Origin of the sequence: Kordia aestuariivivens (assembly GCF_014397005.1) — a bacterium.
GTDB lineage: Bacteria > Bacteroidota > Bacteroidia > Flavobacteriales > Flavobacteriaceae > Kordia > Kordia aestuariivivens.
Window position 1 is genome coordinate 1 of sequence record NZ_JACGWS010000015.1, and the last position, 57,671, is coordinate 57,671.

General features: G+C 33.6%; 49 protein-coding genes and 2 tRNA genes (1 of these 51 running past the window's edge). 19 read left to right on the top strand and 32 right to left on the bottom strand.

Annotation, left to right across the window (positions count from 1 at the left end; genetic code table 11):
- Positions 1-134: 134 nt before the first annotated feature.
- Positions 135-785 carry an outer membrane beta-barrel protein gene (locus H2O64_RS19725; protein WP_187563956.1) on the bottom strand — a complete coding sequence of 217 codons (651 nt, stop codon included), beginning with the start codon at positions 783-785 and terminating at the stop codon, positions 135-137.
- A gap of 97 nt (positions 786-882) precedes the next feature.
- On the opposite strand from H2O64_RS19725, the gene H2O64_RS19730 reads away from it, so the two are divergent.
- Both H2O64_RS19730 and H2O64_RS19735 read left to right on the top strand, forming a co-directional pair.
- Positions 883-1,809 (top strand): SPFH domain-containing protein, encoded by a 927-nt coding sequence (locus H2O64_RS19730; RefSeq protein WP_187563957.1) that lies wholly within the window; start codon positions 883-885, stop codon positions 1,807-1,809.
- Between the two features lie 77 nt (positions 1,810-1,886).
- Entirely contained in the window at positions 1,887-2,414 is a 528-nt protein-coding gene (locus H2O64_RS19735; RefSeq protein WP_215907197.1) for a hypothetical protein, read from the top strand.
- A gap of 300 nt (positions 2,415-2,714) precedes the next feature.
- Here H2O64_RS19735 and H2O64_RS19740 read toward each other — a convergent pair whose 3' ends face one another.
- Together H2O64_RS19740 and H2O64_RS19745 are read right to left on the bottom strand one after the other, a co-directional pair.
- On the bottom strand, positions 2,715-6,329 hold the full coding sequence (locus tag H2O64_RS19740; RefSeq protein ID WP_187563958.1) for a S8 family serine peptidase: 3,615 nt from the start codon (positions 6,327-6,329) through the stop codon (positions 2,715-2,717).
- 466 nt (positions 6,330-6,795) lie between these two features.
- On the bottom strand, positions 6,796-8,829 hold the full coding sequence (locus tag H2O64_RS19745; RefSeq protein ID WP_187563959.1) for a glutamine--tRNA ligase/YqeY domain fusion protein: 2,034 nt from the start codon (positions 8,827-8,829) through the stop codon (positions 6,796-6,798).
- 139 nt (positions 8,830-8,968) lie between these two features.
- On the opposite strand from H2O64_RS19745, the gene H2O64_RS19750 reads away from it, so the two are divergent.
- From H2O64_RS19750 to H2O64_RS19760, 3 genes are all read left to right on the top strand, one after another.
- Positions 8,969-9,178, top strand: a complete 210-nt coding sequence (locus H2O64_RS19750) for a zinc ribbon domain-containing protein (RefSeq protein ID WP_187563960.1) — start codon at positions 8,969-8,971, stop codon at positions 9,176-9,178.
- Between the two features lie 44 nt (positions 9,179-9,222).
- Positions 9,223-9,582: a dihydroneopterin aldolase gene (folB, locus tag H2O64_RS19755; RefSeq protein WP_187563961.1), complete on the top strand. Its 360-nt coding sequence runs from the start codon at positions 9,223-9,225 to the stop codon at positions 9,580-9,582.
- Positions 9,583-9,647: 65 nt separating this feature from the next.
- A tRNA-Cys gene (locus tag H2O64_RS19760) sits at positions 9,648-9,718 on the top strand.
- 45 nt (positions 9,719-9,763) lie between these two features.
- Here H2O64_RS19760 and H2O64_RS19765 read toward each other — a convergent pair.
- Entirely contained in the window at positions 9,764-10,441 is a 678-nt protein-coding gene (locus H2O64_RS19765) for a LysE family translocator (protein WP_187563962.1), read from the bottom strand.
- 290 nt (positions 10,442-10,731) lie between these two features.
- A complete protein-coding gene (locus H2O64_RS19770; protein WP_187563963.1) occupies positions 10,732-11,403 on the bottom strand; it encodes a head GIN domain-containing protein in 672 nt (223 codons plus the stop codon).
- Between the two features lie 162 nt (positions 11,404-11,565).
- Here H2O64_RS19770 and H2O64_RS19775 point away from each other — a divergent pair, with 162 nt between their 5' ends.
- The gene (locus H2O64_RS19775; protein WP_187563964.1) at positions 11,566-11,754 is read left to right on the top strand and encodes a hypothetical protein; all 189 of its coding nucleotides are present in this window, start codon (positions 11,566-11,568) and stop codon (positions 11,752-11,754) included.
- A gap of 71 nt (positions 11,755-11,825) precedes the next feature.
- Here H2O64_RS19775 and H2O64_RS19780 read toward each other — a convergent pair whose 3' ends face one another.
- Positions 11,826-12,140 carry a YbjQ family protein gene (locus H2O64_RS19780; RefSeq protein ID WP_187563965.1) on the bottom strand — a complete coding sequence of 105 codons (315 nt, stop codon included), beginning with the start codon at positions 12,138-12,140 and terminating at the stop codon, positions 11,826-11,828.
- 252 nt (positions 12,141-12,392) lie between these two features.
- On the bottom strand, positions 12,393-14,588 hold the full coding sequence (gene rnr, locus H2O64_RS19785; RefSeq protein ID WP_187563966.1) for a ribonuclease R: 2,196 nt from the start codon (positions 14,586-14,588) through the stop codon (positions 12,393-12,395).
- 314 nt (positions 14,589-14,902) lie between these two features.
- On the opposite strand from rnr, the gene H2O64_RS19790 reads away from it, so the two are divergent.
- The 3 genes from H2O64_RS19790 to rpiB all read left to right on the top strand — a co-directional run bounded on the left by H2O64_RS19790 (position 14,903) and on the right by rpiB (position 17,711).
- A complete protein-coding gene (locus H2O64_RS19790) occupies positions 14,903-15,820 on the top strand; it encodes a diacylglycerol/lipid kinase family protein (RefSeq protein ID WP_187563967.1) in 918 nt (305 codons plus the stop codon).
- 416 nt (positions 15,821-16,236) lie between these two features.
- Positions 16,237-16,479, top strand: coding sequence for a DUF2007 domain-containing protein (locus H2O64_RS19795; protein WP_187563968.1), 243 nt, complete (start codon positions 16,237-16,239; stop codon positions 16,477-16,479).
- A 797-nt stretch (positions 16,480-17,276) separates the two neighbouring features.
- Complete coding sequence (rpiB, locus tag H2O64_RS19800; RefSeq protein WP_187563969.1) at positions 17,277-17,711, top strand: ribose 5-phosphate isomerase B; 435 nt, start codon at positions 17,277-17,279, stop codon at positions 17,709-17,711.
- Positions 17,712-17,812: 101 nt separating this feature from the next.
- Here rpiB and H2O64_RS19805 read toward each other — a convergent pair whose 3' ends face one another.
- The 6 genes from H2O64_RS19805 to H2O64_RS19830 form a co-directional block, all read right to left on the bottom strand.
- Positions 17,813-18,286, bottom strand: coding sequence for an SMI1/KNR4 family protein (locus tag H2O64_RS19805; RefSeq protein WP_394368168.1), 474 nt, complete (start codon positions 18,284-18,286; stop codon positions 17,813-17,815).
- A 200-nt stretch (positions 18,287-18,486) separates the two neighbouring features.
- On the bottom strand, positions 18,487-18,843 hold the full coding sequence (locus tag H2O64_RS19810; RefSeq protein WP_187563971.1) for a hypothetical protein: 357 nt from the start codon (positions 18,841-18,843) through the stop codon (positions 18,487-18,489).
- Positions 18,844-19,011: 168 nt separating this feature from the next.
- Entirely contained in the window at positions 19,012-19,398 is a 387-nt protein-coding gene (locus H2O64_RS19815; protein ID WP_187563972.1) for a hypothetical protein, read from the bottom strand.
- A gap of 17 nt (positions 19,399-19,415) precedes the next feature.
- The gene (locus H2O64_RS19820) at positions 19,416-20,216 is read right to left on the bottom strand and encodes an EndoU domain-containing protein (protein ID WP_187563973.1); all 801 of its coding nucleotides are present in this window, start codon (positions 20,214-20,216) and stop codon (positions 19,416-19,418) included.
- A gap of 4 nt (positions 20,217-20,220) precedes the next feature.
- Positions 20,221-22,266: a hypothetical protein gene (locus H2O64_RS19825; protein ID WP_187563974.1), complete on the bottom strand. Its 2,046-nt coding sequence runs from the start codon at positions 22,264-22,266 to the stop codon at positions 20,221-20,223.
- A 119-nt stretch (positions 22,267-22,385) separates the two neighbouring features.
- Entirely contained in the window at positions 22,386-25,826 is a 3,441-nt protein-coding gene (locus H2O64_RS19830) for a hypothetical protein (protein WP_187563975.1), read from the bottom strand.
- Between the two features lie 307 nt (positions 25,827-26,133).
- Between H2O64_RS19830 and H2O64_RS19835 the strand changes: the two genes are divergently transcribed.
- The gene (locus tag H2O64_RS19835) at positions 26,134-26,583 is read left to right on the top strand and encodes a GNAT family N-acetyltransferase (protein WP_187563976.1); all 450 of its coding nucleotides are present in this window, start codon (positions 26,134-26,136) and stop codon (positions 26,581-26,583) included.
- A gap of 289 nt (positions 26,584-26,872) precedes the next feature.
- On the opposite strand, the gene H2O64_RS19840 is transcribed toward H2O64_RS19835, so the two are convergent.
- Positions 26,873-28,510 carry a S41 family peptidase gene (locus tag H2O64_RS19840; protein WP_187563977.1) on the bottom strand — a complete coding sequence of 546 codons (1,638 nt, stop codon included), beginning with the start codon at positions 28,508-28,510 and terminating at the stop codon, positions 26,873-26,875.
- Between the two features lie 42 nt (positions 28,511-28,552).
- Positions 28,553-28,945, bottom strand: a complete 393-nt coding sequence (rnpA, locus tag H2O64_RS19845; RefSeq protein WP_187563978.1) for a ribonuclease P protein component — start codon at positions 28,943-28,945, stop codon at positions 28,553-28,555.
- Between the two features lie 106 nt (positions 28,946-29,051).
- Here rnpA and H2O64_RS19850 point away from each other — a divergent pair, with 106 nt between their 5' ends.
- Positions 29,052-29,366: a hypothetical protein gene (locus H2O64_RS19850; protein ID WP_187563979.1), complete on the top strand. Its 315-nt coding sequence runs from the start codon at positions 29,052-29,054 to the stop codon at positions 29,364-29,366.
- 280 nt (positions 29,367-29,646) lie between these two features.
- Here H2O64_RS19850 and H2O64_RS19855 read toward each other — a convergent pair whose 3' ends face one another.
- The 7 genes from H2O64_RS19855 to H2O64_RS19885 all read right to left on the bottom strand — a co-directional run bounded on the left by H2O64_RS19855 (position 29,647) and on the right by H2O64_RS19885 (position 34,277).
- A complete protein-coding gene (locus tag H2O64_RS19855) occupies positions 29,647-29,808 on the bottom strand; it encodes a hypothetical protein (protein WP_187563980.1) in 162 nt (53 codons plus the stop codon).
- 66 nt (positions 29,809-29,874) lie between these two features.
- Positions 29,875-31,212, bottom strand: coding sequence for a hypothetical protein (locus H2O64_RS19860; protein ID WP_187563981.1), 1,338 nt, complete (start codon positions 31,210-31,212; stop codon positions 29,875-29,877).
- On the bottom strand, positions 31,209-31,649 hold the full coding sequence (locus tag H2O64_RS19865) for a phage holin family protein (RefSeq protein WP_187563982.1): 441 nt from the start codon (positions 31,647-31,649) through the stop codon (positions 31,209-31,211). The genes H2O64_RS19860 and H2O64_RS19865 overlap by 4 nt, the downstream gene beginning before the upstream one ends.
- Positions 31,636-32,070, bottom strand: a complete 435-nt coding sequence (locus tag H2O64_RS19870) for a TIGR02594 family protein (RefSeq protein ID WP_187563983.1) — start codon at positions 32,068-32,070, stop codon at positions 31,636-31,638. The genes H2O64_RS19865 and H2O64_RS19870 overlap by 14 nt, the downstream gene beginning before the upstream one ends.
- Positions 32,071-32,548: 478 nt before the next feature.
- Positions 32,549-33,157: a phage tail protein gene (locus H2O64_RS19875; protein ID WP_235982963.1), complete on the bottom strand. Its 609-nt coding sequence runs from the start codon at positions 33,155-33,157 to the stop codon at positions 32,549-32,551.
- Between the two features lie 67 nt (positions 33,158-33,224).
- Complete coding sequence (locus H2O64_RS19880) at positions 33,225-33,890, bottom strand: phage tail protein (protein ID WP_215907198.1); 666 nt, start codon at positions 33,888-33,890, stop codon at positions 33,225-33,227.
- A gap of 231 nt (positions 33,891-34,121) precedes the next feature.
- On the bottom strand, positions 34,122-34,277 hold the full coding sequence (locus tag H2O64_RS19885) for a hypothetical protein (protein WP_187563984.1): 156 nt from the start codon (positions 34,275-34,277) through the stop codon (positions 34,122-34,124).
- Between the two features lie 348 nt (positions 34,278-34,625).
- On the opposite strand from H2O64_RS19885, the gene H2O64_RS19890 reads away from it, so the two are divergent.
- Positions 34,626-35,348, top strand: coding sequence for a S24 family peptidase (locus tag H2O64_RS19890; RefSeq protein ID WP_317173848.1), 723 nt, complete (start codon positions 34,626-34,628; stop codon positions 35,346-35,348).
- Positions 35,349-35,428: 80 nt separating this feature from the next.
- Here the strand turns inward: H2O64_RS19890 and H2O64_RS19895 are convergent, their stop codons facing one another.
- The 5 genes from H2O64_RS19895 to H2O64_RS19915 form a co-directional block, all read right to left on the bottom strand.
- Positions 35,429-37,264, bottom strand: coding sequence for a M1 family metallopeptidase (locus H2O64_RS19895; RefSeq protein WP_187563986.1), 1,836 nt, complete (start codon positions 37,262-37,264; stop codon positions 35,429-35,431).
- A 69-nt stretch (positions 37,265-37,333) separates the two neighbouring features.
- Positions 37,334-38,956 carry a S8 family peptidase gene (locus H2O64_RS19900; protein WP_187563987.1) on the bottom strand — a complete coding sequence of 541 codons (1,623 nt, stop codon included), beginning with the start codon at positions 38,954-38,956 and terminating at the stop codon, positions 37,334-37,336.
- 41 nt (positions 38,957-38,997) lie between these two features.
- Entirely contained in the window at positions 38,998-39,855 is an 858-nt protein-coding gene (locus tag H2O64_RS19905) for an MBL fold metallo-hydrolase (protein WP_187563988.1), read from the bottom strand.
- 88 nt (positions 39,856-39,943) lie between these two features.
- The gene (locus tag H2O64_RS19910; protein ID WP_187563989.1) at positions 39,944-42,205 is read right to left on the bottom strand and encodes a SulP family inorganic anion transporter; all 2,262 of its coding nucleotides are present in this window, start codon (positions 42,203-42,205) and stop codon (positions 39,944-39,946) included.
- A complete protein-coding gene (locus H2O64_RS19915; RefSeq protein WP_187563990.1) occupies positions 42,202-43,050 on the bottom strand; it encodes a universal stress protein in 849 nt (282 codons plus the stop codon). Before H2O64_RS19915 ends, H2O64_RS19910 begins: the two co-directional genes overlap by 4 nt.
- 212 nt (positions 43,051-43,262) lie before the next feature.
- Here H2O64_RS19915 and H2O64_RS19920 point away from each other — a divergent pair, with 212 nt between their 5' ends.
- Together H2O64_RS19920 and H2O64_RS19925 are read left to right on the top strand one after the other, a co-directional pair.
- Positions 43,263-45,680, top strand: a complete 2,418-nt coding sequence (locus H2O64_RS19920; RefSeq protein WP_187563991.1) for a helix-turn-helix domain-containing protein — start codon at positions 43,263-43,265, stop codon at positions 45,678-45,680.
- Positions 45,681-45,776: 96 nt separating this feature from the next.
- Positions 45,777-47,621 (top strand): cation:proton antiporter, encoded by a 1,845-nt coding sequence (locus H2O64_RS19925; RefSeq protein WP_187563992.1) that lies wholly within the window; start codon positions 45,777-45,779, stop codon positions 47,619-47,621.
- Positions 47,622-47,848: 227 nt separating this feature from the next.
- Here the strand turns inward: H2O64_RS19925 and lepA are convergent, their stop codons facing one another.
- On the bottom strand, positions 47,849-49,645 hold the full coding sequence (lepA, locus tag H2O64_RS19930) for a translation elongation factor 4 (protein ID WP_187563993.1): 1,797 nt from the start codon (positions 49,643-49,645) through the stop codon (positions 47,849-47,851).
- A gap of 157 nt (positions 49,646-49,802) precedes the next feature.
- Here lepA and H2O64_RS19935 point away from each other — a divergent pair, with 157 nt between their 5' ends.
- From H2O64_RS19935 to dusB, 3 genes are all read left to right on the top strand, one after another.
- A complete protein-coding gene (locus H2O64_RS19935; RefSeq protein WP_187563994.1) occupies positions 49,803-52,205 on the top strand; it encodes a TonB-dependent receptor domain-containing protein in 2,403 nt (800 codons plus the stop codon).
- Positions 52,206-52,274: 69 nt separating this feature from the next.
- Positions 52,275-52,430, top strand: a complete 156-nt coding sequence (locus H2O64_RS19940) for a hypothetical protein (RefSeq protein WP_187563995.1) — start codon at positions 52,275-52,277, stop codon at positions 52,428-52,430.
- A gap of 121 nt (positions 52,431-52,551) precedes the next feature.
- Positions 52,552-53,544 (top strand): tRNA dihydrouridine synthase DusB, encoded by a 993-nt coding sequence (gene dusB, locus H2O64_RS19945; RefSeq protein WP_187563996.1) that lies wholly within the window; start codon positions 52,552-52,554, stop codon positions 53,542-53,544.
- 166 nt (positions 53,545-53,710) lie between these two features.
- Here the strand turns inward: dusB and H2O64_RS19950 are convergent, their stop codons facing one another.
- Entirely contained in the window at positions 53,711-54,922 is a 1,212-nt protein-coding gene (locus tag H2O64_RS19950) for an ABC transporter permease (RefSeq protein WP_187563997.1), read from the bottom strand.
- The gene (rbfA, locus tag H2O64_RS19955; protein WP_187564077.1) at positions 54,923-55,315 is read right to left on the bottom strand and encodes a 30S ribosome-binding factor RbfA; all 393 of its coding nucleotides are present in this window, start codon (positions 55,313-55,315) and stop codon (positions 54,923-54,925) included.
- A 190-nt stretch (positions 55,316-55,505) separates the two neighbouring features.
- Here rbfA and mce point away from each other — a divergent pair, with 190 nt between their 5' ends.
- On the top strand, positions 55,506-55,907 hold the full coding sequence (gene mce, locus H2O64_RS19960) for a methylmalonyl-CoA epimerase (RefSeq protein ID WP_187563998.1): 402 nt from the start codon (positions 55,506-55,508) through the stop codon (positions 55,905-55,907).
- Between the two features lie 53 nt (positions 55,908-55,960).
- A tRNA-Ile gene (locus H2O64_RS19965) sits at positions 55,961-56,034 on the top strand.
- Between the two features lie 74 nt (positions 56,035-56,108).
- On the opposite strand, the gene H2O64_RS19970 is transcribed toward H2O64_RS19965, so the two are convergent.
- Together H2O64_RS19970 and H2O64_RS19975 are read right to left on the bottom strand one after the other, a co-directional pair.
- A complete protein-coding gene (locus H2O64_RS19970) occupies positions 56,109-56,954 on the bottom strand; it encodes a hypothetical protein (RefSeq protein ID WP_187563999.1) in 846 nt (281 codons plus the stop codon).
- Positions 56,944-57,671, bottom strand: the 3' end of a protein-coding gene (locus tag H2O64_RS19975; protein ID WP_187564000.1) for a hypothetical protein. It continues 1,810 nt past the right edge of the window; the window shows 728 of its 2,538 coding nt (coding positions 1,811-2,538); the start codon falls outside the window, past its right edge; its stop codon occupies positions 56,944-56,946. Before H2O64_RS19975 ends, H2O64_RS19970 begins: the two co-directional genes overlap by 11 nt.

Here is a 57,671-nt window from a genome sequence, read left to right on the forward strand (position 1 = left end):
TGGAGGTAAAAGACTTAACTGATCTTGACAATAGGTCTTAAAAATAACTTTTCTGCTCATTCTTAAAGTTAAGAATTACTTCAAAAAATTGCAAAAAAAAAGACTGCCTTTTCAGACAGCCTCTTTCGTGTTAATTACAAATAGAAGGTGGCTAAAACACTCAACTGTGTGATATTTCCTTTTAATTTTTTTTCGTTAACGGTGAGTTTACTTAAAACGTTCGTAAATCCATATTCGTATTGTAATGATATTTTAAATGATTGAAACCCTGTAGAAATACCAACAATTCCCATCACATTTAACCTTGATGTTTGCCGTGCTTCATTTGCTGTAAACGTATCATAACCTTCTAAAATGTAGTCGTTAAATGTGCTTTCAAGTTCAAACTTATCCGAAAGTTGCAACGCAGAACCAAATTCAAAACTTAAATGTTTCTCAATAAGTTTGTAACTTCCTAACAAACCAATTTTCGCCGCTAGTAGTTTCATTGGGATTTCTTCGGTCGTTGCAAGTATGTTTTCTCGTCCAACAAAATTGACTTCGTGTCTATTTATATTTAAAAAATAAATCATATCAAAATGACGTCCAACACTTCCGCGTGTAGATAATCCGCCATGAAAACTCGTTGATTTGGTGGTGACTAAATCATTTGTACGAATATCAAATTGATGAATTCCAACTGAAATTCCAAACCGATTGTAGTCAATGTAACGGCTTTGTGAAAAAGATTTTGTAACAAAAAGTAGTGTTATAACTACTAATAGCAAGAAAAGGGATTTGTTCATGTTTGGGTAAACTTTTAATTAAAGTTGTCAAAAGTATCCTTTTTTACACAAAAAAAAATTATTTTTAATCACACTAACATTTTAATATTTCAAAATTATGCCATTTAATCCCGTTTACATTGTCCTAGCTGTTCTTGCAGTTATTATATTATTAGGTGCTGTTTTTACCGTAAAACAACAAACTGCTGCTATTATTGAGCGTTTTGGCCGTTTTAACAGTATTCGTCAATCTGGATTACAATTTAAAATTCCGCTCATTGATAAAATCGCAGGAAGATTAAGTTTAAAAATTCAACAACTAGACGTTATTATCGAAACTAAAACAAAAGATGATGTATTCGTTCGTTTGAAAGTTTCTGTTCAGTATAAAGTAATCAAACTAAAGGTTGAAGATGCTTTTTATAAGTTAGATTATCCACATGATCAAATTACATCATATGTATTTGATGTTGTACGTGCCGAAGTTCCAAAGATGATTTTGGATGATGTATTCTTACGTAAAGATGATATTGCAATTGCTGTAAAAGGAGAATTGAATGATGCCATGATGGAATACGGATATGACATTATTAAAACCTTAGTAACAGATATTGATCCTGATGCACAAGTAAAAGCTGCCATGAACCGTATTAATGCTGCTGATAGAGAAAAAACAGCTGCACAATATGAAGGAGATGCACAACGTATTTTAATTGTTGAAAAAGCAAAAGCGGAAGCAGAAAGTAAGCGTTTACAAGGACAAGGTATTGCAGATCAGCGTCGTGAAATTGCACGTGGTTTGGAAGAATCTGTAGAAGTATTAAACAAAGTTGGAATCAACTCACAAGAAGCTTCTGCATTAATTGTTGTTACACAACATTATGATACGCTACAAGCTATTGGTCAGGAAACAAATAGTAATTTAATATTGTTACCAAACTCGCCACAAGCAGGAAGTAATATGCTAAATGATATGGTTGCTAGTTTTACCGCAAGTAATCAAATTGGCGAAGCAATGAAGAATCAGAAAAAGAAAGGAGAATAATAAAAACTCTTTTTATATAAAACCCGAAATATAACGTTTCGGGTTTTTCATTTTCAATAATTAAACACACATCCATCATGATTAAAAAAATCACTTTCCTCCTATTTATTTTTTGTGCTACGCAACTATATTCGCAAGACCTAAAAGCGCTTAAAGCAAGTGCTGAGCGTGACGCAAAAGCTGCCACTGCTGCTACATTAAAAGAAGATTTTAAAACACTATTAACCTACACACATCCAAATATTTTAGAGGCTGCTGGCGGTGCAGAAGTAATGGAAGAGTATTTAAAAACGACATTTACACAAATGAAAGCCAATGGTTTCGCTTATGAGAAGGTCGAAACAAAATCAGTTTCTGATGTTGTAAAAGAACAAGGAGAATATCGTTGTTATGTAGAAAACTACAATCAGATGAAAATGAAAGATAAGCGAATTATTTCTACGAGTTATATGCTTGGTTTTTATAATGAAACGACAACTAAATGGACATTTGTTGAGGCAAAAGAAATGAAAGTTACAGGTTCTATTATTACTTATTTTCCAGATTTTAAAACTTCTTTAAACATTCCTGAAAATACCATGAAGGTGGAAGATATTAAAGAGTAATTGTTTTTTTGTTATAAAGATTTAATTGTTATAAAGCTTGTTGCTAAAAGTTTCTCGTACTAAAATCATTTTTGCGTTTTAAACGTGTTTTTAGCCTAGTTTACATTCCACACAACAAAGTAGCTTCATGTTTGTTTTAAACCCTAGAAACTTCTTTATTTTAGGTCAATTTTGATAAGAATTATAAATCATTTTTATAGATACTATCATCAAAATCTATATTTAGTTTTTGAATAAAAAAAATCCTGAGAAAATTAAATTCTCAGGATTTTTATAGTTTGGTTGGATTGGTGTTACTCTTTAGTTAACGATTAACTTTTTCGTTACTACTTGGTCTCCTACTTTTATTTTTACAAAGTATAATCCTGTTCCGTATTGAGAAACATCTAAGTTTTGTTGTGCTCTTGCATTAAAACGAGTTTCTTCAATTTTAGAGATTGATTGTCCTAAACTGTTTAGTAATTCAATTTCGTATGTATTTCCAATAGTTGTATTGATGATAATATCTACATTACTGCTCGCAGGATTTGGATACATTGAAATTGATCTATCCAATGCATTTTCTCCAACTGATAATGTTTTTGTTAAGATGATATTATCTACAAACGTACTGTTACTGTAATCGTTGATGTTTACAAATCGTACTAAGACATTTTCCCCAACAAATGGTGTTAAGTCAATGATTTCTGTTCTCCAGTTTGCCGCAGCATTTGGTGCCCACGCAGAACTTATATACGGAACCGTTGCTAAATCAAGTCCATCTTTAAAGTACACTTGTGTATAGGTAGCTCCACAATCAATAGAAATATCTACACGCATACCATCGTTATACGATGCAGACCATTGTGCTTTTGCCAAATCGAATGTTAACTCAGCTGTTCCGTTGAAAACTAAGTCAAAATATTCTGTTGTAAATGTATCTTCTTGACCTCTTGTTGTATAGTTTGCACCATCTACAAAAGCCGCTATAGTTGAACTTCCGTCAAAACCAACAATGTTTGTTCTTTCTTGCCAAGTTCTTGCACCATCAGGATTGTCAAGTGCCCAACCTACTGGTAAAACTCCATTTGTTTCAAAGTCTTCTGTGAAATCAATTGATGTACCATTTATTTGCGCAAAGAAATCTAATGTTTTCTCATCGTTATTTACAAATTCATCTCCTGATAAAGAAGTCCAAACACGTAATGTATTATCTCCGTTAGTTGTTAATACTGCTGGCGTTGCAAAGTTGAATGTATCAGTAGCTCCTGATGCAATTGATGCTGTATATGTTTCTTGTACAATTGGATCAGATCCAATTTGATAAGAAATTGCAAAATTTGATTGTGCATCTGTTCCATCATTTTGAATATCAGCAGAAACAATAATTGGTCCTGTGCTACAAATTACTTGAAAGTCTAATGCTGTATTATTAATCGTTGTTACTGATAAATCTTTAGCTAATGGACAGTTTAATAATCCACTTCCTGTGTAGTTTACAGCATTTGTACGCAATGTTTCCCATCCGTTTCCACCTTTAGCGGTTACAGCTACCCAAATAGGAGCAAAAGGATCTGTAATTGGAATTGATAATGAGTTTGTTGTAGCGTTTCCTGCTACTTCCATGAATTTATCTCCTAACAAGTATACATCATACGATGTAGCACCTGTAACGGCGTTCCAAGTTACCGTAGTTGAGGTAGGACATACTTCTGTAATGCTTACACCTGTAACACGTGAAGCAATAGAAAAGTTACTTGTGCTTTGGTCTGTTAACGTACCATTTGTAATTCTAATTATACATTCTCCAGAAGTTAATCCGTTAGGTACATTCCAGTTATAATTTGTAGTTGCTGGCGGCAATGTTGCCATTGCAGTCCAATTAGCACCATTATCCGTAGAGTATTCTAATTGATGTGTACTTGTTGCATTTGTTGCGTCCCAGTGAATCGTTTCTTGTGTTCCCGCAACAAATTTTTCTCCACCTACTGGATACGTAAGCGTAACTCCATCAGAGATAATTTCATATACTACATAGTATTTTTGAGGTCCCATAGGAACATTAAAACCTGCTACGTTAATATTATAGGTTCCTGAAGTAGGGTTATTAATTAAAACCTGCTCCATATTATTTAAGTGATCTGCTCCTGTTGTTGCTGGCGTATTTAAAAACGCTGCACTTGGAGTTGTATCTAAAATCCATGGTAACTGAATTCCACCTACTGGATCCGTTACTACTAAATCTAAGTCATTTACTAATGCTGGTGAAACACCTGGCGCAGCAGCTGCATCACTCCAATATACCATAAAACGAACTTGTCTTGTGTTTGCAGGTACTGTAATTGAGTGATTGTTATTTGCTGCTTGTGCAACAGTACTATTTAAGTAGCGTCCATCTTCAATAAGCATTGCTGCTCTTAATCCGTTTACCATTCCCCAACCAAAACTAAAGTCAGGACCTACATTTCCATAGTCATTTGCTGTATTTAATAATGTTGCTTTGATTAAAGCTGATTCTGGAAATGCGCCACCATTTAAACCTGCGTACGCTTCGTATAATTGAGCAGAAACTCCAGCAATTCCTGGCGCTGCTCCTGAAGTACCACCAAATGTTTGGTACGTATTGTTTTCTGCTGTTGATAGTTGGTTTTGCCCGTGTGCAGTAATATCTGGCTTGATACGTCCATCTGCAGCTGGTCCACGACTACTAGAACTTGCTAGCGATCCGTTAAAGAATGTATTTGCTGTTGCAATTACATTTTTCCCTTGTTTGTGTCCACCTGTAACATTTCCCCAACCTGCTCCAGCTCCGTATCCACAGTTACTCGATCCTGAGTTTCCTGCTGAAAATACGTGAAGTAGTGTAGGGTTATCGTTTGTTTGTGTATCAACTGTACGAGAAGTTGTTGTATAACCGCCATTACATCCATCACCATACGATGAGTTTGTAATTTGTACAGATCCATTATTAATTAAATCGGTTGTTGCAGTATCTAAGAAAGATCCTCCGTATTGTACTACATATACATCAGCTCCAGCTGCCATTCCTCTTTTTGTTGGATCTAGGTTTCCAGCTCCTGTCATAATTCCTGCTACACCATCTCCGTGTGTTGGTCCTGTAGTTGGTGTTGCAGAATTATCTATTCTTCCTTGGAAATCAATATGTGGTCCTACAACTCCATCATCTCTTACCATAACTCCTACTCCAGCCCCAGTATAGTGTCTACCAGTTGGTGTTTGTGAGTCTAAGTTTCCTGATCTGTGGATACTTCTTCCTCTTGTATCTTCTTTTACTGGTGGTGGCGGAACTAATTCTACCCACTTTACAAAAGATTTTGATACAACATCATTAATTTGTCCATAAGGAACTGCAATTTGTAACATGTTGCTTCCTTTATACTCTTCTTTTATAGTTACTGTTCCTATTTGTAATAGTTCAGCAATTACATAATTAGTATCGATAAAGTCATAATGCTCTAACATTACAAGAATATTGTTTCCTTGTATTGCATGATCATCAATATTGTTCAGTTTGATTTGGGCAGACTTTTTAAAGTCATTTTCTATTGGAATAATAGAAATCGCTCCTGATTGTTGTAAATACGATATTTGTGTATTTGCAGGAAAGTAGAAAAGGTATGTTTTATCTGGGAAATACTCAATAAGTTTGAGATTTCTATCTACAAATTGATCTTGAATCGTTTGTGTTGGTGTTTCACTGAAACGTACCCATCCAAAATATCCATCATTAAATTTTGCAGATTCGGGCATTGAATTCCAGTTGAATGATGCAATATTATTTGGCATCGTAATGACTTCATTCTGGAAATACACCGTGTTTTGTGCATTAGCTAAAGTACAATTTAGAAAGATTGTGACTATTAGCAAAGGAATTAAAGAGCCTAGCAAACTCTTTACTTGCGTAATTTTTTTCATGACAATTTTTATTAAGTTTTTTTATGGTCCAAATACTTTTCAACAATAATTTATTTCTGGGATTCCGGGATAAATTATTGTTAAAAAAGCAATTAGCACGCTAATATAATAATTAGTTTACAAAAAATTGTTAATATCTTTGAGGATATGATTAGTTGGAAAGCAGATTTTTAAGATTTGTAAGTATTGCTTTTCATCCTAAACTCGTTCTACTTTGTCCTGAAGTTTCTTTCCTGCTGCTTTTACCTGTTTCCTTAATTCCTTCCTCAGTTTTATATTTTTCGATGTTTTTTGTAAACGTGTGAAATTAAAATGACCCGTTTTAAATACTAAAAAGCACAAAAAATAGGGTAGTGGTGATCGTATATTTTTTCGTCTCTTTTTTTGTAATTTAATTTTAAATAAAATGAAAAAAGACCCCACAATTTGTAGAGTCTTTTAGATAATTTTGAATGCTATTTTAATGTTATAATTGCTTCGCTTCTGCAACTAACAATTCATTTTTATCATCCAATGCTTTTTCAATGAATTCATTGATATTTCCATTGCGTTCTTGTCCATTTTTCAACAAAACACCCAAAGTAATCATTGCTGCAATACGCGTTCCTGATTTTTTGGCAGCCGTTGCAAATAAAGGTTCCAAGTCTTCATACGGAACATTTTCTGCCAATGCTTGAATCTTCTCTTTGGCAATTTGCTGCTTTTCTTCTGGAAGATTGGTATACTTTTTACCTAATTGCTTTATTTCCTCAATTGGTGGACGTTGATGTTGTTGTTTTTGTTGCGGTTTCGCTTGATTTTCCTGTAATTTTGGTTTTATTTTTGCCCACGTATCACGCAAACCAACCGTTTTGTTAAAGATCAATTTTTCTGCTGTGGTATCTTTATCTACACAGAAATATCCTAAACGTTGAAATTGAAAACGATCGCCAACTTTTGCTTCTTTTAAATACGGTTCTACAAACGCATTTACAATCGTTAGCGAATTTGGATTTACAAACTCCATAAAGTCTTTGTCTTTGTGACTGTCTGGTGCTTCATCCGAAAATAAACGATCATACACACGAACCTCAGCTTGTACTGCGTGTGCAATAGAAACCCAATGCAACGTACCTTTTACTTTACGTACACTTGCTTCTGTTCCGCTTCCGCTTAAACTGTCAACATCGTATGTACAGTGAATTTCTGTAATGTTTCCGTCCGCATCTTTAACCACATTTTCTCCTTTGATGATGTACGCATTTTTTAAACGCACTTCTTTTCCAAGTGTTAAGCGGAAATATTTACTTCCTGCATCTTCTTTGAAGTCTTCTTTTTCAATGTATAATTCTCTTGAAAAAGGTACTTTATGACTTCCAGCATTTTCATCTTCTGGATTGTTTTCTGCATCAAGCAGTTCCACTTTTCCTTCCGGATAGTTAGTAATGATCAATTTTACAGGATTTAAAACTGCCATTACTCTATTGGCTGTTTTGTTTAAATCTTCTCGGATACAAAATTCTAACAATGAAACATCAATTACATTTTCGCGCTTAGCGACACCAACCGTTTCAACAAATTTCTTTATTGCATTTGGCGTATATCCTCTTCGGCGTAAGCCAGAAATAGTAGGCATTCGTGGATCGTCCCAACCAGAAACTAATTTTTCTTCCACCAATTTGAGTAATTTACGCTTACTCATAATGGTATAACTTAGATTCAACCGTGCAAATTCACGTTGTTTTGGTAGCAACGGATATTCGGTTTTATTGTAATCATATATTTGTTCTTTAAACCAATCATAGAGTTTTCTGTGTGGTTTAAATTCTAATGAACATAAGGAATGAGAGATTTGTTCGATGTAATCACTTTCGCCATGCGTCCAATCGTACATTGGGTAAATACACCAATCGTTTCCAGTTCTGTGATGATGTGCAAATAAGATTCTGTACATTAACGGATCGCGCATGAGCATGTTAGGATCTTCCATGTCAATTTTTGCACGCAATACGTGTGTTCCTGCTTCAAATTTTCCATCTTTCATACCTTGGAATAATTCCAAGTTTTCTTCAACAGTTCTATTTCTGTACGGACTGTTCGTTCCTACTTGTGTTGGAGTTCCTTTTTGTTCCGCCATAGCTTCCGAAGATTGCGAATCTACATACGCTTTTCCATCTTTTATCAATTGAATTGTCCAATCGTATAATTGTTGAAAGTAATCAGAAGAGTAACATTCGTTTGCCCATTGATAGCCAAGCCAAGCAATGTCGCGTTTGATAGCGTCTACATATTCTTGCTCTTCTTTGGCAGGATTTGTATCATCAAAACGAAGGTTTACAGGTGCATTGTATTTTTCGCCCAATCCAAAACTAATACCGATAGCTTTGGTGTGTCCGATATGCAAATAACCGTTTGGTTCTGGCGGAAATCGAAAGCGTAAGGTATCTTTCGCCATTCCGTTTGCAAGATCTTCTTCTATGATATGCTCAATAAAATTGAGCGATTTAGTTTCTTCTGTCATTGTAATAGTACTTCAACAAATTAAGCCGTAAAATTAGCGAATTAATGTGAAATGAAATCAAATTCTTTTTACTTCCTTGTAACGAACATTCACAATACAACACGTATATATGGAAGTTTAATTTTAAAATACACACACAATGCAACATTCTAACTATTCATGCCCAAAATGTAACAACAGAACTTATATAGTAGGAGAGATGCGCGCTACTGGCGGACGCTGGTCTAAAATTTTTGATGTACAAAGCGCAAAATTTACCTCTGTAAGTTGCGAACGTTGTTCGTACACCGAGTTTTATAAAGCAAAAACAAGTGCTATTAGTAATATTTTTGATTTGTTTACAAACTAGATTTTGATTTGAATGACTTATTTTTACAGCTTTAATAGTTATATATGGGAATTATTCGTGTGACCAATATTAAAACGTACGCTTATCATGGTTGTTTGGTTGAAGAAAGTAAGGTAGGAAGTGAATATCGCGTGGATGTTTCAGTAGGTGCAGATTTGCAACCTTCCGCAGTTAGCGATGATTTACTGGAAACAGTAGATTATGTTCATATTAACAAAATTGTAAAGCAAGAAATGGCAATTCGTTCCAAGTTATTGGAACATGTAGCCAAACGTATTTTGGATAGAATCTTTGATGAGATCACTATTGCTAATGAAGCAACCGTAGCTGTTTCTAAAATAAATCCACCTATTGGTGGTAATGTTCAAATGGTTACCATAGAAATGTCTTTACAACGCTCATAAGAATAGTATTTAATGTTTCTTTTTGTTGCATAAAATGTAAATTTGGTTAAATTTGCATCAATAATGGCGTCGTGGCCGAGTGGCTAGGCAGAGGTCTGCAAAACCTTGTACAGCGGTTCGAATCCGCTCGACGCCTCTACAAAAAACTAAACCTTCTGAATATCAGAAGGTTTTTTTGTTTTTATGTTGTAAAGAATGCTTCTATTTTGTGTTTCATTTTTTTGATTTCTTTCGGAAATGTGCCTTGTAAGATCATCACAGCACCAAAAACGATGATCATAATGCTGACCCATTTTTTCGTTTTGAAGATAAAACGCGGTGTCATTTTACTTTTTAATTTTTTTGCAAGCAAGATTTTTGCAACATCCGTAATCAACATACTTATTAATACGGTAGCAAGGAATATGATAACGCCTTCAGAGGTGCTAGAAAACGCGTTTGCCATCACCATAACACCTATCCAACCTGCTAAGACACCAAAGTTGATAAAGTTCAGTAGAAAGCCTTTTATGAATAATCCAGGTAGATTCTTTTTAGGATCTACAGCGTAATGCTCACGAACAATTTTACGAAATGATTTGGATGTTTGAATATATGAGATAATTCCGAAGGCAAGTAAAATTAAACCACCAAAGATGATTAGTTTTGGATCGCCTTTTATTTTTTCTAGAATTTGATTAGTACTGTAATACGCAAAAATAATGAAGACAATGTCTGCAAAGATAGCACCTAAATCAAATGTAAGTGCACTTCTAAACCCTTTGGTAATACTTGTTTCTATAATTATAAAGAAAACAGGTCCTACTGCAAAGGCTAAAATAAATCCGTAAAGTACAGCGTAAGCTATTCCGTCAAACATAAAACAAAAGTACTAAAAGTAATGTGATTTTATTTCTAATGCCATAGGAAATAGCGCAACTAGTAGTTTTTAAAAATAAAAAAACACCTAAATGGCAGTTTAGGTGTTTTCTGAGATTGATTTGATGAATGTGTGAATGTTTTATTTTAGTGTGTGTTTTTATATAAAATTTTAAAATAATATTTCAAAAGAAATATCTGATTTTAGTTTTTTTACTTTCTTTCTCTTTGTTCGCACAAAGAATACTGAATCAAGTTCAGCACAGGCTTCAACAAAAGAAAGTGCGCTTTTTATTTTACTTTTATTTTTCCTCCGAAGAGTTTGTCTTTTTTGATGGTTTTTGGATCACCATGAATTTCAATGTATCCGCCAGCTCTCACTTTGGCGTCTGCTAATACAGATGCTGAAATGATAGCATTTCCACCAGCACTTACTTTTATTTTTGTTTGTTCAGTTAGTAATTTTTCTGCTTCGTATATTCCACCTGTGTTTAATAGAACATCTTGGATTTTTACTTTTCCAGAAGCTTCAATAATTCCGCCAGAAACCGCTTTACAATCTAAGTTGTCAACGTCTAGTCCGACAATTATTCTTCCGCCTTCTTGTGCTTTTAGTTTTAAATACGGTTGTGTCATGGTTTCATTGGAAACGATGATGGCACCTTCATTAGCGTCAATTGTATTTACGTTTGTATAGTATACTTCGACAAATGTTTGTGTTCCGTCAAAACTACGATCGAACTTCATACGAACTTTTAGTTTTCCTTTTTTGTTGATGACTTCAACATCTTCTGTATCAACTCCTGTAATAACCACTTTGTTTTCATTTGATTTGATGAGATTGATTTCTATTAAATCAAAAACTTTTACTTCATCAAAGTCGCCTACATTTTTTTCTATGGGTTTTTGTGCAAAAGTGGTAAAAGTTACTAAGCAAAAAATAAATGCTGTTATATGTTTCATTGTGTTATGGTTTTAGTGTTTGTATCTAAAGAGTATACAGAAAACGATTTGTTACAGTTTTTATTTAAAGTTTTCTGGAGTTTATTGTTAATTACGGTTTTACCGTACTTATTTTGTATCTATGTTTAGTAATTTTAAAGTTGAAACTTAAAAACTCATATCATGAAAAAAAAGAATTTAAAATCATTAAAGATTAACAAAAAGACAATTTCTAAATTTAGTACAGAAGAAATATCTGGTGGAACAGGAGGATTTTTATCTTTTATTCCTGGATTATTTTGTGGTGCAGGAAATACCACTAGTTTTGGACCATTAGCTTGTGAAGTAGCTTGTATTTGTGATGAATATTAGTCTTTATAACTATTTTTATAACATACGAAAGCCCGGTTTTTACAAATCGGGCTTTTTTTATTGCTGTTTTTTTATTGCAATTTTACTGCTGTTCCAGTGACGCTTACCATGACTGCGCCGCCAGCACTTATTTCCATATCAACACTGATTCCTACAACGGCATCTGCATTTAGTTTTGCAGCATTGTCACTTAGTTTTTGAAAGGTAGCTTCTTTTACTTCTTCAATTGCGCCTTCTATTTGTGAATAGTATTTTTTCATGTTGAACATGTCTTTGAACGACATGCCTTTGTAACTGTAATTTACATTGTATGTCATTCCAGAAACTACACCTAAGTATTCTATTATTTCTTTGTTTTGAAAGGTATTTGTTGTTGTAAAGATCATGATAGTTCTATTTTAGTGAAATTTAGTAATTTTTTAGTTAGTATGATTTTTTAAAAAATGTTACGAAAAAAAGTTCACTTCGAGAATTGAAATGAACTTCTTGTTTTAAAATACTTCTCACTACTATTTTAACTTGCGTTAAGGATAGCAGCGGCATCCTTCCGATTTTCTCGGAAGATATAGCGGATAGCCTGACGAAAAGAAGACTGAGGTACTCAAAGTCTTCTTTTGGGAACGCCCAAATTAAAAAAATTATGCTTCTACCTCAACACGTTTTCCAATGAGATTGAAATCTAAGTGACGTTTGACTAAGTCTGTGTTTTTTACATTTACTAATACTTCATCTCCTAATTGATATATGTTTTTGGTAACTTCTCCAACGAGCGCATATTGCTTTTCATTAAACGTGTAGTAATCGTCTTTTATGTCGCGAATACTCACCATTCCTTCACATTTGTTATCAATGATTTCAATGTAAATTCCCCATTCGGTTACACCCGAAATGACACCTAAGAATTCTTCATCTTTGTGATCTTGCATGAATTTGATTTGCATGTACTTCGTAGAATCGCGTTCTGCTCTTGCTGCCAAACCTTCCATGTTTGATGAATGTTCACATTTTGCTTCGTACGCTTCGGCATCTGCCGATTTTCCACCATCTAGATAGTGTTGTAATAGTCTGTGAACCATAACATCAGGATAGCGACGAATTGGCGATGTAAAGTGCGAATAGTAATCAAATGCCAATCCATAATGTCCAATATTATCTGTCGTATATTTTGCTTTACTCATGCTTCGAATGGCAAGCGTATCAATCATGTTTTGTTCACCTTTTCCTTTGACATCTTCTAGTAATTGATTTAGAGAACTTGTCGTGGTTTTTCGTGATTTTAGATTTAATGAATACCCAAATCGAGAAATAATGTTTTGCAGATTCCCCAGTTTTTCACTGTCTGGTTCGTCGTGAATACGATAGATAAACGTTTTTTCGGGTTGTTGTTTTCCAATGAATGCTGCTACTTTTCTGTTGGCAAGTAACATGAATTCTTCTATTAGTTTGTTTGCATCTTTTTGTGTTTTGAAATAGACACCAACCGGATTACTTTCTTGGTCTAAGTTGAAACGAACTTCTACTTTGTCAAACGAAATAGCACCTTGGCGCATTCGTTTTGAACGCATTATTTTTGCTAGTTCATCAAGTTTTAATGTAGCTTCTACAATTGCTTTGTCTACTTTGTATGCTTTTCCTGTGATAGATATGTCTGCAGGAATTTCGTTTCCTTCTGTTTCAATGATTACTTGCGCTTCTTCATACGCAAATCGTTTGTCTGAATACGTAACTGTACGTCCAAACCATTCGTTGAGAACTTCTGCTTTTTTGTTGATTTCGAATATTGCTGAGAAGGTATATTTTTCTTCATTTGGACGTAATGAACACGCACCATTTGATAATACTTCTGGTAACATTGGCACAACTCTGTCTACTAAGTATACTGAAGTTGCACGTTCGTACGCTTCTTCATCCAAGATACTTCCTGGTTTTACATAGTGTGAAACATCGGCAATGTGAATTCCTATTTCGTAGTTTCCATTTTCCAAGGTTTGAAACGATAATGCATCATCAAAATCTTTGGCATCTTTCGGATCTATCGTAAACGTTAACACGTCGCGCATGTCTCTACGTTTTTTGATTTCTTCTTTTTGAATGGATAAGTCTAGTTTTTTTGCATATTTTTCAACATGTGCAGGAAATTCATAAGGCAAACCATATTCTGCTAAGATGGAGTGAATTTCAGTATCATGTTCACCTGGTTTTCCAAGTACTTGCGTAATGATTCCGAATGGAGAATCAGCACGTGCTGGCCAATCTTCAATTTCAACGATTACTTTGTCACCATCTTCCGCTTTGTTCATTTTATTTTTTGGAACAAAGATGTCTGTGTACATTTTTTGATTAGAAACGACTACGAATCCAAAGTTTTTCTGAATTTGTAATACACCCACAAATTCTGTTTTTTTACGTTTTATGATGTTTGTAATTTCACCTTCTGGTCTGTTGTTTTTACGACGTTTGTACACGTAAATTTCTACTTCATCACCATTTAATGCTCTGTTCAGTTTATTGTTTGGAACAAAGATATCTTCTTCAAAATCTTCACAAATTACATAGCCTTGTCCGCGTGCGGTTAAGTCTAAAATTCCAGTGAAGTATTCGGTAGATCCAATTACTTTGTATTGTCCACGATCAACTTCTTCAATTTTTTGCTTTGCTTTTAGCTTTTTTATTGTTTTAATGATTTGATTTCTTCCGCTTGTATCTGTAATATTAAGTTTGGCGGCTATTTGTTTGTAATTGAAAACTTTGTTTGAAGACTTTTTAAATATTTGAAGAATCGCATCTGTTAAGTTTGGTAAGTTGTGCGATTTTGTTTTTTTCTTTCTTGTCATTATATCATTCTGTTTTACACGCTTTACGTGTCTTATTTTCGGTAAATTATTATTGTTTTTTTGTTAATTGAAAAGCATACCGAAATTGCTTTTTGTGTTGAATTTTACTCAATAATCGAGATTTTACTATTCCAAGTTTAGCGCTATTTAATTCTTGAAAAGTACAAATTAATTCTGTCAGGAATATTGTTGTTTTAGAAATTAACGATTTCTTTTAAACACAACGAGTAGGAGAGAAGTATTAAAAATTCTGATGCAAATATAGTTAATATTTTACAATTCGTATTTTGCAACACTTTAAATAAGTGTTATGTATGCGTAAAGATATATGGTTTTTGATTGTAAACCCGACTTCGGGAAGCTTCTCTGGAAAGCGAAAATGGCGAAAAATTGCTACTGAGTTTGAAGCGCAAGAGCTTTTGTTCGATTTTGAGTTTACCACAAAACCTCAGCATGAATATGAATTGGTTATTGAAGCATTGGAAAAAGGGTATCGAAAGTTTGTGAGCGTTGGCGGCGATGGAACTTTACATCATATTGTAAATGGTTTGATGGAACAAAAATTGGTTCCGCAGCAAGAATTGAAAGTTGCTGTGATTCCATTAGGTACTGGAAATGATTGGGTAAAAACGTATAAAATTCCTAAGAATATTAAAAAAGCAGTCGCTATTATTAAAGCTGAGTATAGTGTTTTACAAGATATTGGACATATTTCGTTGTTGAATTCGGAAAAAAAGGTGTTTTTTAATAATGTTGCTGGTTTGGGTTTTGATGGTTATGTAGTGAAACGAAATGAACGTTTGAAGTTTTTAGGAGCTGTTTCTTTTTTAGTTTCTACCGTGTTGAGTTTGGCAAGTTATAAATCGACTGAGTTTAGTATTAAAGCTATTGAAAAGCAATTCACAACTAAATCGTTGTTAACAATTGTTGGAGTTTGTCAATTTTCTGGTGGCGGAATGCAGTTAACTAAAGACGTACATCCGGCAGATGGTTTGTTTGATGTTTCTGTAGCTAAACATTTTACATTGTGGAAGTTATTAGTAAATGTTGTTCGTTTGTTTAATGGATCTATTACGAATCATCCATTGGTAGAAACTTTTAAAACAAATGAAGTTACGATTGAAACTTCAGCACCAAATGTATTTATTCAAGCTGATGGCGAATTGATTGGAACTGGTGGATTTACAGCAAACATTTTACCAAAAGCGTTGGTGTTTGTTGTTTTAAAATAATTGAAATCACTTAGAAATGTTACTCGATACTGCTATTTTTAATCAAAAATCACTCGAAATTACGTTCTTAAAAAGTAGCTTTTGAAGCTTCTAAATTTAACTTTCTTAAAAAAAAGTTAAATAAATCTTAAATAAAGTGTAACATTTCTGCTTATCTTACGTCTATATAAAAAGTACCAAACGTATTTTGGACCAGAATTATGAAACGAGTGTATAAAGTTATTCTACTATTTATAGCGATCTTTTTGATCGGTATTTTCTCGTTTGGTAGTTATATTAATTCTTCATTAAAGAAAGAAAACGATACAAGAGCTGTTGAAATTCAGAAAGATTCTTTGAAAAATGCAGCTGTTGATACTTACTATTTAAACTAGTTTTCTTATTTTTAATATATTATATCTTATATTTTTTAGCGTATGATCAATTTTGTGACCGTAGCGACATTTACCTATCCTTATGAATATGCAGTTTTACGAATTGTGTTGGAGCAGAAAGGAATTCAATATGTGTTTGAAAACGAAATGATGTTGAGTGTATTTCCTTTTTATTCGAACGCATTAGGCGGTATCTCGTTGAAAGTTCATAAAAACGATGTTTCCCTTACCAAACAGATTTTAGACGATTTTTACAGCAAGCAATCGCATTTGAGGATTGTGTAAGTTTCTCTTCTTTGCATGAAGTTTCAAACTGTATGAAATGATTACCTTTTTTTTCTCGCGAAAGCGAAAGTAAACAATCAATTATTTTTTAAAGATTCTGTAATGGCTATTTAAAAGTTCAAATTGACACATTTTATAATTAAAGAAAACAACGATTATTTTCTTCTAAAAATTGAAATTCGTTTCAAATGTTATGAACATTAATACTATATATATTTCTTTCTTTTATAAATTTAAAAAAAATAATGATGGTTATTATAGCGTGTGAATAGGTGCTAAAACTTTTTAGTGTTTTGATAGGAATTGTTTCTTATCGAATTTGATGAACAACTTATTAGCTACGTAACTTATTTAAAATAAGAATGATTAGATAGGTTATGAACAGTTATTAACAACTCTTATCCACAGGTTTTTTTTGATAAATAGTTGGTTAATTTTTGTTAACAATCAAGAGAGCGACTCTTCATAACTTTGCTAAAAAGAAGTGCTAAGTAAATAGGTAAACTCAGCTATTTGTTTGTATTGTAAAAATTATTGAACCCGCAAAATTTTGTTCTCACTTTTTAGCTACAAAGTATTAACAATTGGTAGTGTTGTATAATGAGTTCAGTGTGAAGTTATTGTGAAATGAAATTAACAATGACTTTTTTCGGTTGTTCAAAACTCGATTCATACCTTTGTTTTCAACAAACACAACAACTTATTTATGAAACGAGCATGTTAAAAATAATATCATTTTAAAAAGTGATTAATAGCGAACAACATGTGACCTTTTAAAATACAATAAATATAAACACATGAAAAATATTGTCATCGGTAACGACCACGCCGGAACCGACTATAAAAACGCGATTGTTGCACATTTAGAAGCGAAAGGTTACGCTGTTCAAAATTACGGAACGGATAGCGATGCAAGTGTAGATTATCCAGATTTTATTCATCCAGTTGCTTCCGATGTGGAAAATGGAAAGGTTCCGTTTGGAATTATTATCTGCGGAAGCGGAAATGGAGCTGCTATGACGGCGAATAAGTATCAAAAGGTACGTGCAGCACTTTGTTGGACCAAAGAGATTGTAGCGCTTGCCAGGCAACATAACAACGCAAATATTTTAAGTATTCCTGCGCGTTTTACGTCTATCCCGCAAGCAATTGCGATGGTTGATACTTTTTTAGATACTGATTTTGAAGGTGGAAGACACCAGAATAGAGTAGCGAAGATTGCTTGTAATTAGTTATGAATACTTGATTTAGAGATATAGAAAACCCGCGAACTTTTTTGGTTTGCGGGTTTTTTATACTTTTTTTAAAGATCAGTATTTTAGCGATATCAAAACTATATGTTCCCCCTTTTTTTTAAGGATTTATCAATAATTTTAGCTCTTTCAACACATATATTTATGTAGTTACTAAATGTACCTTGTGGTCTTCTCTTTATAAGTTTATCACCAAATTGTACATAACCAGGACGACAATTATAAATTATAGGATCTTCTACACCTTCATCTAAATAAATAAATCCAAATTGTTCACATTGATCTAATTGATCAGTTATCCAAATAGGTCTTTTTATTTTAGGAATATTGTATTGTTCAAAGCGTTCTTCTGCTTCTTCTATCATCCAATCCCAATCCATAATGTCTGCTTCTATGAAAGTATGTTTTCCAGCTAAAAATAAAAATTCTTTATATGCTTTTGGAAATGTCATTCCATTTAGATATTCAGATTCTATTTCTTCTATTTCTTCTATAGTAAAGCCTTTATTAGTCCAACCAGCTAAAGCTGAATTTTTGCTAAACTTTTTAAATATTTAATTTCCATATTACTTTATTTTTAAAAAATTAGGAATCATCCTCCTCCCAAATTTTATCTTGATAGTTCCAATTTATAAAACCAGCATGATCTTCCATTATTAAAAGTAGTGATAAACTTTTCTACTGTAAAATAAAACCCCGATGCGTAATGATAGCTAATCGGGGTTTTTGGTTTATATAAGTATATAAAAATTGTTCAACTATTCTCTTCTACAAAGGTTTTGAAATCTTTTAGAAATTTTAAGAATACTTCATGTGTGAGCCCTAAAACAATTTTGTCTTGACTCGATTCTCCTGCGCGAATTGCTAAAGTATCTAGAAGTGTAACGCCATTTTCATTAACCATTACAGAAACATCTTCATTTCCCCACACAAAAGGATTATCGGTATCATTGTCAGGTAAAGTTTTATGTTTTTCTACTCCATCTATTATTTTTTGAACTTTTTGTGAAGTCCAATCCCAACTTCTTATATTTTCTAAAAAACTATGATTTGATTTTACACCCATAATCGTAGTTCCGTCCCAAATATATATTTTAAATTTATATTCCATTTTTTTACCCAATAAACTATAACATGATTTTTATAAAAATAGTGCTTTTTTAGACACTGATTTTGAAGGTGGAAGACACCAAAATAGAGTAAGTAAGATTGCTTGTAACTAAGTGATTTATAGCTATAGAAAAACCCGCAAACTTTTTTAGGTTTGCGGGTTTTTTGGTTATTTCTTGTTTTGCTTTAGAAACGACTTGAAACCACTTAAAAGATTTAAAATTTCTTCTAGTGGAATAATAAAAAGTTCTTTAGTATCACCTTTTTCATCTAGTGTAAAAAAATCAAATACTTGAAATCCACCTTCAGGATATTCAGTTTCTGAAGGATCAGCTGCAAAAGCATAGCCTATAAAACCTGATTGATTTTCTATACTGTAACTAGTTGTTGGATTTCCATTTATTACTTTTATTATATTTTCTATATGATTTTGTATTTGATTACTAGTTTCATTACCTTCAAATATCATACTAAGATAGTCGTAAGGTTCTTCTAATCTTACTTTCAAATACTCCTTTGTAGAAGGAGTCCATTTATAAAATTTATATTCTAACATTATTATATTATATTAAGTTAAATAGGGTATACAGTTTTTACAATTCCATTATTATCAATAACAAAAATTATTTTCATACCATTAGTTGATGTACCTTCATAATGTACTGTTTTTGAAATATCACGAATTTTATTCTTAAAAGCAAACGCTACTTCTTCCAAAATACGTTGTTTATCCCAATTCTTAGGAAACATAGTTGTAGTGATTGTATTATTTCCACGATTAAGTTTATCAATCCAATTTCCATTCCCATCTCTCATTTGTACTTGAGCCCTATAAATTTCATCATCTATTGGATTTGGTGGACGTCTAGATCCGGGTTTTACTCTATTTCTTATACCATCTAATAAGTCTTCACTATGTATTCCTTTTGTTGATGGAACTCTAGATCTATTTCTCCCTCTTCCAATTGTTGTTGATCTTAAGTGGCCATTAAAAATATGTTCAATTAATTCATCAAAATTTTGCCTCGAAAGAGTCCTTACAAAATCATCATAAGCAGACTTTCTTAGTTTTTTCGCGTTAGCTAAACTATCCAAATGTTGCTTAGTAGTAATACCTTTAGCAGAAGCAGCATCGTCATATTCTTTCATATATTTAGGAGCATCTTCAGCAGTAATATTTTTTTTAAAAATATTACCATTATAATCTTCTAAATCAACTCTACCATTTTTTGGTGGTGTAGAAACATTAAAACAACCTAAAACAATAGAAGTATCTCTTTTATACACTATTTTAAAGCCATCCTTTTTTAATAAAGCTTTTCTTTTTCTTTTTTCTTCCCAATATTTAAGAAGCTTTTTTATTAGTCTTCCCATAACTTTATGTTTTTATTGGACAGAATTGTATACGACCATTTGTAATTCCCGAAGGCTCATATTTTGCATCTCCCATATTTTTTTTAGCTTTTTTGCTGAAAAATTTCTCAAAAGATTCTTGAGCTAATTTTTTCGTGGTAGATACAAGCTTACGAATCCACACAAGTAATGTATCTAATGCTTTTTTGAGGTCAAACTTTTTTATTTTATTGAATAAAGCCACCATTGCCTTTATAAAATCTCCTGTTTTATTTACAGAAAATCTCGCTATTCTTTTAGGTGCAGTAAGTAGTTTTTTAAGAGAATCTGCGGTGACTGCAAATGCTTGTACTATATTTCCTGTACCTAAAGTTGCCAGTGCAATTAAGACTTCTTCTAAAACGAACCCAATAATATATCCTATTACATAGCCAATATTATCCATGTGCGTTCTGACAAAGGATGCGCCTTTTTCAAATTGAGTCACAATGGTTTCTGGTTTAGAAAAAGTAGTTTTTGCTAAATCTGCTGCTTTTAAAGCAAAACCGATTACTGCACCTAAATTTTTAAGAGAAAATAATTTTACAAACCCTTCAATTCCATTTTCTAAAAGCTCAAAAACTAAACTTACATAAGAACCTTTTTTTTCATTATTAGCTGCTTGATATAAGTAATATGGTAAGCTTAAAATCATTCCAACCAAGGAAATAATTCCTCCAATAGCTTCAATAAGACTGTTGACTACACCTATAAATAGTGCATTTAAGTAAATAAGTGTTGAAGCTAATCCACCTTTTAGAAAATTGATAAATTTTGCATATAATTCAGAGAGCTTAGCTAACATTTTAGGAATGAATTGTAGCTTTACTTTAAGATAATCTCGAAGCGTTTCATGAGGTATAAGATCCATGAAATCATTATATCCTTTTAGTATATTTTTTTTTGTTTCTTTAAAAGAAGCTTCCTGTTCTAGAGCTTCTTCTTTAGAAGTTTGTAAAGTATCAATTAGCGCTTTAAGACCTGGAAAAATAGGGTTGAATTTAGGGTCAGGATTTCCTTCTTTATCGTAGTATTTCCAGCGATGTCCTCCAAATTTTAAACTTGTAATTCCGTCCCCTAGCGCTATTAAACCATCTCCAAATGATTTCTTAATTAACCAAGTTCCTGTACTTACAATGAGATCTACAGCCTTCCCTAAAAAGTATAAAATTCCCCATTCATCCTTTTTTTTCTTTTTTTCTATGTGTGCATTAGCAATGTTCTTAATCTGATCTTCATCAGTATTTACATTAAGTAATTTTGCTAATTTTGCAATGGCTTTTGCGGGAAACATTTCAGCTTTATTTATGTTAGCCCCAGTAAGTACACGCGCTACAGATCCAAAAATGTTATAACTATCACTTTTTTCTAAGAAAAATACAATTTCATTGTCTCTAATTTTATCAATAGTGATATGCGTATTGTCTATTTTTGCTCCATCATTTGAGAAAAAGAAAATGACTGAAATGTCAGGATTGTTTTTTAGCTCTCTTAGAAACTTATTAGAAAGTGCGAAAATCTTCTTTTTTAATTTATTCTTAGGAGGCGAAATTACTGTTACTTGATCAAGATTAAATTCTTTATATAGTTTCATCGCATTTACCGCAGAATACCCTGGGTATGCAAATTGTAAAAAATCTAGGGTAACAATTTTCGCAAAATAGCGATCATTGTATTTATACACTTGAAAACCATCATCGTTATAGTCGTCAATAGTATTATTGTTTCCTAAATCTCCTAAGTATCCATTAGGAATCATATATTCTTCTGCAATGCTTATGTCTAGTCCTACTTTACCATCTAATAATCCGTAATTGCCTTCGTACCTTCTTTCTACTTCAAAATATGCATATTCATGAAATTCTGGCTCATGACTAGGATTTCCAAGAATCTTTGATTCGTCTATGATTTGCTTTTCAGAATCGTCATTAGAGTCATCTTCAATGATAATTTCATCATTAAAAACAACAATATTAGGTAGTGGCTGATATTTTTTATTGTAATTGCGTAAGCCGTATTCGTATGCGTACATAATTGTCTTTTTTTAATATTTATACTTAGATTTCCTGTCAAAAATTGACAGTAGAAAAGCTGTCCCGAACTAAATTCGGGACATACTTTTTCTAATAAAACCTGTGATTAATTGTTTGGTTATTGAACGATAATTGGACTCACCGTATCACTTCCAACACCTTCACTATTATCACCGCCGATCAAATCATCGATGGGAACAATTGGGTTGTCAGAAATTGGGTTTCCATCCGCGTCTAAGACAGGGTTTCCATCTGAGTCAAACTGCAACCAATCGTCACAATCCGTGTCGCATGGTAATCCATCAACATTGAGTCCGATAGCGCCTGCTTGAATCACTGTTAATGAGGTTGGTACACGCGTTTCCCATGTTTCTTCTACTTCACTTTCAGGATTACGTAATTCTTCTACAATCGATACAAATTCTTCATCGTCAAGTGTTGGTACTTGTCCACCATTCCAAATTTGTCCTGTTGCCATATACCAGTTCACCATTTCTTCAAACCCTGGACGCACTGTAATGATAACACGCGCCATTCCACTTTGCAAAAAGGCTCTGAATAATGGATCATTATTTTTGACTTGGTATAATTCTCCCCACTTTTCCTTGTTTGCCCAATAGAAAGGATAGAAGTTGTAGCTCATAATATCCCATTCAAAAGCTTGCTCAAAGAATTTTACTTGTGCCGCATAGTTGTTTAAAGCAACATTAGTGTAGTTTGCTGTAATTCCAGTAAGAGAGTCTCTATTATTAATCATGTTTTTCCCTATGTTTTCATGACCTAATAAGTAGGTAATACAGTTTTTACGCAACACCGTTTTTTCAATTTCTCTGTAGAAACCAGGATTAATAGTAATTGCTTCTTTCTGCTTTTCTTGCTGCGCAGCATACTTTTCTTTATATTCTGCTAAACGCTCTTCATAGGCTTCAATGATAGTATTAAAGGTTTCGATTTGCCAAGCCTCTTTAGCTTCAGGTCTTAGTTCACAATCAACACGTAAGTTAAATGCATATGCACCAACATCCCAAGAAGTTACAGAAAACTCCAAAGATTCAATTACTTTATTATTTGAGAAACTTCCATTAATTTGCTTGTTGTCTACTTGGTTGAAAGAATGTTTGTTTCCTCCAACAACTATATCTCCGTGTCGTACCCAAGTTCCAGAATGATTTCCTTGCTTGAGTGTAAAATATCCGGAGTAGCTTTCTGCATAATAATTTTCAGGAATTTCAACGCTCTCGTCACCTGCATGCGCCCATCTACCATCGTTGATGGCCATATCATCTTTACTATATGCTTTAGTTACAGAAACTTTATTTAATGGAATAGGATTAACATCAGCATTGTAAATAGCTGCCCAATGTGTATAGGTAGCTTCATCAACAGCTTCATGGTTTGGCATACTTTCAACAGAAGCAGTTCTTGGATCTACAGGCTCAACAAGAATGTCTTCTCCACTACTTAATTCGATCGCTAACTCATGAAAAGAAGCAGGTTCTGGAATCATGAATTCATACATTAAGCGTTTTCCGTAGTTTAGAATTTGATTTCTGTATACTTTATCAACCCAACGATAGACACCAGAAATATGTTTGTCTCCTTTACGGTTATCAAATCCGTGCGACGTATTTTCTTCGTATTCTTCAATGACTTTTGTAACACGTTCTTCACGTACTTTTTGTACAACTCTGTCTAGTGCTCTTTCGGTTAATTCTTTGGCATGTGTAATTGCTTGACTTTCTGATGTTTCAGAAGATGTATTGTTTGCAAAACTTGCGCTTGCATTACCTCCAAAACTTCCTCCAGGTGTTCCCCAACGAACTCCTGCACTTGCATTCATAGATTGATCTTGCGCAGTCATCGAAGCAATTTCTTGATTCATTTCAAAACGATCAGTCGATGTAGTTTCGGTAAGGTTTTCTCTTTCCGTTTCACTAGAAAAAGTATCTGTAGTTTCTTGACGACGTGTGCGTTTAGTGTCTTTCGATTTGTATTCACGTGCCATGATGTTTTCAATGTGTGAAACTTCCCCCGGAACATAGCAACAAACTTCTTGTTCTACTTTACGATAATCTGCAATTCCTAAACGTTGCACACCATATACTACAGGTACTTCAGCTATTGGATTACCACCACTATCAATAGATGCGGTTAATTTTCCGTTGAAACATTGACCTTTTACAAGGTCTGGAACTGTAAAGTCGTATGTATCTCCATTTGTAAATGTAATTGTTCCAGAAAATTCACTCACAGGCTCATCTAAGTCAATTAGACCACCATACAGTTTCAAAAAAATTGAATTATCTGTTTTTGCTTCTGCGAAGGAACCATTGGTATTACTAGATTCATTTGCAAAATGCATTGTGTAGAGCATATTTGCTACACTGTAAGATGCATTTGGCATACTTAAAGTTATTCCAACAACATACTGAGAACTTCCAGCAGATTTACGAGAACAAACTCTAAAACTAAATGGGTTTGATGGAGTAGTCGAAACAGGTACTGTAGTACCTCCAACAGTTACAACTTGTGTGGTTCCGAAATCAATATTATCAAAAGTTGTTGCTGTATTTGTTAGAATTTCATCAGAAAGTACAGCATTTACCTCATCTAAAGTAGTGATTCCGTGTTCAGTTTGAACTTCTGTAATATAGTTAACAGCTTCATTACTTATGGTACTAGCTAAAACAGTTTTATCTAATTGATCAGTTTCAATAAAGGTGTACTCTGGAATCGTTAAATTTTGATATTCTTTTACAACCGACGTTTCCCCAGTATCAGGATCCGTTACTACGCGTTCTACAATTGTTGCAGCACCATATGCCGCTTTTACAGCTACATCGTATGTTTTTTGATATGCATCTCTACTTTTTTGATTTTCTCTTCTGTGTTTTTTGGATGCTTTTTCAACTTCTTTTGCAATTTTTTTAAGCTCTTTGTTGTACTCTTGAGCCATAAATGCATCCGTTTCTCTTTTTAAGTTTTTTTCAGAAATAGGAGCATTTTTATCTGTAGTTACTGTAGCCACTTCATTGGTAAATAAAGACTTATCTATAATTACTTTAGCACATGCTAATTTTCTATATGCTTCATCAGTATCTACGTTAGTTGCACTATCGATAAAAAAGCTCGCAACGATAAATGAAAGTAATAAGTCTCGTAAATACGGATCGCCGTTGGTGAGAATGTTATAATGTAAATCGTCCCAAATTTCAGTAATATCATATGCGAAAGGGCCACTTGCAATTTTAGCATCAGCTTCTGTTACAGTCAATGTTTTTTTGTTGGCATTGAACCATTTAACAAATTCATAAAAGCCAGAAAGGTCTGTTTTTAATTCTATAACAGTATTGAAGTGAGCGCTGTATGAACCAACGGCAGTTGCGATGGCTTGTTTGCGTTCTGTCTCTGTGGTTGCCTGAGAAGCAGGAGCAATAAAAGCACTTGGTGAATAATCAGGATACTGTACAAATCCTAATTCTTTTTCTTCATCTCCAATAAGTTCCGGAGCACGCATTGTAACGAATCTGTACAATGTATTCTTGATGTTTTGTTTCATCTTTTAATTTTTTTAATCGTTTAAGTGTATTTGAATAAACTGTTCTGGCTTTTCTAATGAACAGTATTCTTTTCTTGTACGATTGAAAAAACTAAATTTCACTTTTACATCCTATTCAATCAAATGTTTGAATACTTTCATGTAAAATTTAAAAATCCATATTTTCAAGCTATCATTGTATTATTTTGTAGCTTTATGAATAAATAACAAAGCAAATATACAACATATTACAACACAACCTAAAACATATTACATTTATTTTTGTAAAATGTTTTAATGCGTTTATAATAAATTGATTACCAAACCTATGCTAAGAGTAAAAGTAAAACAACTTCAAGAATTTACGATTGATGAACTGTATGATACGCTACAGTTGCGAAGTGAAGTTTTTGTCGTGGAACAAGATTGCGTGTATCAAGATATTGATGGAAAAGATCGAAAAGCATTGCACGTGATTGGCACGGACGAAGATGAAAAAATAGTGGCGTATACACGAATTTTTGACGCAGGCGATTATTTTGAGAAAGCTAGTATTGGTAGAGTAGTGGTTTCTTCAACAGCACGCGCGTTTGGATATGGGCATGATATTATGAAAGCTTCTATTGAAGCAATTCAACAACATTATAACAAGAAAAGTATTAAAATTTCAGCACAAACGTATTTGAAGAAATTTTATGAGTCGCATAATTTTGAACAAGTAGGCGAGGAGTATTTAGAAGACGGAATTCCGCATATTGGTATGGTTAGAAACGGGTAAGTATGGAAATTAGCTGTAAAAGATGCAATCCGGATGAAGCGTTTGATATTCCTAATTTTTCTTTAGATGAAAAGAAAAAAGTATTAGAAATAAGTAAAACGTCTCCTTTGAAAGCTGTCAAGGAAATGAGGAATATGCACTACATGACTCTTAGAAATGCAAAGTTCGTTATGATGCACATCAATTTAGAATATAGAAAATGCAATCGTTGTGATACAGAACTTAACAGCCTTGAATATACTTCATGCACCAAATGTGGCTCGTTAAATTTTAACTGGAACGTCTAATTTTAGTTTAAAATTTCGTCGTATTTACTTTTGTTTGCCAATAACGCAGTTGCTGCTTTGATCGCTTCATCATGTGTTAATTGATACTCATATAAGCCTTCACGGTAGAAGTAACGCTTTAAAATTTCGCTTTGAAGGGCTGTTTCAATTTCCATTTTATAGGTGTCTAAAGCTTCTAATTTGCTTTGCTTGATCGATGCTAATAATTCGCTATATTCTTTAGAAACACCTTCGCCAAAATCTTCCGCTTCTTTGGTGTTCATTATTTTTTTGAGTTCTTTTTCAGTATTTGTTTCGTAATAATCCAATCCGTCAGAAACTACACTTTGCTTGAATTTGTCATAGTTTGAAGCATCAAAAGAAAAGTCATTCATTGTTGCGAATGAATTTTGGTTGTAAAATTCGGTTGCGTAGTCAAAAATGATCAAGTTTCCGATCAACGATTTAGTGAAGTCGCTTGTTTTTTGTGAAGCAATTTCAATATCTGGATTGATTCCACCACCATCATACACAGTTCTTCCCTTCTTTGTTTTAAAAGCTGTATAATCATTTGCATCGGTTCTTACAGCGTTTCCATCTTCATCTCTATTCCAGTAATCTAATGCCTGAATACAACGTCCTGAAGGTGTATGATATCTTGAAATAGTGACTTTTAATTGTGTTCCGTAGGTTAACTTTTTAGGTTGTTGAACCAATCCTTTTCCAAAACTACGCGCGCCAATTACCACAGCTCTGTCTAAATCTTGCAATGCTCCAGAAACAATTTCGCTTGCAGAAGCGCTTCTCCCATTAACTAAAACAACTAACGGAATTTCGGTATCAACAGGCTGTTTTCTGGTTTTATATTCTCTGTTGTATTTTTTTACTTTCGATTTTGTAACCACAATCACTTCTCCTTTTGGAACAAAAAGATTCACAATAGCAATAGATTCACGCAATAATCCTCCAGGATTACTTCGTAGATCTAATACAATACGTTCTGCGCCATCTTCTTTGAGTTTTTCTAACGCTTCTTTGGTTTGTGCACTTGCTTTTTTGTTAAATTTTGCTAGTACAATATATCCGGTTTTATCGTCAATCATTTCATAAAAAGGAACTGCATCAACTTCTATTTTGCTTCGTACTAATTCTGTAGTGTATTGTTTTCCTTGACGTTTGTATACAATAGTTACTTTACTGTTGGCAGCACCTTTGAGTAATTCGCCAGTATCTTCTTTAAAATCAGCAATTACAATGTCACCAATTTTTATGATTTCATCACCCGCTTTCAATCCAGCTTTATCTGCAGGATAGTTTTTGTAGGGTTCAATAATGGTAATTTTATTTTTATTTCTTCGAATAGATGCGCCAATTCCTGAGTATTCACCGGTGTTTCTAATCTTAGCTGCTTCTACATCTTGCTCGTTGTAAAACTTTGTATACGGATCTAAATCACTCAGCATTTCTTTGATGGCTCCATCCATCAATTCAGCCGGGTTTGTTTCATCCACATAATTCATATTTAATTGCTTAAACATGGTGGTGAATATTTCAATTTGCTTCGCGATTTCGAAAAAATCACTTTTAAAACTTACGGAACCAAATAGAAGTGTAATTGCTAGTACTGGTATTATAATTCGTTTTTTGAATAGTTTTTTCATCTTTATTATTTCATTAATAGCTAGAAAGATAGCTTCGTACGATTATTTTTCGGATGTATTTGTTGTTTCAATTTTGTCTAAAAACTTTTGCAACAATTGAACCATTGACGTTTCAATTTCTTCAAAAGTCGGTTCTTGTTTTCCAATATACAAAAACATAAAAGCATAGGATGTTGTTATTTTGTTAAAAACATCATTTTTATGCAACCGATAGGCTTCACGCATTAATCTTTTAATTCGATTTCGTGTGACTGCTTTTTTGAATCTTCTTTTTGTAACCGAAACACCAGCGTGAATGGGAATCTCGTTTGGCAAATCAGTTGCTACGTATATTAGTCTAAGCGGAAATTTTGACACAGCATTTCCTTCACTGAAAAGCAGATCAATGCACTTTTTACTCTTTAATCTTTCTTCTTTTGGAAAACCTAATTTCATGAAAACATGTTGAATCTTGGTAAAAATAGAAACAAATTTACTCGTTTATTTTGAAGTTTACTTGGTATATGATTGTATTTACTATCTTTAATCTACACGGACCACAATGAAGAAAGTTAAATTAGAACGATATTTTAAGTTATTTACCAATGAAGAAGCAGAACACTTCTTTGATAATGCTTTGAAAGCACAACAGATAAAGTTTGTGAAAAGAGAAATCCCAGACTCAAAGTTTTCAGAGTATTTTTTTAATGAGCGCGATCTTTCAAGTGTAGAAAACATCAACGAACAACTAAAAGAGAAAGAGTCCGAAGAAACCATAAAAGTCACTTCTAAAAAATATAATAAACCCTATACAATAGAGCTTTTGTTGACGCTCATACTGATAGGGTTGATCATTGCAATTATAGTTTTGATATAAAACCTCCAAAGCTGATTAATATCATTGATTTTATCGTGTTATAATCCTTAATTTTGAGTTTAATATATAAGGTATGATACTTTTAAATCAAACATTTTATAATACACTGCTTTTACCACAAACCCAGGAAGAAGATTATTTTTTAGGAGCGGCTTTACTAGTAATGACCGTTATTATTTTCATCTTTTTAATTGTTTGGTCAAGATCAAAAAAAGATAAAAAAGACTGATAAAACTTCATGTAATGATTAAAACTTATAGTTTTTCAAATTTTGTGTTTATCAATTGATAAGATATTTTTTAGCATCTTCTACATGAGCAAATTTTGGCTCAGGATTGATATGAGAATCACTTTCGCATGCTTTTATGAGTGTACTGCACCACAATAAAACAATAATAATTACAAGCAATATTCGATCCGTAGATATTTGTATCCTTTTCATAATGATTAGTGATAAAAAGAGCCTTTGTTTTGCAAAGGCCCTGATGTAAATAAAAAGTATTGAATTTTAATACGTATTTGTAGTACCAATAGTCAATGTAGCTATCGAATCTGAATTTCCTGTAATTGTTGTGTTTAAAACACCATTGGTAATTAAGGAATTTTGAAGTTCAACTTTTGAGCTAAAGTTCGTAGGATTTGCTGTGGCATATTTAGTTACCAAATTTGAACCAGGAGTTCCTGTTTGGTATACAGTATTGTGACCTATAAAAACCAGCGAATCTGTATTGAAAGCAGTGTTTGTTTCAATAGCAACTAAACTTGAAGCGACTTCAAGATGAGAGTCCTTTATAAAAAACTGAGCACCACCACTAATAACTGAGCATAAATTTGTAGTTGATACTACTGAAAGGTTGTCGAAAAATAGTTTACCCTGTAATCTAGCTAAAGAAGCATTTACAGTAACTTTACTTCCTGCTAAGTGAGTTTCTCCAGCATTAAAAGACCCATATACTTCAGCATTACTTTTGAAATTAATAAAAATTTTCCCAAGAGTACCAATCTTCATAATCTCGCTACTAACGTTAGGTTTATGTTTTCCAAAATTAACATAGCTACGGTTTGACAATCCTGATTTTACCAATGAAACTTTATGAGTACCTTCTGCGTTATCAAAATCAAAGTAATTTGTGCCTGTACCTTCATTATTGATCATTAAATCGCCACCAACGCTTTCAATATCTCCTTTGAAAGTATTAGAAACATTGCTATTTCGCGTGCTAAAAACACTTCCTCTACCTTTTAAAAGCTTATAAGTAACATTAGCTTGATAAACAATAAAGTTTCCTAAACCATTTAGACTGTAAGCAGCACCATAATTTTCTAATACATCAAACTCTCCTTCAAAGATTAAATAACTACCACTGATTTTATTTTCAGAATTATTTAGTAATGTTCCGTTTTTAAGTGAAAAAAGGTATTTATAATAAGTGCCTGCTTCTACACCTGTTATAACCTCATTAATGTTATCCGTTAAATCAATAGTACAAATTTCATTAGATGAAAAATGTATATTACGTTGAGGTAATAGTCCGTTTATTGGATACGTTCCAGTAGAAACTAGTGCGATTGTTAAAAACGAATGTTCATAACTTGTTAATTCAGTTGTGCGTGGTTTTTTTGCTTCAAAAGCTGTAATTGCAGCATCAATAGTTTGAAATGGTTTGTTTCTATTTTCAATTCCTGCTGTTGCATCATCTCCATGTAGCACATCGATAAATACAGTATTTGCATCTGTTATATTATCTTTATGCACAAGACTATCTAATAAATCTTCATATTCTGCTTGTGTTGGCTTATCGCCAGTTTCAAAATATGACTTTAATGTTTCTAATGTTTGTTTCATTTTTTTTGAATTTTTTGTTCTTTCTCTTTATCATTTACAAGAATGTCGATAGTTTCTTCTAAATCTGTAAGAGACTTTTTTTTGATTAAATTGATTAATGCCTTAAAAGGATTGATGCCATAAATTTTATTGAAATTTTCTAAAATAGACTTGATTTCTGCAATAGCAATAAACCCCGTAATGATACGCTGAAAAGGAATTTCCTTTACAATATATTTTTCTAGCAAAAAAGCTGATAATACTACCAAATTATAGATGAAAAATTTAGAGATCGTATTTCCAATACGTTCGCTACTCACTGGGATTTTATTCTTGTATGAAGCATAAGCTCCTGTAATGAAATCTGCAACAATTAGAAAAGCAATGGTTAACATTACTGCGGCTATTGGCGCAATTAATGCGAATAACCAAAATAGGTAAGGTTTAATTTTCTCCATGTTTAGATAATTTTCGATAATCTAAAACTCTGTTTTTGGGATAGGCTTTTATAGAAACTCTATTGTTCTGATTCCCACCCAAAATATAGACATATCGTTTGGTCTGTTTTATAAAAAAACCAACGTGTCCTTTCCAACTGCTAGGAGATTCCCGCCATAATACGACAATATCTCCTTGTGCTGGAACTGCGGTTGATTCACCAATAGTTAACCAGCTTCTTGCATTTAATTTTCCACTATATGTATAATTTTCCGTTTTAGAAACCCAGTTTACAAATGCGCTACACCAGGCAGTTTCGTCATGTAATTTATTGCCTTCGTACCCTAATATCTCAAAGTAGCTAACAATTTGGGGATTGTCTATTTTACCATCAACTTCTCTTACACCATATTGTGATAATGCTTTTTGAATTAAGCTCATAGTTTTTAATTTTTATTGATTAAGCGATACATACTATATGTGGTCTGAAAACTAACTGTGTATACAGTTAGTTTCTTGCAGCTATAAGTACTAGCGCATGATTTATATATTCATGAATATGTTGGAATTTAATTTGAGAGTAAAAAAACTTATAATTGATGCAACAGTGTTTTATATTTTCTTAACCAGAATAAGGCTTTGCATGCGTATTAAGATTCTCCTCAACAGTGTTTTTTAAATACGAATCGTACAAAAAGATGTACCGTTCATTAGAAAAGCGAAGACAAATATAAAACATATTACAACATAAAACAAACATATTACAAAATAATAATTGTTTTTTCTGTTTTTTGTTGGAAAGCGTTGTTAGTGTTTACTTTAAAGTGAATAACAACTTGTTTACTATGAAGATTGAGACTAAAAAAATCCCTTCTGAGCCGAAGGGATTTTTAAAAACGTTATAACAATACGTTTTTAACTAAGCCAAAGGATCGATTCCTTCTAAAGCAATAATGTAATTACTTCCTAAAAATGGATTTCTGATATCAAATGCTTGCCCGTCTCCTGTATCACTAAGAGTTACAGTTCCAGTTGCTAAGTCTGTATTGGCAGCACTTTCTACGTAGATTTCTGATGCTCCTATGGATACATTAGAGCCTGCCACATCATCATCCGCAATGACATTAGAAACTTTAATTGCTCCTGAATGCGTATGACTTGGTAATTCTGTGACACCCAATACTTTGGTTTCAGCACCATCACTTTGACCTAAATTAATAGCAGAAAGTCCTGGTCCATTTCCTATATGAATAGGAGATCTTCCTCTTAAGTCAGGTAATGCGAAAGTTGTGGTTCCGTCACCACCGTACGTGGTTCCAATTAAATTAAACAATACTCCGTAGTCGGAAATATTGAGTAATTGTCCGTCACATTTTGCCCAGCCACTAGGAACAGTAGCAAAACTTACGGTTTTAATTTCGCCAATCATTGGCATTGCTAAACTATCAATTAAGTCTGCAAATTGTTGTTCTGTTGGTTTGTCTCCTGTTTCGTAGTAGGATTTTAATGTTTCAATAGATTGTTTCATGATAAATTGTATTATTATTAAATAAATTTTTGATATAAAAAGGTGCTTTTGAATATATCGGTTGTGATTAACTTGCCAAAGGATTGATTCCTTCCAAAGCCATAATTGTATTTACAACTAGGTATGGTTGCATGTTATTTACTGGAGTTGAACTTCCATTAGTAGCTGTTGTTCCAGAAAGTGAAATGTTTCCTGAAATAACTACGTTGCCGGCCGCCATTAATGCCATATCAGTTGGAGTATCAGTATAACTTTTCGGTATTCCTGATACAAAATCATTTCCTGCTGCCTCATCAGAGAATCCTTCATCTTCTTTGGCTCTAACTGTTCCACTCAACGTGTGGGAAGCTGCTAAAGTTCCAACATCATGATTGTGTGTAGGAAGTTGATTTTCTGAAAGTGTGTTTTCTGTTGTTCCACCGGTTTGCCCCAAACTGTATGTTGGATCGTTATGGATCATCGTTTTTCCTTGTAAATTAGGTAATGCAAAAGTGGTAGTTCCATCACCGCCATACGTAGTTCCGATTAAATTAAATAATGTTCCGTAGTCGGAAATATTGAGCAATTGTCCGTCACATTTTGCCCAGCCACTAGGAACAGTAGCAAAGCCTACGGTTTTAATTTCACCAATCATTGGCATTGCTAAACTATCGATTAAATCTGCAAATTGTTGTTCTGTTGGTTTGTCTCCTGTTTCGTAATAGGATTTTAATGTTTCTATGGATCGTTTCATGATAAATAATATTATATGTTGTCAATAATGTGTTTTTAAAGAATAGTACTTCAATTTATGAATAATTTAAAGAATAAACTTACATTTAAGATGAATTACCCTTCTTTTTATAGATGATGAAATCATTCCTTAAAACTTCATATTTTGATTTAATTTAAAAAAAACTCCTTTACCTAAATAAAGGAGCTTTTCAGATATATACATTTTAATGAGCGTTGAGTGACTAGCTAATTACTGTTTTAAAATATTATATATCGTTTTTTCTGAAATGAATAATTTGTCAACCAATTCGTTGATGATAACTTTCATTTGTTTTGCAGAGTTGTCCTCTACATAGTTGTGAATAAATTTTTTTCTTTTGTCTAATAGCGTTTTACTTCGTTTCATGGCCGTTAAATTATAAGGTGTGCGTATTCTATATTTTTCAAATCGTATTTAAGCTGTTGTTCTCAAATACGTAACCGTCAGTCTATATTTTGTCTCCTATATTGTATTTATGAAGAATAAAATCGACATTTATCCTCACAAATGTTTGATTTTCAATAAAATTTCATATATTAGCAACAAATTACAGTACAAATATAAACAAATTACAGATAGTTTAAAACAAAAAACAGAAATTTTTTGTAAAATGTTTAAATTACTAAGCGCGATATGGAAGGAATTCATGAAAAAATAAAGGAGATCATTGATCATTTTCGTCTGAATAACAATTCTTTTTCAAAAAGAATAGGAGTGACTAGCACAACAATAGATAGTATTACCAACGGTAGGCCACAGGCAGACGGTTCTCGGAAAAGAACAAAACCTGGCTATGATTTGTTAACGAGTATCATTAAAGAATTCAATATTAATCCTGAATATTTATTCGGAATGAATTCACAAATGTTTGCTTCTGATAAAAAAGAATTTCAAACATATGCTGGAATTCCACAAGTAGTAGCAGTTAATCAAGATGGAGAAGAGAATGTAGTATATGTTCCTGTGAAAGCTAGAGCTGGTTATTTAGATGGTTATGGAGATGCAGGATATATTGAAACATTACCATCGTTTAGCATGCCGCACTTAACCAACGGAACGTATCGTTGTTTTGAGGTACAAGGAAATTCCATGGTACGTACATTTTTTGATGGCGATTTAGTCTTTGGAAAGTATGTGGAGGATTTAAGCGATATTAAAGATGGTCGTGTGTATATTATTGTAAGTCGTAATGACGGAATTGTGCTAAAACGTGTTATTAATAGAATAGAAGAACGCGGAAAGCTAATTTTAAAGTCTGATAATAAAGATGGAAATTACCCTACGTATACGATTAATGCAGAAGAAATTATGGAAGTTTGGTATGTAACGATGTTTGCGTCCAAACAAATGCCAGAACCCGTAGATGTCTACGATAGGCTACACGATTTGGAAAGCAAAATAGTATTGCTTGAAAATGCGTTGCAACAAAAGAATTAATACGTTTTATTGAATAAACACAAAAAAAGCGAGTTTACAACGATCTGTAAACTCGCTTTTTTAAGTATAAATTTGCTCAGTTACTTTCTGGCAACATTGTTTTCTCTGTTAATATCTGCCATCAATTGTGATGGATCAATCTCTACACTTTTAATGGTTTTGCTTGTTTTTAAAGCATAATACGGATATGCCCAAGCCCAATCAGCTTTTTGAGTCGCTTTTGTTGGTTTTTCTTCTCGCATCATGCGTAATGGAATGTAAAAGTTTTCACTAGATCCGTCAGCATAATTTACCGTAAGATCAATAGGCATTGGCATTCTTCCAATACGCTCTAAAACAACAGTATTTCCTTGGATTTCTTTAACTCCGTAATCAACTGTATTTGTAGTTTGTGCCCAATCCGTTAAGTACCAATCTAAATGAATTCCTGAAACTTTTTCAGCAGTTCTTTTGATATCATTTGGTGTTGGATGCTTGAATTTGAAATCAGTAAAGTACTTTTTCAATGTTTTTTCCACATTTTCTTTTCCAATTATATATTCTAATTGTGCTAAGAAAATTTCTCCTTTGCTATAAGCAGAAACACCATACGCTCTGTTGTAATCATACCGATCGGCATGCGTTGTTAATGGTTGCTCTCTACCAGATTTTATCAATCTAAAATATGAACTGTACGAACCTTTGTGAGGATTGTCTTTTTTAGTTCCCATATTTTCGTTCATAAAACGATGAGAAATATAGGAAGTAAATCCTTCGTCCATCCATTCATGCTTGGATTCGTTGGTTGCTAACAAAAACTGAAACCATGTATGTGCCAATTCGTGCGCAGTAACGCCAACTAAACTTCCAAACTTTCTTTTTCCGGTAATTAATGTACACATTGCATATTCCATTCCGCCATCGCCACCTTGAATTACAGAGTATTGTTTGTATGGATATTGTCCGATGTATTTATTATAATACGAAAGCATGTCTGCCGTTTTTGGCTGTAACTTTTTCCAGTTTTCTTTAATAGAAGGATCATTTTTGTAAAGGAAATGTAAGGTTACATCATTTTCTCCTTTGTACGTATCGTGTATAAAATCAGGATCGGCTGCCCATGTAAAGTCGTGCACGTTTGGTGCATTAAAGTGCCATGTAAGTGTATTTCCTTCAGGTCTTTTTACCGTTCCTGTTTCGTAACCGTGCCCAATTTCATTTGGGTTTTGTAAATATCCAGTCCCACCAATAACATAGTTTTTATCAATGGTAATTTTTACATCAAAATCTCCCCAAACACCATGAAACTCACGGGCAATATATGGTGGCGTGTGCCAACCTTCAAAATCGTATTCTGCTAATTTAGGATACCATTGCGCCATTGACAACGCAACTCCTTCTTTGTTATTTCGTCCAGAACGACGGATTTGCACAGGAACTTGTCCTTCAAAATTCATATCAAACGTAGCAGATGTACCAGGTTGAATAGGTTTGGCAAGCGTAACTTCTAAAATAGTTCCTTCGGTGCTGTAGGCTATTTTTTGTCCATTCTGCGTAAGCGAAATCACTTTTAGATATCCAATTTCTGAATCAGAAAGCTTGCTAATTCTACTACCTATTTTTGGACTTGGATCTGCAATTGTTCTAGAGCGAACGTCCATTTCACTTCCAGGTTGAAACGCATTAAAGTATAAGTGATAATACACTTTGTCTAAAACGTCTGGCGAATTGTTTGTGTAGACTAATTTTTGCGTTCCTGTATATTGGTAGTTATTGACGTTCATGTCAACGTTCATTTTATAATCAACTTGTTGTTGCCAATAGGTTGAAGAAGCACTGTAAGATGTCATGCTGTTGTTCCCTGTCGTCGCTTGTTGCGCTTTGCAAGCTACAATAGCAAGTATGAGTAGGATACTTATTTTACTGAAAATTTTCATCTATTCGTTTTTAATTTATAGTTCTGTCTGATGGAGTCATTTAGAAAACCATCGTTTTTTAATTTTCAATTATAATTTTACTTGTCCTCTACTTACTTTATCAGCTAGAATAAGTGCGTTATAAGCGTTTGCAATTTTTCCAGAGCGTGATGCTTTTGAAAACGGCATAGCTTCTTTAGATTGATCTACAACAACATCTCTGTTGATTGGAAGACCCGATTGCATGATGATTTGTTTTACTTGAGCCGCTGTTAATTTTGGATATTGTGACCAAACTAATGCTGCAACTCCTGCAACTCCTGGAGAAGCCATCGAAGTTCCGCCAATAGCTTTGTATTCGTTTTCTGGGAATGTAGAATATATAGAAGATCCTGGTGCAAAGATATCTACGTTTGTTTGTCCGTAGTTAGAATATCCAGCAACCATTTGCGAACCATATTTGTTTTGTAACGCACCAACCGTTAAGAATGTATCGGATACTTCTGCTCCAGTTGTAATTTGATCGTTTGGATAGACTGGTTTTGTGTCTAAGTCTGTATTTTCGTTTCCAGCTGCATTTACAATTAATACATTGTTTTTTCCCGCGTAAGCGATTGCATCACGAACCCACTCAGAGTTTGGAGAGAAATATTTACCAAAACTTGTATTGATGATTTGTGCGCCATTGTCAACTGCATAGCGAATTGCCAATGCAACATCTTTATCATATTCGTCTCCGTTTGGAACTGTTCTTACAGCCATGATAGCAACATTATTTGCAACACCGTTTACACCTTTTCCATTGTTACGTTCTGCAGCAATAATTCCGGCAACGTGTGTTCCGTGAGATTCTGTTTTCTTTACATGCTTTACATTTCCGTTTCCGTAGTTTGTATCTGTAATATCATTTGGGTCATCGCCAACAGGAGTTCGTCCGTTAAAGTTTGTATTTAGATAATAGTTTAAATATTCGCTTACACTTTCGATATCACCTTTTATTGCTTCTTCTACAGCGTCAATTGTTTTATATCTACCATTACCTAAGATTTGTTTTGCGATTGCTATTGGTTCTTGTAATGAAGTGTCGGGTGTTTTTATTGCATTTATTTCTTCAATAGAATAATCGTCTTTTTTGAAATACGCTTTTAGTGCCGTATTCACTTCTTTTACTTTGCTTAAAATCTGCTCAAGACGTGTTTTTGAACCATTATATTGCTCATATTCTTCGTCCATTTCTGCTTTAGCTTTAGCGTAATCAGGATGACTTGTTCCTTTTTTTACGATCCGCGTTTTCTCCATGTTTTCGTCATACGAATCACCTAAGAAATTCCAACCATGAATATCATCAATATATCCGTTTTTGTCATCGTCTTTTCCGTTGTTTGCAATTTCTTTTGGATTGGTCCAAATAACATCGTCTAAATCTTCATGATCAATATCAATTCCAGAATCTAAGACAGCGACAATTATTTGCGTTCCTTTTTTCCCTTTGATGATTTCTGCGTATGCTTTGTCAACACTCATTCCAGGAATGGTATCTGCCACCAAATCCTTGTGTCCCCAAGTTTGTAGTTCTTTTTCAGTAAGCGGAGTTTCTTTTAATGGTGTTAAATCTATGTTTTCAATTGGCGTCGATAGAATAGGTGCTGTACTTCCACAACCAGCTAAGATTAGCAGAGAAGCAGCAAAAATTGAGGATTTTAAAAGTTTCATTGTGTATTGATTTATGATTCTTAATTTGTGTAAATGTGGGTTTAAAATATATCTTTACAAGTAAATACTTCGTTGAGTCGTACTCCTTTTTCTGTATGTTTTACGGTAATAATTTCGTGATGCGCATCGTGTTCTAAAAACAGGTAATAGTTATTGTCGGCAGCCATGTTTAAAAACTTTTCTTTTTCATCCAAGCTTAATAAAGGTCGTGTGTCGTAACCCATAACAAATGGAATTGGCAAATGTCCAACGGTTGGTAATAAATCAGCCATAAAACAAATTGTTTTTCCGTTGTAATGAATCATTGGAATCATCTGTTTTTCGGTATGACCATTTGCGAAGAATACATCAAAACCAAGTGCAGATTTCGTCACCATATCGAGAGTAGGTTGCGCAATAAAATTGAGCTGACCACTTTCTTGCATTGGAATGATATTTTCATGAAGAAATGATGCTTTTTCTCGTCGGTTTGGAATGGTTGCCCATTGCCAATGATTTTCATTACTCCAAAAACGTGCGTTTTTAAAAGCGGGTTCGTAACCTGTTCGGTCTTTATTCCATTGAATACTTCCACCACAGTGATCAAAGTGTAAATGTGTCATAAACACATCCGTAATATCATCGTTATGAAAACCGTGTTGTTGGAGTGATTTTTCAAGAGAATCATCGCCCCAAAGATGGTAATAACCGTAAAACTTATCGCTTTGCTTGTTTCCCATGCCTGTATCGACAAGGATTAATCGGTTTCCATCTTCAATAAGTAAACAACGCGCTGCAATATCAATCATGTTATTTGCATCCGCAGGATTTGTACGTTGCCACAATGATTTTGGAACTACGCCAAACATAGCGCCACCATCTAATTTGAAATTTCCAGCCGCAATTGGATAAAGCTTCATACGATTTTTTCGTTTTTTGGTGTTGCAAATTAACAAAACCGCAACAGAAATGCGTGTTTGTTAAGGTTTTATTAAGAAAAACTAAGGCTTAAAGAGTACTTTTAAGAATATTTTTTTGCTGAACCACTTTCTTCAAACGCTTTCCAAAATCAAAAATAACTTTGATTTCTTTGATATTTGCCAAACGTTCTTTCCCGAAAATCAACAAGGCTTTTCCGTTCGATTCTACATGATAATACGGATTGCTTTCAAAGAAATGTACCAATTCGTCATTGAAGAATGCTTGAATCGCCTTCACATCTTCTCCCAATAAGTAGAAACGATAGGAGAAATCAGTGTGATTTTCAATCGGAATGTCTTCAAAACCAGCAAACGCATATACTTTTTCTAAAAATCCTTCACGATCAAGAGTAAATTCAGGGATTTCATGATTCAATTCTACATACATCATGGTGGTTCGTACAACTTCTTTCGCAATGAATTCTCCTTCTGAAAATTCCAAATCAAACAAACGAATAGAATTGCTATCGTCTGAAAGTTGATTATAGGTATGGTTTATTTTTTTCGTTCGGAAGAATAGAAAATCTTCTAAAAAGTGAATTTTTTTATTTCTGTTCGATTCGTAACTAAGCTCATAATCCAATGCCAATTCTTCAATTGTTTTTTGCCTTCTCGTAAGGTTTGATAATAAACTCGGAATCGGTAAAATACGACGCAACGCAAATGGATGTTTAGAATCGGTTCCGTGCATATCGAGTCCGATGACTTCAAAATGTCCGCCGCGTTTTGCAAACAATTCTTGGTAGTTGTTGAGGTTTTCCATCACCGTATGATCTACAAATTCACACATAGAGAAATCGACAATAACATCGGTATTTTCTGGAATAGCATCCAGTTTATCTTTTAATTTATAATAGTTTAAAAAACTACAAAAATGCTTCACACTTAAGAAATAATCATTGCTCGTATCTTGCTCTTTAAACATCAATACGTTGGGTTTCATGAGGTTTCTAAAGAATAATGAAAAGTTTTTATTGATGATAATATGAATGATCAATGTTGTAAAAACACCCGCGGAAATTCCTGTGATCAATCCTACTTTTAAAGTGGTTAAGAGTGTGACGAAAAAGATGATGAGTTGTTCCTTTCCAATCGAAAATATTTTGGTTACAATATTTGGCGAAGCTAATTTGTACCCCGTATAGACTAAAATTGCCATTAATGCAGGCAATGGAATTCGCGTCAATTGTGTACTAAATAGTAGAATGAATAGAATTAAAAAGAACGCATGAAAGAAGTTTGCCGATCGATTGCTTCCGCCATTATTTACATTTACAGAACTTCTCGCAATTACGGTTACGACATTCAATCCGCCTAAAAATCCACTTCCAATGGTTGCTAAACCTAGTGCTTTTAAATCCTTATTTACGTTGGAACGTCTTTTTTCTGGATCTAACTTATCAACGGCTTTTATGCTTAATAATGATTCAATACTCGAAATTAACGTCAAGGCAAACACACTTGACCAAAATCCAAATTGACCAATTTTTAAAAAGCTAATTTCGGGTAAATCTGTAATGACTTCATTAAAACTAGGAATTGCTGGAATCATGGCGCTTTCCGCGATTGGATTCGGTAAATTCAAGACCATTTCATAGTAGTAGCTAAAGGCTATGGAGATAATTACAATCCACATGGGCGCCGGCACTAATTGTAAATATTTGTTTCTGATTTTCGGGTAGAAAACCATGATGATTAAACTAAAAATTCCCGCTAAAGCAGCATACGTAAGACCCGAATTTTCATAAGAAAACGTTCCGATAATTGTTTTTGGAATTCCAAAGAGTAACGCCAAAACGCTTCCTTCTTCAAACAATGTAAACGAACCAATACTTAAAGGAATTCCTTGAAACTCTGGATTGGCAAACATAATATGTGTTGATTTTGCCAAAATAATCAATCCTATGGCCGCCAACATTCCTTGAATTGCGGAAGAAGGGAAAAAGTCGGCTAATTTTCCTAAGCGCAAAAATCCTAAGATTAGTAATAAAACTCCCGAACAAATAATTGCGCCGTACGCGTCATTGATTCCTAAAGAGCTAATAGCTATTAATAATACACCAACCAAACCGTTTCCAGGTCCAGTAATAGTGACATAACTTCCACCTAAAAGAGATACAACAATTCCACCAACAACCGCAGCAATAATTCCTGCAATTGGCGGCGCGCCACTTGTCATAGCAAGTCCCAAACCTAGCGGAAGTGCAATAAGACTCACTACAAAGCCAGAAAATATATTTTTTGGTACTGTTTTTAGAAAATCTTTAAAGGTGTTTTTTTTTGGACTCATTGAATGATTAGTACGTCAGTTGGCAGTTCGGTTAAAATATGTTCGATGTCATGTGGGAACAATCGGTCCCAAAACGTCATTTTTGTTGGAGCATTCATAACCAATAAATCGGCGCGCACAACTTGTGCATAATGTCCGATAGAATAGCCTCGTTTTCCAAAAATAGGTTGTGAGTTTATAGTGATGGCTTCCAAATATTTTTTTGGAATTTCATTGACAATTTTTTTAATTCTAGTTTCCTCTCTAAGCTTAATACGTTCTTTTACAATGGTAGCTTTTCGTAACGATTTATCATCATCAACGTTAATTGCAACTTCTTGTTGACTAATTTCTTCTACAATTGAAATTTTGGATGCGCCTAATGTATGCCCAACATAAAATGCGGATGAAATGGCTTGTTCTGTTTTTTGATCTTGCAAACCATTTACAACAATGTGTTCACAAGTAATGCGTTCTACAGAAGGTTTTATCATTAATAAAATAGAACAATTTGCTTTTCGCGTAATTTTTCGCGCAATAGAACCTACATAATATTTCAAGAAGTTTTCGCGCTGTACGGCTCCTAAAATAAGTAAATCAACCTTTTTTTCTTCACTTGTAGATAAAATCACATCTACTGGATCGCCCGTTTTAAAAACCAATTCGTACGAAAGGTTTTGTGCAGTAAAAGGTTGTAGAATTTCTTCTAATTCTTGTTTTTTTTGATCAGATTGCTCGCCAACGTGGATCAATACTAACGTAGCTTTAAAAAGTAAAGCAAGTCTGGCAGATTCATGGATATTAGCTTTCAGATTTGGAGAAAACGCAACTCCAATTCCGATGATATGAAAAGGTTTTTGGTGCAAAAATGGTTATTTTCTAAAATATTAGATTTTTGAAAGATAGTATTTTTTTGAAATATCAAACAACCACTTCAATCTTTTTTCCCAGATTTATCAAATTTAGCTTTTTATTGTAACAGATGATTATCAAGACAAGCAACACAACATTTCTTAAATTCAAACAACAAATGGTATAACTAATCAATTTATTTTACCTTTAAGGCAACAAATATTTTATGGAAGTTAATAAAGAGCTAGACTTAGCATTTAATTTTATAGAAAAGACAAATAGAAACTTATTTCTAACTGGTAAAGCAGGTACTGGTAAGACTACTTTTTTACACAAAATAAAAGCAGAATCATTAAAACGATTAGTAGTTGTAGCTCCTACTGGTGTTGCTGCCATTAACGCAAAAGGAGTCACAATTCATTCATTTTTTCAGTTGCCTTTTGAACCTTTTATTCCGAATGCTACGACAAAAAACACTACCATTCAACGTAAGTTTAGTAAAACCAAAATCAATATTATAAGATCATTAGATCTTGTTATTATTGATGAAATTAGTATGGTTCGCGCGGATGTTTTAGATGGTATCGATGAGGTATTGCGTAGGTACAAAGATAGGACTCAACCTTTTGGTGGTGTACAACTATTACTAATTGGTGACTTACAGCAGCTTTCGCCAGTTGTGCGCCCAAATGAATGGCAGTTGTTGAAAAACTATTACCAAACAGCGTATTTTTTTAGCAGTATTGCGTATCAAAAAGCAAATGTTTTATCTATTGAGTTAAAACAAATTTACCGTCAGCAAAACCAAGCATTTATTGCTATTCTAAATGAAATTCGCAATGACAAACTTTCTTCTGCTTCCGCTGAAATTTTGAATAAACAATACCAGCCAGATTTTAATCCTAAAAAGGAAGATGGTTACATAACACTCACAACACACAACAATCGTGCAGATGCGATCAATCAAAAAGAATTAGACAATTTAGATACGAAAGCTGAAAAATACACAGCTAATATTTCGGGCGATTTTAATGAAAAGACATATCCAAATAGTGAACATTTAGTACTCAAAGAAGGCGCACAAGTCATGTTTATTAAAAATGATAGTTCACCTGAAAAGCGGTATTACAATGGCAAAATTGGCACTGTGGTTTATTTAGATGATGAAGAAATAACTGTAAAATGTTCGGAGGATGATATTATTGACGTAACGTATGAAACTTGGGAAAACATAAAATATACACTCAACCCAGAAACAAAAGAAATTACCAATAAAATAGAAGGAACATATACGCAGATTCCATTACGATTGGCATGGGCAATTACCATTCATAAAAGTCAAGGTTTAACGTTTGATAAAGCGATTATTGATGCCGAAGCTTCCTTTGCGCATGGACAAACGTATGTAGCGTTGAGTAGATGTAAAACCTTAGAAGGTATTGTATTAAAAACACCGATAAAAACAGCAAGTATCATTAGCGATGCTACCGTTAATACATTTACAAAACAGCTAGAAGAAAACGAACCTAACGAAGCCGATTTGCAAGCTTCTAAAAAGGCATTTCAGCTAAATTTAATGGGCGAAGTATTTGATTACCATCCGTTTTTGTATCCTGTAAAACGACTGATCGATATTTATTATGCGAATAAAAATACGCTTTCAGGGAATACCATAAAGCCGCTTGAAACCATTAAAGATTCTGGAATTATACCTTTACTAAAAATTAATAATGCGTTCAAAAAACAATTAGCATCGTTGGCAGAAACTGTTGAAAATCCTGAAGAAGACGCCACCATACAAGAACGTTTTAAAAAAGCAGTAACTTACTTTAAAGAACATACAAAACAACATATAGCAACTATTCTAAGCACACTCACGTATGCAACAGATAACAAAGCCGTAGAAAAAGATTTTGAAAGACAATTAAAAGATGTAGAAGATAAATTGGCGATTAAAACGAAGATTTTAGAAGCTTTATCGAATACTTTTTCAACAGAAAATTACTTAAAAATACGCGCAAATTCAATCTTAGAAGTTTCAGAAATTAAGGTTGTAAAACGAGAAATTGCGACATCAACAGAACACGAAGAATTATTTGAAAACTTACGATTATTTAGGTTGAGTATTTCGAGTTCTGAAAACATACCACCATTTCAAATATTTACACAAAAATCATTGTTCGAAATGTGCGAATTATTGCCAGCGACTCCTAAACAACTTAAAAAAATACACGGAATGGGGAAAGTACGTGTGGAAAAATATGGTGAAGAAATTTTAGAAATCATCAATGAGTACGCTGCTAAAAATAATCTTTCACCAGTGCAGGAAGAAGTGGTTATTGAAGTTGAGAAGAAAAACACGAAAGAGATTTCATTAGACTTTTTTAAAGAAGGTCTCTCTATTGCAGAAATTGCAGAAAAAAGAGCGTTGGCAGCTTCCACAATTCAGGGACATTTAGCGCACTATGTAATTGAAGGAGTGTTGGATATTACAGAAATACTATCAGAGGAAAAAGTTAAAAAAGGATTAGAAATCATCAAAAATAATACGTTTGAAAGTCTAAACAAACTTAAAGAAATTGCAGGTGCTAATTTTTCGTATAACGAACTTCGCATCTTGGTAAAGTATAGTGAGGAAAAATAGTTTTTTAAAAACAGTTTCTTTAATATGAATATATCTAACTTACTTTACTATAATAATTATTAAATTTACGATTCAATTTTTAAAAAAAGAACCTACATGCTCGAATTAGCGGGAATTATCATTTTAGGAATATTGGCACAATGGGTTGCATGGAAACTTAAAATTCCAGCAATTTTACCCTTAATACTTATTGGATTGCTTGTTGGACCAATTGCTGCGGAATATCTTTCAGAAGATGGAACAAAGTGGATTGAACCGATTTGGAATGGCGAAAAAGGACTCTTTCCTGGCGAAAGCCTCTTCTATTTTGTATCACTTGCCATTAGTATTATTTTGTTTGAAGGCGGATTGACGCTAAAACGTTCCGAAATCAAAAATGTTGGTCCGGTAATTACGAAATTAATTACCCTAGGTTCTACCATTACATTTTTTGGAGCAGCAATTGTAGCACATTTAACTTTCGGATTAAGTTGGGAATTGTCGTTCTTATTCTCAGGATTGATTATTGTAACTGGTCCAACGGTAATTACGCCGATTTTGCGAAACATTCCACTAAAAAAAGATATTTCAACGGTATTAAAATGGGAAGGAATTCTAATAGATCCAATTGGTGCCTTAGTTGCCGTTTTAGTATTTGAATTTATTAGTGTAGAAGGCGATAGTGGTTTTACAAAAACCGCATTGATCGAATTTGGAAAGATTATCTTATTCGGAACCACTTTCGGATTTACGTTTGCACATGCATTAGCTTTCGCGATTAATAAAAAGTTCATTCCGCATTATTTACTTAATGTAGTTTCGTTATCGACCGTATTATTGGTGTTTGTAGAATCGGAAATCTTCGCACATGAATCAGGTTTATTAGCCGTCGTTGTGATGGGAATGGTATTAGGAAATGGAAAACTAGAAAACATCAAAGAACTCTTATACTTTAAAGAATCGCTCAGTATTTTGTTGATTTCCATACTGTTTATTTTGCTTGCCGCGAATATAAACATAGAAGATTTGATGTTGTTGTATACTTGGGAAACTGCGGTACTTTTCTTAGTAGTTGTATTTATCATACGACCTATTGGTGTTTTCTTAAGCACAGCAAAATCCAAACTAAAAATCAACGAAAAACTCTTTATAAGTTGGGTTGGACCACGTGGAATTGTAGCAGCAGGAATTGCTTCATTATTTGGAAGTAAATTAATGAGTCAAGGAGTTGAAGGCGCAGAATACATCACGCCATTGGTATTTATGATTGTCTTGGGAACTGTTTTACTAAACGCAACAACAGCACGTTTATTTGCGAAAGTAGTGGGTGTTTTCTTGACAAAATCAGATGGAATTTTAATTGTTGGTGCCTCTAAAGTATCACGTTTATTAGGACATTATTTAGAAACGAATGGACGACATGTGGTGTTAATTGATAGCAATCAGAATAATATCGCGAAAGCAAAAGAAATAGGTTTAGAAGCGATCAATACAGACATTTATTCCAATACACTCAATGACAATATAGAATTGAATGATGTTGGGTATTTAATGGCAATGACAGGAAATACCGCGATTAATAAATATGCAATTGAGAAATTTAGTGAGCAGTTTGGCGAAAATGGCTCGTTCCGATTGGTGACACGCGAAGAAATGCTGGACGAAACGAACAATCCTAAAGAAGGCTTATTTTCCAACACAGATGATTATGGAACATTGACGGAAGTAACTCGTAAATATCCTTCCATTCAAGAAATTGATATCAATGATGAAGCACATTACAAAGGCTTGATTGATATTACAAATAACAATAAAGACATTATTCCATTATTTATTAAAAAAGAAGACGGAGAGTTTTATATTATCTCTTCTCACAATACAGAAATTGACGAAATCGGCGAAAACTGGAAACTTGTCTACTTAGGGAAACCGTTTGATATAGAGAATACGGAGACGAATTAATTCACTTCGTTCATAGATTTTAGACCGCTTAGCTGTTAGAATTGAGACCGCTTGGTTCGCTTTACTCACAGCTTTTAGACTTGTTCGCTGGTGCAAGTTTGCAACTTTTAATTTTCTTAGCTAGTTTATCGGCACGAGTTAGAAACTCTCGCTAGCTGTGTTTTAAAAAACAAAAAAGCGGCTGTAAGATGATTACAGCCGCTTTTATATATGATTTATTTTCTTTCTTAATCGTTCAGTTTCAATACTGCCATAAACGCTTCTTGAGGAATTTCTACATTACCGACTTGGCGCATACGTTTCTTTCCTTTTTTCTGTTTTTCAAGCAGCTTACGCTTACGTGAAATATCTCCACCATAGCATTTTGCAGTTACATCTTTACGGAGTGCTTTTGTAGTTTCACGCGAAATAATTTTTGCTCCAATAGCTGCCTGAATAGGAATATCGAACTGTTGTCTTGGAATCAGTTCTTTCAGCTTCTCACACATCTTTTTACCAATAGTAGTTGCATTATCAACATGAATTAACGAAGAAAGTGCATCTACAATTTGTCCGTTCAGTAAAATATCAACACGCACTAGTTTTGAAGTTCGCATTCCTATTGGTGAATAGTCAAACGAAGCATATCCTTTGGAAACTGTTTTCAATCGATCATAAAAATCAAATACAATTTCTGCCAACGGCATGTCAAAGGTTAACTCAACACGTTCTGTGGTTAAATACGTTTGATTTGTGATTAAACCACGTTTTTCAATACACAACGACATTACGTTTCCAACAAAGTCAGCTTTTGTAATAATAGTTGCTTTAATATAAGGTTCTTCTACACGATCTAAACTTGACGGATCGGGTAAATCAGAAGGATTATTTACAATAATGGCTTCGTTTACATCTTTTCTTTTAAATGCATGGTACGACACGTTAGGAACCGTTGTAATAACCGTCATATTAAATTCACGTTCCAAACGTTCTTGAATGATTTCCATGTGCAACATTCCTAAGAATCCACAACGAAACCCAAAGCCTAAAGCGGCTGAACTTTCAGGAACAAATACTAAAGAAGCATCGTTCAATTGTAACTTTTCCATTGAATTACGAAGCTCTTCGTAATCTTCCGTGTCAACAGGGTAAATCCCTGCGAAAACCATTGGTTTTACATCTTCAAATCCACCAATAGGATTGGTGGTTGGTGTTTTAGCATCCGTAATTGTATCTCCAACTTTTACTTCACGTGCGTCTTTAATTCCGGTAATTAAATATCCAACATCACCTGTTTTAATTTCTTTTCGAGGAAACTGTTTTAGCTTTAATGTACCAACTTCATCTGCATTATATTCGTTCCCAGTGGCGACAAACTTGATGCGTTGTCCTTTTTTAATAGAACCATTCATGACTCTAAAATACGTTTCAACTCCTCTAAACGGATTGTAAACAGAGTCAAAAATTAAGGCTTGTAACGGTTCGTCATAAATACCTGTTGGATGCGGAATACGCTTAATGACAGCTTCTAAAATATTATCGACACCAAAACCTGTTTTTCCACTTGCGTGAATTACCTCTTCTGGGTCACAACCTAATAAATCTACGATATCGTCGGTTACTTCTTCAGGATTAGCGCTTGGTAAATCGACTTTATTTAATACTGGAATAATTTCCAGATCGTTTTCGAGTGCTAAATATAAATTAGAAATTGTTTGTGCTTGAATACTTTGTGCAGCATCTACAATAAGCAGAGCGCCTTCACAAGCAGCAATAGATCTTGAAACTTCATACGAGAAATCTACGTGTCCTGGCGTATCAATTAAATTCAAGATATAATCCTGACCTTCAAAAGTATATTCCATTTGAATGGCATGCGATTTAATCGTGATTCCACGCTCACGTTCTAAATCCATACTATCCAATAATTGATTTTGCTTTTCTCGCTCAGTTACCGAACCAGTAAAGTCTAACAATCTGTCAGCTAATGTGCTCTTTCCGTGATCGATATGTGCAATAATGCAAAAGTTTCTAATGTGCTTCATCTAATTCTTTAGGTAATAATTTGCAAATATAGCTTTTTACAAGGTAAATACACGTGTTTTATAAGGAGATACAATGATTTTTTAATTATACATGTAGCTTTTTTTCTACGTTAAATAAAAATGAATATATTTGCGCTTAGTTAACCTAACCATAGCCATGAAACTAAAAATCACAAGCTTATTTGTGCTTTTTACATTTTTTACTGTACTCGGACAAGAAACTTATCAAGTCTCAGGTACATTAATCGCTTCCGATTCTGAAAAATCAGTTTCGTTTGCGAATGCAGTATTATTGCGTGATGGCGACGTATTCAAAGGAAGTTCATCGGATGCTTCTGGAGCATTTATAATTTCCAATATACCTTCTGGAAAATACAATTTAAACATTAGCTTTTTAGGATATAAAACATATAGCAAGGAAATTGAAGTGACCAAAACGATTGATTTGGGAACTATTGTGCTTCAAAAAGAGATAGAATCACTTGATGGAGTAACAATTGCTACAAAAAAACCTGTGTTAAAGCGCGAAATAGATCGCTTAGTTTTCAATGTAGCAGGCACTGCATTAACTGAAGAGAATACTTGGGAAGTATTGCGCAGAACGCCTGGCGTGATTGTGATAAACAATACATTATCTGTTAAAAATAGTACGCCAACGGTTTATATTAATGATCGAAAAGTACATCTTTCTGCAAGTGAAATATACCAACTACTAGAAGGAACACCAGCAGAAACGGTAAAGTCGGTTGAGGTAATTACCAATCCGCCAGCACGATATGATGCGCAAGGCGGTACCATTTTGAACATTGTGATGGAAAAAAACCTAATTTTAGGCTATCATGGAAGTATCTATGGCAACTTTACTCAAGGTGTTTTTCCACGTTATAATGGTGGAATGAATCATTTTTACAAGCGCAATAAGCTACATGTTTTTGCAAGTTATAATTACACACATTCAAAGATCAACAGAGATAATGATGAACGTATTAATTATTTAGATAATAATGCAACAACATCACTTTGGAACTCAGACATCAACAGAAATACACGATCCAATCAACATACAATTAATCTAAATGTTGATTATGAAATTGATTCAAAAAACACATTAAGCTTTTCTGGAAACCTGCTCTATCTTCCGTATTGGAAGCGAAGAACCTTGACAAATTCTGTAGTAGACGATCAAACAGCGGTAAATGAAGATTTTTCTTTGTTGGCACAAAATTCTTTAAGTAAAGACATGCATAATTTAGGGTTAAACGTAGATTATGTACATCAATTTAAAAGAGAAGGCGAGAAGCTTTCGACAAACGTACATTACACGGATTACGACAAAGGAAGTGATCAAAGCGTATTTACAAATTACGATGTTGTTTTAAGTCCAGATTTTACTACGGCTTTTACCACACATGCAAATCAAACAACAAACATTCTTAGCGGACAAGTTGATTACGAATTGCCAATCAGTGAAACTGCGTCGTTTGAAACAGGAATTAAAGCGGCTAGTATTGAAACCAATAGTAACTTATGGCAATTCAATATTGAAAATGGTGTTTCGATTTTAGATGTTGATAATTCAGATACGTTTAAATACGACGAATCTATTTACGCAGCTTATGTGAGTTACGCGAAGAATTGGGAAAAGTGGAGTATTAAACTTGGTTTTAGAGGTGAACAAACGGAAATCAAAGGAAACTCACTCAGTACCAATCAAGTAAACACACAAAATTACTTTGAATTATTTCCAAGTGCTTATATTAGTCATAAAGTGTCGAATAAACTCAGCGTATATGCAGACTTTAGCAGACGAATTGTGCGGCCAAGCTTTGATGATTTAAATCCTTTTCGATACAATTTTACAGATTTTTCATTTGTTACTGGAAATCCACGATTACAACCAGCCATTGCAAACAATTATAAAATAGGGGTTGAGATCAATGATAAGTTCTTTATTGAGGCATATTACACGTATGATAAAGGATCAATTTATGAGCTGACGCTTCAAGATAATGATAATGATATTTTGCAATATGTAGCTTCTAATATAGAAAATAATGTAAACTACGGACTAGATTTTGTAACGTATTTTTCAATTCTTGATAACTGGGATGTGTCTATTGTAACGTCTATGTTTAATTTATCAGACACTTTTACATTGGATAATGTGCAAACAACGCAGCAGAAATGGTCAAATTATACCTCTATTGATAACAATTTTACGTTTTTGAAAGATCAGAGTTTAACGGCAAACCTTTCCTTTTTATATATTTCGTCAAACATTCAAGGATTATCTGAAGTTTCAGATAGAAACCTAGTGAGTCTTTCGTTTCGTAAAACATTGTTGAATGAAAAAGCGACCTTATCCTTGACGTTGAATGATATTTTTAATGGACAGAAATTTACCAATACTACACAATTCGTAAATCAAAACAGTCAGTACACTGCTGATTTTGATACACAAACCATTCGCTTAGGTTTCCGTTACAACTTCGGAAACACCAAACTTAGCACCAATCAGCGTACTAAATCTTCTGAAGAACAAGAACGTTTAAAAGAATAATCAAGCAGTTTTTACCAACGTACCGTTTTCTTTTTCCACAGTGTAGCAGACATTTTTCGTTAAAAATTTTTGAAACCTTGGAGAAAATTTAGAAAAATGGTTGCGGTTTTAGTTTTCGATAGAAAAACTAAAAACACCTCTGGAAAAAGCGCACTTTCTTTTGTTGAAGCCTGTGCTGAACTTAATTCAGTATTCTTTGTGCGAGCAAAGAAAATGAAAATATAAACCCGAAAAAGGGTATTATAATTAATCAAAGCATTATCCAACTTACACATATAGAAAACTTGTTATGACTACGTTCTAATTTTTCACGTATCTTTGCAAAATCTTTATAGAATAACGAATTGTGGTTAAAATAGGAGACATAGAATTACCAGACTTTCCATTGCTATTAGCACCGATGGAAGATGTAAGCGATCCGCCGTTCAGAGCATTATGCAAGGAACAAGGTGCAGACGTAGTATATACCGAATTTATTTCCTCAGAAGGATTAATTCGTGATGCAGCAAAAAGCACCATGAAACTTGATATTTATGAGAAAGAACGCCCTGTGGGAATTCAAATTTTCGGAGCCAACTTAGATTCTATGTTGCAATCGGTTGAGATTGTCGAAAAATCGAACCCTGATATTATTGACATCAACTTTGGTTGTCCTGTAAAAAAGGTGGTGAGCAAAGGTGCTGGCGCAGGAATTCTAAAAGATATTGATTTAATGGTTTCCTTAACGGAAGCAATGGTAAAACATACCAAATTGCCAATTACGGTAAAAACGCGTTTAGGTTGGGATCATGATACTATTAAAATTGTAGAAGTTGCCGAACGTTTACAAGATGTTGGTTGTGCAGCCATTTCAATTCATGGACGTACACGTGCGCAAATGTATAAAGGTGAAGCCGATTGGCATCCAATTGCAGATGTGAAAAATAATCCACGTATGCACATTCCAGTCTTTGGAAATGGCGATGTAAATTCTCCTGAAAAAGCAATGCTTATGCGAGACAAATTTGGCTTAGATGGTGCTATGATTGGTCGTGCAAGTATTGGATATCCTTGGTTTTTTAGAGAAATAAAACACTTTTTTGAAACGGGAGAACACATGGCAAAACCAACAATGGATGAACGTGTAGATGCTGCCAGACGTCATTTGCAAATGGCAATCGATTGGAAAGGCGAACGTTTAGGCGTATTTGAAACCAGAAGACATTACACCAACTATTTCAAAGGAATTCCACACTTTAAAGAATACAGACAACGGATGGTCACTACGGATGATTCAGAAGGTATTTTCAAAGTATTTGATGAGGTGTATGAAGCATTTGGTGATCACCAATTTGTTTAAAACTACTTTTTTTATTCCTGCAAAGGCAGGAATCTATGCTTATAAAGAGAATTTAAAATAAAGGTAAATCTAATAATCCAAGAGATTTCCGCCCAAGCGGAAACGAGTCCAAGACCAAAGCGATACTAAAGGCGAAGTCGTTTCCAAAAGCAAAGCGCGTCTAGAATCAAGAATTCGCAATAAACGTTCTATTAATACGATTACTCGCGATAAACGAAGCCAATACGCCCAAAATAGAGATCGTTAAGAAAACCGTCACGCAGTTCATAAATTTCAACTCTACAGGATATGGTAAACTTGGCGTAATGTAAAATAGCTTAAATTCTAACTGTAAATAAATCACAATCACACCTAAGGTAATTCCCAATAATCCGCCCAAAACGGTAATAATAATTCCTTGAAAGAAGAAAATACGTTTAATCTGTTTCACGGTAGTTCCCATGCTAAACAGCGTTTTCATGTTGTTGCGTTTGTCTAAAATCATCATCACAATGGCGCCAACTACATTAAACAAGGCAAGAATTAACACTAATGTAAAAATGAGGTAAATAGCAATGTTTTCTGTGTTGAGCATTTTGTACAATGCATCATTCAGTTCAATTCGATTCTTGATGATTACCTCATTATTAAAAATAGTAGCAATCTTATCTCTTACAGCAAATTCGTTTGCTTCAGGTGTCAAATTGAACTCAATATTGGTAATTTCATTTATTTCAAAATCAAGTAATTCTTGTGCTAATTCTATATTTGTAAATACGTATTTATCATCTAAATCTTCATTAATTCGGTAAATTCCTGTGGTGGTTACTTTTACCTTTTCATACGGACTTTTAGAACTACTTGTAATGCTTTTAGTGCCAGGTTTGGGCACAATAATTTCTAGCAAACTACCATAATCATACGCAATTACACCCAAAAGATTGGAAACTCCAATGCCAATTACCGCTTCATCATACGCATTCGGATTGATCCAGTTTCCCACATACATAATGCTGTCCATGGCGTTAACTTCTCTAAAATAAACATCTACACCTTTAATATTGGCAATATGATGTTTATTCTTTAAACTCAACACTACACGTTCTTCCACCACTTGTGAAAACGATACAATTTCAGGAATTGCCTCCAAATCTTTTAATTGTTGTGCGCTTACGCGAAAGGACTTTCCGGCAGCTGCTTCCATCTTAAGATCTGGATCAAAATCATTGCTAAATGACAAACTGAAGGTTTTTAATCCTGCAAATCCAGAAAGGACAATGAACAAAGCCAAAGCACCAATTACAACCACCACACTTGTGACGATGTTGATGATGTTAATCGCGTTTTGAGAACTTTTAGAAAGCAAATACCGCTTGGCTATGTAAAAAGGAAATTTCAATTAGGTTTTCTTTCTTTTATCTAATAAATCACGATCTTGAATAGGGTCATCTTCGCCTTTAAGCGACTTTTCAATGTTATCTATATATTCCAAAGAATCGTCTACGTAAAACTTTAAATTAGGAACTTTACGCAATTGATGTCGTACGCGTTGTGCCAATTCATGTTTTATCAACTTTGAATTTGATTGAATTCCTTCTAACAGTTCTTTTCCTTTGTTGTGTGGAAAAATGCTTAGATATACTTTCCCAACGGATAGGTCAACGGTTACGTGTACTTTCGTTACCGAAATAATAATATTTGTTAGGCCACCACTTCGCGCAGCGCCTTGTAGGATGTCAACCAAATCTTTTTGAATAACACCTGCTATTTTTTTCTGTCTATTACTTTCTATTTCACTCATAGTGCTGCAAAAATAAAATATTAAGACCACAAAACGTTGACATTACTCCTGAATTACAATAACTTTACTCAATAATTGAGATTTAAAGTCTCTAAAGCTTGTCTTAAAATGTTATTTATACATTTTTTTCACACTTTTGGAGCTTACATAAAGGTAGTTGATAATTTAATCAGAGAAAAACGTGAATAAAATAGAACATATTGGAATTGCTGTCAAGGATATTGAAGCTTCCAACGAATTATTTGCAAAGCTGTTCAACAAAAAACATTATAAAATGGAAGAAGTTGCCAGCGAAGGTGTAAAAACCTCTTTTTTCCAATTAGGTGAAAGTAAAATAGAATTGTTAGAAGCAACACGAGAAGACAGTCCTATTGCGAAGTTTATTGCTAAAAAAGGCGAAGGCGTACACCATATTGCATTTGATGTCACAGATATTCATGCAGAAGTTGAGCGACTAAAAAATGAAGGTTTTATCGTGCTAAACGAAACACCTAAAAAAGGCGCAGACAATAAGTTAGTAGTTTTTTTACATCCAAAATCGACAAATGGAACGCTTATAGAGTTGTGTCAGGAAATAATTTAATGCGTTTATATTTTTTCGGAATTAAAAAAAATAGTAATATTGCACCCTTATTTGGTCCCATAGCTCAGTTGGTTAGAGCATCTGACTCATAATCAGAGGGTCACTGGTTCGAGCCCAGTTGGGACCACTTTATAAGAACGAAAGCCTTTCGAGAAATCGGGAGGTTTTTTTATTTATAAGAGTTTCTTGGCGAGAAGCTTCTTATTTTATTAACCTTTGAATATGTTTAATTGGTAATGCCCAACAATAACCTCCAGACTTCGCAAAAACTAGCGCAACCATGTGGTTTCCGGCTTGTGAAAATACGATACTTCCTGAATCTCCAAAATCATTAAAAGGCTCATTGATTCCTTTAATTGAAATAATTCCTGAAAAATAATAAAACTTTCCATTCAACTTTACTTTGGCAGCTCCGTTATAAGAAGTCACAATTCCGCTTGTTCTTCCGGTAGTATTCCCTTGTTTATAAACACGTAAATTAAGTCTAGCACCAATCAATTTATGAGGTTTTACCGGATTCCATTTGCCTTTATGTCGTGGATATATTTTAAAAACGGCAGCATCGATATAATTTTTCTTTGGAGGAAGTTTTAAATTAAACCATTTGTATAACTGTCCAGCTTTAATATTTGGATGGTAAATACATTCATCACCACTTCGTGAATTTTTTGAACCTGCCAACACATGTGCATTTGAAACTCCGTATTGTTGATTGCTCCCTTTTTTAGTAAAAAAACCGCCCATAGTTCCCCATTGTCGTAAGCGTTTGCTTCTAATGCCGCCGCCAGTTAGTAGTGTTGAGGTGCTTTTTGGAATCCCTTTTTGTTTTACAATTTTATAATCTGTATTTCCAAAATGTGCTTCGGCAGTTTTATTGGTATGGATTTCATCCGAATCTTCATTTGTTAGAATTATGATTCGATTTTTTTGCTCTTTTTTATCAATAAAAACACCTAAAATAGTATCGTTTGATTCTTCATTGAATAACACTTCATTTTCAAACTTTTTAACTAAGGATTGTAATTTTTTTAAGTCATTAGTCTTCATATGCTTTGTATTTTGAAGTTGACGAAAGCGGTAATTTTTTACGGCTTCCAAAAATTGTGAATACGTTGAGGTCTACTGCTAAGAAAACTCCGTATTGCAATACGTTAGCACTTGTAGTAATACCATTATTTGTAACCTCTCGTAGTGAAGGTGAGTAGCTAGCTCCTATTCCTAACGTAATAGGATTATTTTTAAAATGTGTTGTTATGTAGGCACCTGGCGATAATACTTGCTCAAAACCAAACTCAGGACTTGTAGCAACATCATCATTATCGTTTGATAAGCTATAGTTTAAAACAGCACCTAAATCTAACACTTGAACAAAAAGTCCCACACTACCAATAAGTTTAGAATCTATGCCTACTGCGAACTCTACACCAATTGGTAAATTTGCACCAATATACGTTCCGTCAGTTTCTTCAATTCCATTACTTTTCAAACGTTCAGTTCCAAATTCAATGCCAGGGTAGAAAGTAACAGTTGTTGAAAAATAACTTTGCTGTTTTACCATATAACCGCCAGTTTTCATTGCTACTGCGTCTAAAGCTTCTTTAATATCATCACTATCTTCAGCTAAAATGATACTTGCCATGAGCTTTGTATATTTATTAAATGCTGCACTTGAAGAATTGAAATTATTAAGTCCTTCTGAAGCTACTTCTTTAACAATTGTTCGTTTTTCTTCCTCTGAATATGTAATATAATCTTTTAAAACTT

What these genes read in the sequence shown, in the direction of transcription:
- H2O64_RS19725 (WP_187563956.1), bottom strand. Translation starts at nt 785, where the DNA reads ATGAACAAATCCCTTTTCTTGCTATTAGTAGTTATAACACTACTTTTT.
- H2O64_RS19730 (WP_187563957.1), top strand. Translation starts at nt 883, where the DNA reads ATGCCATTTAATCCCGTTTACATTGTCCTAGCTGTTCTTGCAGTTATT.
- H2O64_RS19735 (WP_215907197.1), top strand. Translation starts at nt 1,887, where the DNA reads ATGATTAAAAAAATCACTTTCCTCCTATTTATTTTTTGTGCTACGCAA.
- H2O64_RS19740 (WP_187563958.1), bottom strand. Translation starts at nt 6,329, where the DNA reads ATGAAAAAAATTACGCAAGTAAAGAGTTTGCTAGGCTCTTTAATTCCT.
- H2O64_RS19745 (WP_187563959.1), bottom strand. Translation starts at nt 8,829, where the DNA reads ATGACAGAAGAAACTAAATCGCTCAATTTTATTGAGCATATCATAGAA.
- H2O64_RS19750 (WP_187563960.1), top strand. Translation starts at nt 8,969, where the DNA reads ATGCAACATTCTAACTATTCATGCCCAAAATGTAACAACAGAACTTAT.
- folB (WP_187563961.1), top strand. Translation starts at nt 9,223, where the DNA reads ATGGGAATTATTCGTGTGACCAATATTAAAACGTACGCTTATCATGGT.
- H2O64_RS19765 (WP_187563962.1), bottom strand. Translation starts at nt 10,441, where the DNA reads ATGTTTGACGGAATAGCTTACGCTGTACTTTACGGATTTATTTTAGCC.
- H2O64_RS19770 (WP_187563963.1), bottom strand. Translation starts at nt 11,403, where the DNA reads ATGAAACATATAACAGCATTTATTTTTTGCTTAGTAACTTTTACCACT.
- H2O64_RS19775 (WP_187563964.1), top strand. Translation starts at nt 11,566, where the DNA reads ATGAAAAAAAAGAATTTAAAATCATTAAAGATTAACAAAAAGACAATT.
- H2O64_RS19780 (WP_187563965.1), bottom strand. Translation starts at nt 12,140, where the DNA reads ATGATCTTTACAACAACAAATACCTTTCAAAACAAAGAAATAATAGAA.
- rnr (WP_187563966.1), bottom strand. Translation starts at nt 14,588, where the DNA reads ATGACAAGAAAGAAAAAAACAAAATCGCACAACTTACCAAACTTAACA.
- H2O64_RS19790 (WP_187563967.1), top strand. Translation starts at nt 14,903, where the DNA reads ATGCGTAAAGATATATGGTTTTTGATTGTAAACCCGACTTCGGGAAGC.
- H2O64_RS19795 (WP_187563968.1), top strand. Translation starts at nt 16,237, where the DNA reads ATGATCAATTTTGTGACCGTAGCGACATTTACCTATCCTTATGAATAT.
- rpiB (WP_187563969.1), top strand. Translation starts at nt 17,277, where the DNA reads ATGAAAAATATTGTCATCGGTAACGACCACGCCGGAACCGACTATAAA.
- H2O64_RS19810 (WP_187563971.1), bottom strand. Translation starts at nt 18,843, where the DNA reads ATGGAATATAAATTTAAAATATATATTTGGGACGGAACTACGATTATG.
- H2O64_RS19815 (WP_187563972.1), bottom strand. Translation starts at nt 19,398, where the DNA reads ATGTTAGAATATAAATTTTATAAATGGACTCCTTCTACAAAGGAGTAT.
- H2O64_RS19820 (WP_187563973.1), bottom strand. Translation starts at nt 20,216, where the DNA reads ATGGGAAGACTAATAAAAAAGCTTCTTAAATATTGGGAAGAAAAAAGA.
- H2O64_RS19825 (WP_187563974.1), bottom strand. Translation starts at nt 22,266, where the DNA reads ATGTACGCATACGAATACGGCTTACGCAATTACAATAAAAAATATCAG.
- H2O64_RS19830 (WP_187563975.1), bottom strand. Translation starts at nt 25,826, where the DNA reads ATGAAACAAAACATCAAGAATACATTGTACAGATTCGTTACAATGCGT.
- H2O64_RS19835 (WP_187563976.1), top strand. Translation starts at nt 26,134, where the DNA reads ATGCTAAGAGTAAAAGTAAAACAACTTCAAGAATTTACGATTGATGAA.
- H2O64_RS19840 (WP_187563977.1), bottom strand. Translation starts at nt 28,510, where the DNA reads ATGAAAAAACTATTCAAAAAACGAATTATAATACCAGTACTAGCAATT.
- rnpA (WP_187563978.1), bottom strand. Translation starts at nt 28,945, where the DNA reads ATGAAATTAGGTTTTCCAAAAGAAGAAAGATTAAAGAGTAAAAAGTGC.
- H2O64_RS19850 (WP_187563979.1), top strand. Translation starts at nt 29,052, where the DNA reads ATGAAGAAAGTTAAATTAGAACGATATTTTAAGTTATTTACCAATGAA.
- H2O64_RS19855 (WP_187563980.1), bottom strand. Translation starts at nt 29,808, where the DNA reads ATGAAAAGGATACAAATATCTACGGATCGAATATTGCTTGTAATTATT.
- H2O64_RS19860 (WP_187563981.1), bottom strand. Translation starts at nt 31,212, where the DNA reads ATGAAACAAACATTAGAAACATTAAAGTCATATTTTGAAACTGGCGAT.
- H2O64_RS19865 (WP_187563982.1), bottom strand. Translation starts at nt 31,649, where the DNA reads ATGGAGAAAATTAAACCTTACCTATTTTGGTTATTCGCATTAATTGCG.
- H2O64_RS19870 (WP_187563983.1), bottom strand. Translation starts at nt 32,070, where the DNA reads ATGAGCTTAATTCAAAAAGCATTATCACAATATGGTGTAAGAGAAGTT.
- H2O64_RS19875 (WP_235982963.1), bottom strand. Translation starts at nt 33,157, where the DNA reads ATGAAACAATCTATTGAAACATTAAAATCCTACTACGAAACAGGAGAC.
- H2O64_RS19880 (WP_215907198.1), bottom strand. Translation starts at nt 33,890, where the DNA reads ATGAAACGATCCATAGAAACATTAAAATCCTATTACGAAACAGGAGAC.
- H2O64_RS19885 (WP_187563984.1), bottom strand. Translation starts at nt 34,277, where the DNA reads ATGAAACGAAGTAAAACGCTATTAGACAAAAGAAAAAAATTTATTCAC.
- H2O64_RS19895 (WP_187563986.1), bottom strand. Translation starts at nt 37,264, where the DNA reads ATGAAAATTTTCAGTAAAATAAGTATCCTACTCATACTTGCTATTGTA.
- H2O64_RS19900 (WP_187563987.1), bottom strand. Translation starts at nt 38,956, where the DNA reads ATGAAACTTTTAAAATCCTCAATTTTTGCTGCTTCTCTGCTAATCTTA.
- H2O64_RS19905 (WP_187563988.1), bottom strand. Translation starts at nt 39,855, where the DNA reads ATGAAGCTTTATCCAATTGCGGCTGGAAATTTCAAATTAGATGGTGGC.
- H2O64_RS19910 (WP_187563989.1), bottom strand. Translation starts at nt 42,205, where the DNA reads ATGAGTCCAAAAAAAAACACCTTTAAAGATTTTCTAAAAACAGTACCA.
- H2O64_RS19920 (WP_187563991.1), top strand. Translation starts at nt 43,263, where the DNA reads ATGGAAGTTAATAAAGAGCTAGACTTAGCATTTAATTTTATAGAAAAG.
- H2O64_RS19925 (WP_187563992.1), top strand. Translation starts at nt 45,777, where the DNA reads ATGCTCGAATTAGCGGGAATTATCATTTTAGGAATATTGGCACAATGG.
- lepA (WP_187563993.1), bottom strand. Translation starts at nt 49,645, where the DNA reads ATGAAGCACATTAGAAACTTTTGCATTATTGCACATATCGATCACGGA.
- H2O64_RS19935 (WP_187563994.1), top strand. Translation starts at nt 49,803, where the DNA reads ATGAAACTAAAAATCACAAGCTTATTTGTGCTTTTTACATTTTTTACT.
- H2O64_RS19970 (WP_187563999.1), bottom strand. Translation starts at nt 56,954, where the DNA reads ATGAAGACTAATGACTTAAAAAAATTACAATCCTTAGTTAAAAAGTTT.